Annotated in this window: 54 protein-coding genes and 3 pseudogenes (1 of these 57 running past the window's edge); 31 read left to right on the top strand and 26 right to left on the bottom strand. The window is 63.6% G+C overall.

Going from position 1 to position 56438, the window contains the following annotated elements:
* A protein-coding gene (locus ACOJB8_RS02815) for a tartrate dehydrogenase (protein ID WP_368619200.1) crosses the window boundary here: on the bottom strand, positions 1 to 774 show its 5' portion. 309 nt of this gene lie to the left of the window's left edge; only the first 774 of its 1083 coding nucleotides appear in the window; its start codon is at positions 772 to 774; its stop codon lies off the left edge, out of view.
* 110 nt (positions 775 to 884) lie between these two features.
* Here ACOJB8_RS02815 and ACOJB8_RS02810 point away from each other — a divergent pair, with 110 nt between their 5' ends.
* Positions 885 to 1823, top strand: a complete 939-nt coding sequence (locus tag ACOJB8_RS02810) for a LysR family transcriptional regulator (protein ID WP_368619247.1) — start codon at positions 885 to 887, stop codon at positions 1821 to 1823.
* Positions 1824 to 1830: 7 nt separating this feature from the next.
* Here the strand turns inward: ACOJB8_RS02810 and pdxR are convergent, their stop codons facing one another.
* Positions 1831 to 3315, bottom strand: a complete 1485-nt coding sequence (gene pdxR, locus ACOJB8_RS02805; protein WP_368729052.1) for a MocR-like pyridoxine biosynthesis transcription factor PdxR — start codon at positions 3313 to 3315, stop codon at positions 1831 to 1833.
* Between the two features lie 122 nt (positions 3316 to 3437).
* On the opposite strand from pdxR, the gene ACOJB8_RS02800 reads away from it, so the two are divergent.
* From ACOJB8_RS02800 to ACOJB8_RS02775, 6 genes are all read left to right on the top strand, one after another.
* A complete protein-coding gene (locus ACOJB8_RS02800) occupies positions 3438 to 4076 on the top strand; it encodes an FMN-binding negative transcriptional regulator (protein ID WP_475010972.1) in 639 nt (212 codons plus the stop codon).
* A gap of 29 nt (positions 4077 to 4105) precedes the next feature.
* Positions 4106 to 4459, top strand: a complete 354-nt coding sequence (locus ACOJB8_RS02795; protein WP_368683625.1) for a cupin domain-containing protein — start codon at positions 4106 to 4108, stop codon at positions 4457 to 4459.
* A gap of 163 nt (positions 4460 to 4622) precedes the next feature.
* Complete coding sequence (locus ACOJB8_RS02790; RefSeq protein WP_406951133.1) at positions 4623 to 5543, top strand: SMP-30/gluconolactonase/LRE family protein; 921 nt, start codon at positions 4623 to 4625, stop codon at positions 5541 to 5543.
* A complete protein-coding gene (locus ACOJB8_RS02785; RefSeq protein WP_475010968.1) occupies positions 5540 to 7087 on the top strand; it encodes a UxaA family hydrolase in 1548 nt (515 codons plus the stop codon). The genes ACOJB8_RS02790 and ACOJB8_RS02785 overlap by 4 nt, the downstream gene beginning before the upstream one ends.
* Positions 7088 to 7158: 71 nt before the next feature.
* Positions 7159 to 8433: an MFS transporter gene (locus ACOJB8_RS02780; protein ID WP_475010966.1), complete on the top strand. Its 1275-nt coding sequence runs from the start codon at positions 7159 to 7161 to the stop codon at positions 8431 to 8433.
* A 57-nt stretch (positions 8434 to 8490) separates the two neighbouring features.
* The gene (locus tag ACOJB8_RS02775; protein ID WP_475010965.1) at positions 8491 to 9609 is read left to right on the top strand and encodes a malate/lactate/ureidoglycolate dehydrogenase; all 1119 of its coding nucleotides are present in this window, start codon (positions 8491 to 8493) and stop codon (positions 9607 to 9609) included.
* Positions 9610 to 9632: 23 nt separating this feature from the next.
* On the opposite strand, the gene ACOJB8_RS02770 is transcribed toward ACOJB8_RS02775, so the two are convergent.
* A complete protein-coding gene (locus tag ACOJB8_RS02770; protein ID WP_475010963.1) occupies positions 9633 to 10046 on the bottom strand; it encodes a hypothetical protein in 414 nt (137 codons plus the stop codon).
* 110 nt (positions 10047 to 10156) lie between these two features.
* Here ACOJB8_RS02770 and ACOJB8_RS02765 point away from each other — a divergent pair, with 110 nt between their 5' ends.
* From ACOJB8_RS02765 to ACOJB8_RS02755, 3 genes are all read left to right on the top strand, one after another.
* Positions 10157 to 11083, top strand: a complete 927-nt coding sequence (locus ACOJB8_RS02765; RefSeq protein WP_342949435.1) for a LysR family transcriptional regulator — start codon at positions 10157 to 10159, stop codon at positions 11081 to 11083.
* Positions 11084 to 11229: 146 nt separating this feature from the next.
* Positions 11230 to 12510, top strand: a complete 1281-nt coding sequence (locus ACOJB8_RS02760; protein ID WP_342949436.1) for an MFS transporter — start codon at positions 11230 to 11232, stop codon at positions 12508 to 12510.
* Positions 12511 to 12539: 29 nt separating this feature from the next.
* On the top strand, positions 12540 to 13640 hold the full coding sequence (locus ACOJB8_RS02755; RefSeq protein WP_342949437.1) for an NAD(P)H-dependent flavin oxidoreductase: 1101 nt from the start codon (positions 12540 to 12542) through the stop codon (positions 13638 to 13640).
* A gap of 87 nt (positions 13641 to 13727) precedes the next feature.
* Here ACOJB8_RS02755 and ACOJB8_RS02750 read toward each other — a convergent pair.
* Positions 13728 to 13892 (bottom strand): annotated as a pseudogene (locus ACOJB8_RS02750) (RidA family protein); the annotation flags it as partial.
* Positions 13893 to 14072: 180 nt separating this feature from the next.
* On the opposite strand from ACOJB8_RS02750, the gene ACOJB8_RS02745 reads away from it, so the two are divergent.
* The 5 genes from ACOJB8_RS02745 to ACOJB8_RS02725 all read left to right on the top strand — a co-directional run bounded on the left by ACOJB8_RS02745 (position 14073) and on the right by ACOJB8_RS02725 (position 18862).
* The gene (locus tag ACOJB8_RS02745) at positions 14073 to 15029 is read left to right on the top strand and encodes a LysR family transcriptional regulator (RefSeq protein WP_069266961.1); all 957 of its coding nucleotides are present in this window, start codon (positions 14073 to 14075) and stop codon (positions 15027 to 15029) included.
* Positions 15030 to 15160: 131 nt separating this feature from the next.
* Positions 15161 to 16300: an NHL repeat-containing protein gene (locus tag ACOJB8_RS02740; protein ID WP_475010961.1), complete on the top strand. Its 1140-nt coding sequence runs from the start codon at positions 15161 to 15163 to the stop codon at positions 16298 to 16300.
* Positions 16301 to 16518: 218 nt separating this feature from the next.
* On the top strand, positions 16519 to 17589 hold the full coding sequence (locus ACOJB8_RS02735; protein WP_069266960.1) for an MBL fold metallo-hydrolase: 1071 nt from the start codon (positions 16519 to 16521) through the stop codon (positions 17587 to 17589).
* A 22-nt stretch (positions 17590 to 17611) separates the two neighbouring features.
* Complete coding sequence (locus ACOJB8_RS02730) at positions 17612 to 17875, top strand: hypothetical protein (protein WP_475010960.1); 264 nt, start codon at positions 17612 to 17614, stop codon at positions 17873 to 17875.
* 120 nt (positions 17876 to 17995) lie between these two features.
* Positions 17996 to 18862, top strand: a complete 867-nt coding sequence (locus tag ACOJB8_RS02725) for an AraC family transcriptional regulator (protein WP_342949440.1) — start codon at positions 17996 to 17998, stop codon at positions 18860 to 18862.
* Between the two features lie 81 nt (positions 18863 to 18943).
* Here ACOJB8_RS02725 and ACOJB8_RS02720 read toward each other — a convergent pair whose 3' ends face one another.
* Positions 18944 to 19696 carry a hypothetical protein gene (locus ACOJB8_RS02720; RefSeq protein ID WP_069266957.1) on the bottom strand — a complete coding sequence of 251 codons (753 nt, stop codon included), beginning with the start codon at positions 19694 to 19696 and terminating at the stop codon, positions 18944 to 18946.
* Positions 19697 to 19782: 86 nt separating this feature from the next.
* Positions 19783 to 19935, bottom strand: coding sequence for a hypothetical protein (locus tag ACOJB8_RS02715; protein ID WP_342949442.1), 153 nt, complete (start codon positions 19933 to 19935; stop codon positions 19783 to 19785).
* A gap of 263 nt (positions 19936 to 20198) precedes the next feature.
* Between ACOJB8_RS02715 and ACOJB8_RS02710 the strand changes: the two genes are divergently transcribed.
* From ACOJB8_RS02710 to ACOJB8_RS02690, 5 genes are all read left to right on the top strand, one after another.
* On the top strand, positions 20199 to 20336 hold the full coding sequence (locus ACOJB8_RS02710) for a hypothetical protein (RefSeq protein WP_475010959.1): 138 nt from the start codon (positions 20199 to 20201) through the stop codon (positions 20334 to 20336).
* A gap of 428 nt (positions 20337 to 20764) precedes the next feature.
* The gene (locus tag ACOJB8_RS02705; RefSeq protein ID WP_370684311.1) at positions 20765 to 21724 is read left to right on the top strand and encodes an ABC transporter substrate-binding protein; all 960 of its coding nucleotides are present in this window, start codon (positions 20765 to 20767) and stop codon (positions 21722 to 21724) included.
* Between the two features lie 64 nt (positions 21725 to 21788).
* Complete coding sequence (locus tag ACOJB8_RS02700) at positions 21789 to 23165, top strand: sensor histidine kinase N-terminal domain-containing protein (RefSeq protein ID WP_368605094.1); 1377 nt, start codon at positions 21789 to 21791, stop codon at positions 23163 to 23165.
* 17 nt (positions 23166 to 23182) lie between these two features.
* Complete coding sequence (locus ACOJB8_RS02695) at positions 23183 to 23863, top strand: response regulator (RefSeq protein WP_069266954.1); 681 nt, start codon at positions 23183 to 23185, stop codon at positions 23861 to 23863.
* Between the two features lie 174 nt (positions 23864 to 24037).
* Positions 24038 to 25186, top strand: coding sequence for a porin (locus ACOJB8_RS02690; protein ID WP_370684310.1), 1149 nt, complete (start codon positions 24038 to 24040; stop codon positions 25184 to 25186).
* A 79-nt stretch (positions 25187 to 25265) separates the two neighbouring features.
* Here ACOJB8_RS02690 and ACOJB8_RS02685 read toward each other — a convergent pair whose 3' ends face one another.
* Positions 25266 to 25565: a hypothetical protein gene (locus ACOJB8_RS02685; RefSeq protein ID WP_406951123.1), complete on the bottom strand. Its 300-nt coding sequence runs from the start codon at positions 25563 to 25565 to the stop codon at positions 25266 to 25268.
* Between the two features lie 10 nt (positions 25566 to 25575).
* Complete coding sequence (locus tag ACOJB8_RS02680) at positions 25576 to 25812, bottom strand: hypothetical protein (protein WP_141710796.1); 237 nt, start codon at positions 25810 to 25812, stop codon at positions 25576 to 25578.
* 111 nt (positions 25813 to 25923) lie between these two features.
* Between ACOJB8_RS02680 and ACOJB8_RS02675 the strand changes: the two genes are divergently transcribed.
* From ACOJB8_RS02675 to ACOJB8_RS02665, 3 genes are all read left to right on the top strand, one after another.
* On the top strand, positions 25924 to 27300 hold the full coding sequence (locus tag ACOJB8_RS02675) for a 2-hydroxycarboxylate transporter family protein (protein ID WP_475010958.1): 1377 nt from the start codon (positions 25924 to 25926) through the stop codon (positions 27298 to 27300).
* A gap of 118 nt (positions 27301 to 27418) precedes the next feature.
* Entirely contained in the window at positions 27419 to 29284 is a 1866-nt protein-coding gene (locus tag ACOJB8_RS02670; RefSeq protein WP_475011215.1) for an ATP-binding protein, read from the top strand.
* On the top strand, positions 29274 to 30644 hold the full coding sequence (locus tag ACOJB8_RS02665) for a sigma-54-dependent transcriptional regulator (protein WP_069266950.1): 1371 nt from the start codon (positions 29274 to 29276) through the stop codon (positions 30642 to 30644). Before ACOJB8_RS02670 ends, ACOJB8_RS02665 begins: the two co-directional genes overlap by 11 nt.
* A gap of 5 nt (positions 30645 to 30649) precedes the next feature.
* Here the strand turns inward: ACOJB8_RS02665 and ACOJB8_RS02660 are convergent, their stop codons facing one another.
* Both ACOJB8_RS02660 and ACOJB8_RS02655 read right to left on the bottom strand, forming a co-directional pair.
* Positions 30650 to 31087 carry a hypothetical protein gene (locus ACOJB8_RS02660; protein WP_069267048.1) on the bottom strand — a complete coding sequence of 146 codons (438 nt, stop codon included), beginning with the start codon at positions 31085 to 31087 and terminating at the stop codon, positions 30650 to 30652.
* A 345-nt stretch (positions 31088 to 31432) separates the two neighbouring features.
* Positions 31433 to 33355 (bottom strand): hypothetical protein, encoded by a 1923-nt coding sequence (locus ACOJB8_RS02655; RefSeq protein ID WP_475010957.1) that lies wholly within the window; start codon positions 33353 to 33355, stop codon positions 31433 to 31435.
* A 656-nt stretch (positions 33356 to 34011) separates the two neighbouring features.
* Between ACOJB8_RS02655 and ACOJB8_RS02650 the strand changes: the two genes are divergently transcribed.
* Together ACOJB8_RS02650 and ACOJB8_RS02645 are read left to right on the top strand one after the other, a co-directional pair.
* Positions 34012 to 34404 (top strand): LysR substrate-binding domain-containing protein, encoded by a 393-nt coding sequence (locus tag ACOJB8_RS02650; RefSeq protein ID WP_069266948.1) that lies wholly within the window; start codon positions 34012 to 34014, stop codon positions 34402 to 34404.
* A 72-nt stretch (positions 34405 to 34476) separates the two neighbouring features.
* Entirely contained in the window at positions 34477 to 34767 is a 291-nt protein-coding gene (locus ACOJB8_RS02645) for a hypothetical protein (protein WP_475010956.1), read from the top strand.
* A gap of 294 nt (positions 34768 to 35061) precedes the next feature.
* Here the strand turns inward: ACOJB8_RS02645 and ACOJB8_RS02640 are convergent, their stop codons facing one another.
* Complete coding sequence (locus tag ACOJB8_RS02640; protein WP_475010955.1) at positions 35062 to 36045, bottom strand: aldo/keto reductase; 984 nt, start codon at positions 36043 to 36045, stop codon at positions 35062 to 35064.
* 142 nt (positions 36046 to 36187) lie between these two features.
* On the opposite strand from ACOJB8_RS02640, the gene ACOJB8_RS02635 reads away from it, so the two are divergent.
* On the top strand, positions 36188 to 37108 hold the full coding sequence (locus tag ACOJB8_RS02635) for a LysR family transcriptional regulator (protein ID WP_475010954.1): 921 nt from the start codon (positions 36188 to 36190) through the stop codon (positions 37106 to 37108).
* 186 nt (positions 37109 to 37294) lie between these two features.
* On the top strand, positions 37295 to 38611 hold the full coding sequence (locus ACOJB8_RS02630; RefSeq protein WP_475011213.1) for an ATP-binding protein: 1317 nt from the start codon (positions 37295 to 37297) through the stop codon (positions 38609 to 38611).
* Between the two features lie 46 nt (positions 38612 to 38657).
* Here ACOJB8_RS02630 and ACOJB8_RS02625 read toward each other — a convergent pair whose 3' ends face one another.
* Positions 38658 to 39023 (bottom strand): cupin domain-containing protein, encoded by a 366-nt coding sequence (locus ACOJB8_RS02625; protein ID WP_475010953.1) that lies wholly within the window; start codon positions 39021 to 39023, stop codon positions 38658 to 38660.
* Between the two features lie 232 nt (positions 39024 to 39255).
* Here ACOJB8_RS02625 and ACOJB8_RS02620 point away from each other — a divergent pair, with 232 nt between their 5' ends.
* Genes ACOJB8_RS02620 through ACOJB8_RS02610 form a run of 3 tightly spaced genes read left to right on the top strand, consistent with a single transcriptional unit; the run spans position 39256 to position 40506 of the window.
* Complete coding sequence (locus tag ACOJB8_RS02620) at positions 39256 to 39639, top strand: GFA family protein (protein ID WP_475010952.1); 384 nt, start codon at positions 39256 to 39258, stop codon at positions 39637 to 39639.
* Complete coding sequence (locus ACOJB8_RS02615) at positions 39636 to 39800, top strand: hypothetical protein (protein ID WP_176732956.1); 165 nt, start codon at positions 39636 to 39638, stop codon at positions 39798 to 39800. The genes ACOJB8_RS02620 and ACOJB8_RS02615 overlap by 4 nt, the downstream gene beginning before the upstream one ends.
* On the top strand, positions 39763 to 40506 hold the full coding sequence (locus tag ACOJB8_RS02610; protein ID WP_069266943.1) for a response regulator: 744 nt from the start codon (positions 39763 to 39765) through the stop codon (positions 40504 to 40506). Before ACOJB8_RS02615 ends, ACOJB8_RS02610 begins: the two co-directional genes overlap by 38 nt.
* A 12-nt stretch (positions 40507 to 40518) precedes the next feature.
* On the opposite strand, the gene ACOJB8_RS02605 is transcribed toward ACOJB8_RS02610, so the two are convergent.
* From ACOJB8_RS02605 to fusA, 3 genes are all read right to left on the bottom strand, one after another.
* Positions 40519 to 41439 (bottom strand): alpha/beta fold hydrolase, encoded by a 921-nt coding sequence (locus tag ACOJB8_RS02605; protein ID WP_475010951.1) that lies wholly within the window; start codon positions 41437 to 41439, stop codon positions 40519 to 40521.
* Positions 41440 to 41515: 76 nt separating this feature from the next.
* A complete protein-coding gene (locus ACOJB8_RS02600) occupies positions 41516 to 42073 on the bottom strand; it encodes a TetR/AcrR family transcriptional regulator (RefSeq protein WP_069266941.1) in 558 nt (185 codons plus the stop codon).
* Positions 42074 to 42190: 117 nt separating this feature from the next.
* On the bottom strand, positions 42191 to 44245 hold the full coding sequence (gene fusA, locus ACOJB8_RS02595) for an elongation factor G (protein ID WP_069266940.1): 2055 nt from the start codon (positions 44243 to 44245) through the stop codon (positions 42191 to 42193).
* A gap of 337 nt (positions 44246 to 44582) precedes the next feature.
* Here fusA and ACOJB8_RS02590 point away from each other — a divergent pair, with 337 nt between their 5' ends.
* Positions 44583 to 45068, top strand: a complete 486-nt coding sequence (locus ACOJB8_RS02590; RefSeq protein WP_342949454.1) for a phage integrase central domain-containing protein — start codon at positions 44583 to 44585, stop codon at positions 45066 to 45068.
* A gap of 624 nt (positions 45069 to 45692) precedes the next feature.
* Here the strand turns inward: ACOJB8_RS02590 and ACOJB8_RS02585 are convergent.
* The 11 genes and pseudogenes from ACOJB8_RS02585 to ACOJB8_RS02535 form a co-directional block, all read right to left on the bottom strand.
* A complete protein-coding gene (locus ACOJB8_RS02585; protein WP_475010950.1) occupies positions 45693 to 46898 on the bottom strand; it encodes a DUF3734 domain-containing protein in 1206 nt (401 codons plus the stop codon).
* Positions 46899 to 46908: 10 nt separating this feature from the next.
* Complete coding sequence (locus ACOJB8_RS02580) at positions 46909 to 47691, bottom strand: 3-hydroxybutyrate dehydrogenase (protein ID WP_069266937.1); 783 nt, start codon at positions 47689 to 47691, stop codon at positions 46909 to 46911.
* Positions 47692 to 47706: 15 nt separating this feature from the next.
* Positions 47707 to 48486: an acetoacetate decarboxylase gene (locus ACOJB8_RS02575; protein ID WP_083245455.1), complete on the bottom strand. Its 780-nt coding sequence runs from the start codon at positions 48484 to 48486 to the stop codon at positions 47707 to 47709.
* A 498-nt stretch (positions 48487 to 48984) separates the two neighbouring features.
* Complete coding sequence (locus tag ACOJB8_RS02570; RefSeq protein ID WP_475010949.1) at positions 48985 to 49140, bottom strand: hypothetical protein; 156 nt, start codon at positions 49138 to 49140, stop codon at positions 48985 to 48987.
* Between the two features lie 76 nt (positions 49141 to 49216).
* Positions 49217 to 49410 (bottom strand): annotated as a pseudogene (locus tag ACOJB8_RS02565) (transposase); the annotation flags it as partial.
* A 78-nt stretch (positions 49411 to 49488) separates the two neighbouring features.
* A pseudogene (locus ACOJB8_RS02560) lies at positions 49489 to 49613 on the bottom strand (LysR family transcriptional regulator); the annotation flags it as partial.
* Positions 49614 to 50609, bottom strand: a complete 996-nt coding sequence (locus ACOJB8_RS02555; protein ID WP_083245454.1) for a LysR family transcriptional regulator — start codon at positions 50607 to 50609, stop codon at positions 49614 to 49616.
* A 1242-nt stretch (positions 50610 to 51851) separates the two neighbouring features.
* Complete coding sequence (flgE, locus tag ACOJB8_RS02550; protein ID WP_069266936.1) at positions 51852 to 53105, bottom strand: flagellar hook protein FlgE; 1254 nt, start codon at positions 53103 to 53105, stop codon at positions 51852 to 51854.
* The gene (locus ACOJB8_RS02545) at positions 53084 to 53713 is read right to left on the bottom strand and encodes a hypothetical protein (protein WP_141710795.1); all 630 of its coding nucleotides are present in this window, start codon (positions 53711 to 53713) and stop codon (positions 53084 to 53086) included. Before ACOJB8_RS02545 ends, flgE begins: the two co-directional genes overlap by 22 nt.
* Positions 53714 to 54502: 789 nt before the next feature.
* On the bottom strand, positions 54503 to 55435 hold the full coding sequence (locus ACOJB8_RS02540; protein ID WP_475011212.1) for an MBL fold metallo-hydrolase: 933 nt from the start codon (positions 55433 to 55435) through the stop codon (positions 54503 to 54505).
* 295 nt (positions 55436 to 55730) lie between these two features.
* The gene (locus ACOJB8_RS02535) at positions 55731 to 56342 is read right to left on the bottom strand and encodes a hypothetical protein (RefSeq protein WP_141710794.1); all 612 of its coding nucleotides are present in this window, start codon (positions 56340 to 56342) and stop codon (positions 55731 to 55733) included.
* Positions 56343 to 56438 lie beyond the last annotated feature (96 nt).

Genomic DNA, 56438 nt, shown 5'->3' with positions numbered 1-56438 from the left:
GCTGCCCGCAAGCGCGGCGGCGAGGTCGCTGAGAATATCCGCGTGCAGGTTGGTCGCGACGATCGTATCGAGCGAAGCCGGGCGGTTGACCATGCGCGCCGTGGCGGCGTCCACCAGTTCCTTGTCCCACTTCACGTCCGGGAACTCCTTCGAGATCTGTTGCGCGATCTCGTCCCACATCACCATGGCATGGCGTTGCGCGTTGCTTTTGGTGATGACCGTGAGCAGCTTGCGCGGGCGCGACTGCGCGAGGCGGAACGCAAAGCGCAGGATGCGCTCGACCCCGGCGCGCGTGAGAATCGAGACATCGGTCGCGGCTTCGAGCGGATGCCCCTGGTGCACGCGGCCGCCCACACCCGAATACTCGCCTTCGGAGTTCTCGCGCACGATCACCCAGTTCAGGTCTTCGGGCTTGCAGCGCTTCAGAGGCGCGTCGATGCCGGGCAGGATGCGCGTGGGGCGCACGTTCGCGTACTGGTCGAGGCCCTGGCAGATCTTCAGGCGCAGGCCCCAGAGCGTAATGTGGTCGGGCACGTCGGGGTCGCCCGCGGAACCGAACAGAATGGCGTCCTTGTTGCGGATGGCATCGAGCCCGTCGGCCGGCATCATCACGCCGTGCTGGCGGTAGTAGTCGGCGCCCCAGTCGAAGTTTTCGAATTCGAACGCGAAGCGCTGCGTGGTTTTCGCAAGCGCTTCCAGCACTTCCTTGCCCGCGGGCACGACTTCCTTGCCGATGCCGTCGCCGGGAATGGTCGCGATGCGATAGGTCTTCATGTCTCGTTCCTGTGAAGTGAGGCCAGTGTGGGTTCACTTTACCGAACTCCCGGTTCAAAAACCGGTGCTAGACTCAAAGCATCCTTAACTTGAATTCACAAGTGGCGACCGTGACCGACACCGTTCTACCCGCCGATCTTGGCTTTTTCTCGACGCTCGCCTCCTCGGGCAGCCTGAGCGCCGCCGCGCGCGAACTGGGCCTCACGCCCGCCGCCGTGAGCAAGCGGCTCGCGCAAATGGAGGAGCGCGCCGGCGTGCCGCTCGTGAACCGCACGACCCGCCGCATGATGCTGACGCCAGAAGGCGAGGTGTATCTGGAGCACGCGCGCCGCATTCTCGACGAGATCGACGAGCTGGGCGAGCTGCTGGGCGGCTCGAAGAAGCATCCCAAGGGCTTGCTGCGCGTGAACGCGACGCTCGGCTTTGGGCGCAGCCATATCGGGCCCGCGCTTTCGCGTTTCGTCGCGCAGTATCCACAGGTTTCCGTGCAGCTTCAGCTTTCGGTCATGCCGCCGCCGCTCACGGAAGATTCATACGATGTCTGCATCCGCTTCGGCGAGCCGCCCGATACGCGCGTGATCGCGCGGCGTCTCGCAGCGAACCGGCGCTTGCTCTGTGCTTCACCCGCCTATCTCGCGAGCCGGGGCACGCCCGTCACGCCGCACGACCTCGTGAAGCACAACTGCATCAGCATTCGCCAGGGCGACGAAGCCTATGGCGTGTGGCGGCTTTCGCACGAGCGCGGCAATGCGCGCAAATCGGAAGCCGTCCGGATCAATGGCAATCTCACGACCAACGACGGCGAGATTGCCGTGAAGTGGGCGCTGGACGGGCATGGCATTTTGATGCGCGCGGAATGGGACATCAACGAGTATCTGGCGGACGGGCGGCTCGTGGTCGTGCTGCCCGAGTATGAAACGCCCGGTGCGGATATCTACGCCGTGTATGCGCAGCGGCACCAGTTGTCCACGCGCATTCGGGCTTTCGTCGACTTCCTCGCTATCGAATTGAGCAAGTCGCAGCGATATCCAGTAGCCCGAAGCGCTTAGCGATGCTTCATGTCGCCGCCGTGGCGATCACGGCGGCGAGGCGCTCCGCGGCCGCTTTCATTTGCGCGCTGATAAAGCCGCCAAAACCCAGGATGAGCCCTGGGCGTGCGGTGCCCGCGGCGAACATCGGCGACGCTGCGCGCACCGCGATACCCTCGTTCGCTGCAAGCCGCACGATCTCGTGATCGTCCAGCCTCGCGGCGAGCCAGAGCACGAGATGCATGCCCTGATCGCCGGGCTCGATCCACGCCAGTTCACGGGGCAAAAGCGCTTCGAGCGTTTCGATCAGGCTGAGCCGCTGCTCGGCATAGACGTTGCGCACCTTGCGGACGTGTCGCTCGAGGTGCCCCTCGGTCATAAAGGCGGCGAGCACGTGTTGATCGGCCGTTGGCGGATGGCGGTCCATGAGCACGCGCGCGCCGCAGAACGCATCTACGAGGCTGGGCGGCACGACGACGTAGCCAAGCCGCAGTGACGGAAACAGGATCTTGCTGAAGGTGCCGAGATACACCACGCGATCCGGCGCGAGGCCCTGCAGCGCCGGAAACGGAGAGCCCTCGTAGCGCAGTTCGCTGTCGTAGTCGTCTTCGACGACCCAGCCATGGGCCGAGCGCGCCCAGGCGAGCAACGCCGCGCGCCGCGCCATGCTCAGCGGCATGCCGAGCGGATATTGATGCGAAGGCGTGACGAACGCCACGCGCGCCTTCGGAGCCATGCGAATGCCGGCCTCGACGTCGAGACCCTCGGCGTCCACGGGCACGCGCACCATGGCGTCGCGGTAGGGCAGGCTTTCGAGGATGGCGGTGACGCCACGATAGGCCGGGTTCTCGACCAACGCCTGGTCGCGCGGCCCCAGCAGCACCTGGCTTGCGAGAAAGAGCCCCTGCTGGGTGCCGCTCGTCACGATGACCTGATCCGCTTCGCAGCGCACCGAGCGGGACTTGCGCACATAATCGGCAATCGCTTCGCGCAGCGCCAGGGCGCCCAGCGGGTCGGCATAGCCGGTCGGCGAGGCGGGGCCCCGCGCGCGCAGACGGTTGCCGAGCCGGCGCCAGACGTCGCCGGGGGCGGTCATACCCGTTGGCACCGATATGGCAAACGGTACTGGAGGAAGCGGCTTGAACTCGCGTCCGATCCTGGCGAACGCTTCGGCGCGCTCCGGCAGCCCGGCTTGCGCCGCCTGCGATGAAGCCACGCGGGGCTCGCGCGCGGGCGGCTCCGCCAGTGCGAGCGCCACGCGGGTACCTGCCCCGGCTTTCGATTCAAGAAAGCCTTCGGCTATCAGCTGTTCGTAGGCCTCGACCACCGTACCGCGCGCGACCCGGAGCGAAGCGGCGAGCGCGCGAGTGGAAGGCAGCGCATCGGCGGGCCGCAGATCGCCTTTGCGCACCGCTTCGCGCAGCGCCTCTGCGACCTGGCGGCTGAGATTGCCGGCCTCCCGGTCCAGCGTGCCGAACGATGGCATCTCGGCGGCCTGCGCGGTTCTGGGCATGATTCTGGTTCACTGGGATATGAATAAACTGGATCTATAGAATAAACCACTTTTGCGGCAGACTCGGGTTTGTGGCGGCTGCGGCCGCGCTCGCCCATCACCTTACGAGCAGGGACAAACGCATGTACGTACCAGCCCATTTCGCCGAAAACCGCCAAGACGTTCTGCACGATTGCATCGCCCAACATCCGTTCGGCACGTTGATCACGCAGGGCAAAAGCGGGCTCGATGCGAATCACATCCCCTTTGAACTCGCGGCGGGCGAGGGCGAGTTGGGCGTGCTGCGTGCGCACGTCGCGCGGGCCAACCCGGTTTGGCAGGACGTGGCGAACGGCGACGACGTGCTCGTGATCTTCCGCGCGGGCGACGCGTATATTTCACCGAACTGGTATCCGAGCAAGCACGAGGCGCACAAGCAGGTGCCGACCTGGAATTACGTCGTGGTCCATGCTCACGGGCGCATCAAGATTCTCGACGACGAGCGCTACGTGCGCGGCGTGATTGGCCGCCTGACGCGCACGCACGAAGCCACGCAACCCAAGCCCTGGAAGATGGCCGATGCGCCCAAGGACTACACAGACACGCTCGTCAAGGCGATCGTCGGCTTGGAGATCGAGATCACGCGTCTGGTCGGCAAGAGCAAGCTCAGCCAGAACAAGGAAGAGCGCGATATTCGCGGCGCGGGCGACGCGCTCAAATCGAGCGGCGAGTCGCGCATCGCCGACGCCATGCTTGCCGCTGCCGACGCGAAGGCGCAATAACGCGCACCCGCGCACACGAGGGCACCGTCATGGCAAACGACCCTTCGCTCGCGCCTGGGTTCTCAGGCATCGATTCAGCGAGCCTGCCATGGGTGCCCTCCCGCTTCGCGCCCGGCGTGGAGGTCAAGAACCTCGGCAAGGCAGACGGCCGCGCGATGCAACTGGTCCGGTTCGCTGCAGGGGCAACGTTCCCTGATCACCGCCATACGGGCCCCGAGTTCATCTACGTACTCGAAGGCGAGGCCGTGCAAAACGGCCGGCGGCTCCCTGCGGGATACGTGGGCATTGCCGAACGGGGCACCGTTGACGCGGGATTTCATAGCGACACGGGCTGCGTGTTCCTGCTCGTTTACGACCTGGACCAGGTGTTCGACAAAACCTGATTGCCACACAGGCTCGCGGGTAAACACGGGTAAACCACATTCCAGGCGCTTGAAGAAAATCTTCACAGGCCTATTCAACTAGTATTTAATAAACCGGCGCGGCAGTGAGCGATCGGTCACGCGCGTCGCCGTGACCTGACCCTGACGGTACGAGGCCGGAACGATGAATCCCCACGAATACGAAATCCACGATGCGCGCTTTCGCATGCTGCTGCAGCCCAACGCGCAGTTCGAGAAGCTCGCGGGCGGCTGCATGTGGGCGGAAGGACCGGTGTGGTTTCCCGCCGGCGACTTTCTTGTCTGGAGCGACATTCCCAACAACCGGATGATGCGCTGGGTGCCCGGCATCGGCACGGGCGTGTTCCGCGCGAACTCGAATTTCAGCAACGGCAACACGCTCGACCGCGAATGCCGGCTCGTGACCTGCGAGCACGGCACGCGCCGCGTCACGCGCACGGAGCACGACGGGCGCATCACCGTCATTGCCGACCGCTACGAAGGGCATCGGCTGAATTCTCCCAACGACGTGATCGTGCATTCGGACGGCTCGATCTGGTTCACCGACCCCGACTACGGCATTCTCGGCGACTACGAGGGCTTTCGCGCGCCGAGCGAGATCGGCGCATGCCATGTGTATCGCGTGGCGCCCGATACGGGCGTGGTGCAGCGCATGGCCGACGACTTCATGAAGCCCAACGGGCTCGCCTTCTCGCCCGATGAATTGCGGCTCTATGTGGCCGACTCGGGCGCGTCGCATATCGAGAACGGCCCGCATCACATCCGCGTATTCGACGTGGATCCGCACGGCGGGTTGCACAACGGCCGCATATTCGCGGACGTTTCGCCGGGCGTGCCGGACGGCATGCGCGTGGACGAGCATGGCAACGTCTGGACGAGCGCGGGCGACGGCATCCACTGCTATGCGCCCGATGGCACGCTGCTCGGCAAGATTCTCGTGCCGGAGACGGTCGCGAATCTCGTGTTCGGCGGCCCGAATCGCAATCGCCTATTCATTGCAGCCAGCACGTCGCTGTACTCGCTTTACGTGGGCGTGCGCGGCGCTGCCTACGGAGACCGGCTATGACACTTCTCGACCCCGCCTCGCTTTCGTCCGTGCTCATTCTCCTCGATCGGCGCGACGACGTTGCCATCGCGCGCGGGCAGTTGATGCCTGGCTCGGCACTCTATGGCGACCAAACGGTCGCGGGCATGATTCCGCCGGGCCACAAGGTCGCGCTGCGCGACATCGAGGCAGGAGAACCGGTGCGTCGCTACGGGCAGATCATCGGCTTTGCGAGCCGGCCGATTCGCTGCGGCGAACACGTGCATACGCAGAATCTCTCGATGGGCGATTTCGAGCGCGACTACGCCTTCGGCGTGGACGCGCACGACACGCCCGCGGCTGCGCAACCGGCCACGTTTCTCGGCATTCGGCGCGCGGATGGCCGCGTCGCGACGCGTAATTACATAGGCATCCTGACGTCTGTGAACTGCTCGGCCACGGTCGCGCGCGCGATTGCCGATCACTTTCGCCGCGACATCCATCCCGAAGCGCTGGAAGCGTTCCCCAACGTGGATGGCGTGGTGGCGCTCACGCACGGCGAAGGCTGTGCGCTAGCGGCCGAGGGCGAGCCGATCACGGTGTTGCGCCGCACGCTCGCGGGTTATGCGCGGCACCCCAACTTTTACGCCGTGCTGATCGTCGGGCTCGGCTGCGAGACGAATCAGATCGACGGTCTCGTGGAAGCGGAACAACTCGAGCGCAGTACGCGCCTCTCGACCATGACGATTCAGCAGACGGGCGGCACCGCGCGCACGGTGGCAGCGGGCATCGAACAGGTGCGTGCGCTGCTGGCCGATGCGAACCGCGTGACGCGCGAGCCGGTCGATGCGCGTCACCTCATGGTCGGCTTGCAGTGCGGCGGCTCGGACGGCTATTCCGGCATTTCCGCGAACCCGGCGCTCGGCGCGGCCGTGGACCGGCTCGTCATGCACGGCGGCACGGCGATCCTCTCCGAAACGCCCGAAATCTACGGCGCCGAGCATCTGCTCACGCGGCGCGCGGTGTCGCGCGAGGTGGGTGAAAAGCTGGTGGCGCGCATTCGCTGGTGGGAAGCGTATTGCGCGCGCATGGAAGCCAACATGAACAACAACCCGTCTGCCGGCAACAAGGCGGGCGGCCTCACGACCATTCTCGAAAAGTCGCTCGGCGCAGTGGCGAAAGGCGGGACGACGCGGCTCGTCGAAACCTACGAGTATGCGCAGCCCGTGCGCGCCCAGGGTCTCGTGTTCATGGATACGCCGGGCTACGACCCGGTGTCCGCCACAGGCCAGGTGGCGGGCGGCGCCAACCTGATCTGCTTCACGACGGGCCGCGGCTCGGCCTACGGCTGCGCGCCTTCGCCGTCGCTCAAGCTCGGCACCAACAGCGCGCTGTGGCGACGCCAGGAAGAGGACATCGACCTGAACTGCGGCCGCATTCTGGACGGCGAGCAAAGCGTGGACGAGGCCGGTGCTGCGATCTTCGAGCTGATGCTCGCGACCGCCTCCGGGCAGCGCACGAAGAGCGAACTGCACGGCTACGGCCAGAACGAATTCGTGCCCTGGCATCTGGGGGCGGTCATGTAGAGCGGGAGCGATTCGAACAGGCGCCGCCATTCACTGGATAGACGGCGCCACATTCAGAAGGAGTGCTTTCGATGAAGGAAAAATCGCGCTGGCTGGTCATTTTCTTCTGTTTTCTGGCGATAGCGGTCAACTACATCGACCGCGCCAATCTCGCGGTAGCGGCGCCGCACATCATGAAGGACCTCGGCATTGGTCCTGCCGCCATGGGGCTGCTGCTCAGCGGCTTCTTCTGGACTTACGCCGTGATGCAACTGCCGTTTGGCTGGTTCGTCGACCGGGCCGGCGCGCGCATCGCATTGCCGTTCGCCGTGGGCTGGTGGTCGGTGTTCACCGCGGCCACCGCGGTGGCGGGCGGCTTCGCGGCGATGTTCGGCTGCCGGCTCATGCTCGGCGTGGGCGAGGCGGGGGCGTATCCGTCGTGCGCGAAGCTCGTGAGCCAATGGTTCTCGCGCGATGAACGCGCGCTCGCCACGAGCATCTTCGACAGCGGCTCGCGGGTGGGCTCCGCACTCTCGCTGCCGCTCGTGGCCGCCATCATGGCCGCGTGGGGCTGGAAGGCGTCGTTCGTGATTACCGGCGCGCTCGGGCTCGTGTGGATCCTGGGCTGGATCGTGATGTACCGGGAACCTGAGGCGCGGGCCGCACTCGACAAGCCGCGCGCCCCCGCGCCGGCCGCCGCCTCGATACGCTGGAGCGGCCTGTTCCGCTACCGCACCGTGTGGGGCATGATGCTCGGCTTCTTCTGCCTGAACTTCGTCATTTACTTCTTCATTACGTGGTTCCCGAGCTATCTCGTCGAGGCGCGCGGTTTCTCGCTCAAGTCGCTCGGTACGCTCGGCACCTTGCCCGCCATCGCCTCGATACCGGGCGGCTGGCTGGGCGGCTGGCTTTCCGATGCACTCGTGAAGCGCGGCTGGAGCCTGACGGCTGCGCGCAAGACGTGCATCGTCGGCGGCATGCTGCTTTCGTCCGTGATCACGCTGACCGGCATTGTTCAGGATATCTATGTAATGCTCGCACTCTTCGCGATTGCTTATGGGAGCCTCGCGGCTGCGGCGGCCAGCATATGGTCGCTGCCTGCCGACGTCGCGCCCACGTCGCGGCATGTCGCTTCGCTGGCGGGCATTCAGAACTTCGCGTCCAATCTCGCAGGCATCGCGTTGACGACGTTTACCGGCGTGATGCTGCAGCTCACGCGCGGCTCGTTCACGATTCCGCTCGTGGTCGCCGGTGGGTTTTGCGTGCTCGGCGCGGTGAGCTATCTTGTGATTGTCGGACGCGTCGAGCCGCTTGAGGCTCCCGAGGCCAGCCGCGTCGACCAACCGGCTTACGCGCCGCGCACGTAAGCACGTAACCACGAAGGCGCGGCCTCTTACTCCGCTGCCATACACAGGGTCACGTACATGTCGAATGCCGCTGCTGCAAAAGGTTCAGAAGTCGTTATCGAGGCTCGTGCGCTGCACGCCTTCGTCGTCGCCATCTGGCGCGCGGCCGGCAGCGAGGCGCGCGAGGCGACGCTGGTTGCCGATCATCTCGTCGAAGCCAATCTTGCCGGGCACGACTCGCACGGCGTGGGCATGATTCCGCGCTATATGCTGTCGTGCCGCGAAGGCGAACTCAAACTGAACGCGCACGCGCAGGTCGCGCGCGACGCGGGCGCGGTGCTCACGATCGAAGGCGGGCGCGGTTTCGGGCAAGTCACGGCGTTCGAGGCGATGGAACACGGCATCGAGCGCGCGAAATCGCTCGGCGTGTGTGCACTCGGCCTGCGCAATGCGCATCACATCGGACGCATCGGGCACTGGGCGGAGCAATGCGCGCGCGCCGGGCTCGTGTCGTTCCACTTCGTCAACGTCGCGGGCGATCCGCTCGTCGCGCCGTTCGGCGGCATCGACAGGCGCTTCGGCACCAATCCGTTTTGCGCGGCGTTTCCGCTCGAGGGGCGCTCGCCGCTGGTGCTCGACTTCGCCACGAGCGCGATTGCGGCGGGGAAAGTGCGCGTGGCCTACAACAAGGGCGTGGATGTGCCAGCCGACGCCCTGATCGACAGCGACGGCCGCCCCACGCGCGATCCGGGCGCGCTGTTCAGCGATACGCAGCACGGTGCGCTGCGCGCTTTCGGCGGCGCGGTGGCGGGCCATAAGGGTTCGGGGCTCGCCGCGATGTGCGAAATTCTGGCGGGCGCGCTCTCGGGCGGCTTCACCACGCGCGAGCAAACCATCGTCTCCACGCACGCGATCGTCAATTGCATGACGTCGGTGATCGTCGATCCGGCGGCGTTCGACGCGCCCTCGCGCGAGCACGAAGCGCTCGCGTTCGTGGAATGGCTGAAGGCCACGCGGTGCGCAGCGGGTGTCGACGAGATCCTGCTGCCCGGCGAGCGCGAGGACGCGACGCGGCGGCAGCGCGAAGCGCAGGGCATTCCCGTGGATGCGACGAGCTGGTCGCAGATCGTCGATGCCGCGCGCATGGCGGGCGTGACTGAGGCGGAAATCGCGGCGTGCGAGCGCAGCGCGCGTTAACTGCCAGGCTAACTACGTTCCGCTCACTCGTCGCACCTCACCTCGTTTTTGGGCGCGACGATGATCACCGGGTAGGTGCCGCGATCGAGTTCGACGCGCACGACGATGGCGGTGGTGGCGGGGTCGCTATCGTCGTACACGCTCACCTTCTCGTTCTTCAATAGCGTGACGCCGGTGCAGCCGGACGCGTGGCTGTCGTCGTCGGCGATCTTGCATTGAATCTCGTTGTCCTTGAGGTAGCGAATGCGGTCGCGGTCGGGCGTGGTCAGATAGTCGCGCACGCTTTGCGCCGAGCCTGCCACGCCCGTCACATAACCGATCGCGCAGTCGCGCTTCGAATTCGGATCGCCCGACGACGTCTGGGCAAGGGCGGGCGTCGCGGCCAGCGCCATGGCAGCGAAGGCAGCGAGGACCGGCGAGAGGGTAGGACACTTCATGAGTGATCGATTGCCGCAAAAGTGGAAGCGCCGATTTTAACGCCTGCGCGATATCCGCTAAGATCGACGCGGAATTCACAGAGCGAAGCGACCGCAAGCCAGAACGCGCAATGGACCGAATCGACGCCATGAAGGTTTTCGTCGCCACGCTCGACGAGGGAAGTCTCGCGGGCGCGGGCCGCCGGCTGGGCCGCTCGCCCGCCGCGGTGAGCCGGGCCATTGCGTTCCTCGAGGAGCACACCGGCACGGCGCTGCTGTACCGCACCACGCGCACGATCCGCCTGAGCGAGGCGGGCGAGCGCTATGCGCTGGCATGCCGGCGCATTCTCGCCGATCTCGAGGAAGCCGACCTGCTCGCCGCCGACGAACGCTCCGCGCCGCGCGGGCTGCTGGGCGTCACGGCGGCGGTGGCCGTGGGCGAAGAAGTGCTGCGCCCGATGATCGAGGCGTTCATCGACCGCAACCCCGAGGTGTCGATCCGTCTGCACCTGCTCGACCGGCCCGCGAGCCTCATCGACGAGGGCATCGACGTGGCGTTGCGCATTGCGCATCTGCAGGATTCGACGCTCGTAGCCATCCCGGTGGGCGAGGTGCGGCGCGTGGTGGTCGCCTCGCCCGACTATCTCGCCACGCATCCGGCTATCGAGACGCCCGCCGATCTCGCGAGCCACCCGATCATCTCGATGACGCATTTCGGGCTCGACTCGTGGAGCTTCCCGGCGGCGCGTCAGACCGCGCTGCCCCAGGTCGTGCAATTCTCGCCGCGCTTCATCGTGAATACCATACGCGCGGCGCGGGCTTCGGCCGTGGCGGGGCATGGCGTCACGCGGCTCTTTTCCTATCACGTGGCCGAAGAGGTGGAGGCGGGCCGGCTCCGGATCGTGTTGCGCGACAGCGAGCATGGGCCGCTGCCCGCGAATCTCGTCACGCCGCACGGGCGCCTCTCGGTGCCCAAGGTGCGCAGTTTCGTCGATTTCGCCGCGCCCCGGCTGCGCGCGTACTTCGAGGAGGCCCGGCGCATTACCGACGCCGATTGAGCAAGTCCTCACCATTCGTTCGCCTCACGGAAGAATGACTTACGTATCGCGGTGATTCTCTCGCTGCGCGATCTAACCTAGACTGGCTCCCATGCGGCGTTCGGGCTCGCGCTCTTCGTCGATCTCTTCTCTGCGTTGAGGGCCAAGTGAATACCACTGTTTCCTCGCCCGCGGCTACGCTGCGGCAGTCAAAGCCGCAACCGCGCGGCTATTCGGAGCGCAATGCGCAGTACTGGCGGCGCAATCTCGTCGTGTGCGTGATCGGCTCGTTCACGACGCTCGTGAGCCTCAGCATGCTGCTGCCATTCCTGCCGCTCTACGTTCGGCAGCTCGGCGTGAGCTCGCAGTCCGCCGTGATCCAGTGGTCGGGCGTGGCATTCGGCGCGACCTTCCTCGGCACGGCGCTCACCGCCCCGATCTGGGGCCGCCTTGCCGACCGCTATGGCCGCAAGCCCATGCTCGTGCGCGCGGCCATCGGCATGGCCGTGGTGATGTCGATGATCGGCGTGGCGCACAATGTGTACGAGCTCGTCGCGCTGCGTCTGATCGCCGGCCTCGTAGGTGGCTACGCGTCGGCTTCCACGGTGATGGTCGGCACCCAGGCGCCGCGCGAGCGCGCGGGCTGGGCGCTCGGCATTCTTTCCACGGGCGCGCTCGCGGGCAATCTCGTCGGGCCGCTGGTGGGCGGCGTGCTGCCCGGCTGGATCGGCATTCGCGGTACCTTTTTCGCCGGCGGCGCGATGATCGCCGTGGCGGCGCTCCTGACCATCTTCGTCGTGAAGGAAGAGTTTCATCCAGAAAGCGACGCGAAACCGCACGCAAGCAACGCGGCGGCCGGTTCGGGCAGCGGTGCGCGCCGCCCCGACTATGCGGTGGTGGCCGCGCTGCTCGTGACCGCGATGATGGTGCTGCTCGCCAATATGTCGATCGAGCCCGTCATCACGGTGTATATCGGCAGTCTGGGCGTGGGCGCGGCGCATCTCGCGCGCGTGGCGGGCGTGGTCATGGCATGCTCGGCGCTTGGCAGCATGCTCACGGCGGCGCGCCTCGGCGCACTGGCCGACCGCTTCGGGAGCTGGCGCGTGATCGTCGCCTGCCTCGTGCTCACCGGGCTCGCGATGGTGCCGCAGGCGTTCGTCACACACTGGTGGCAGCTCGCGGGCCTGCGCGTGGTGATGGGCATGACGCTCGCGGGGCTCTTGCCTTCCATCGGCAAGCTCGCGCGGCAGTCGGTAGACGAAAGCAAAACCGGCCGCATGCTCGGCTATTTGCAGTCGGCGCAATTCAGCGGCCAGGTGGTGGGGCCGGTGATCGGCGGCGTGGTCGGCGTTCACTTCGGTCTGCACGCCGTGTTCTTCGCGACCGGCGCGCTGCTGGTCGCATGCGGCGGACTCGCGCACTGGGCGCAGCGCCGCGCTCACGCTTGAAACGGGAACGGATCCGGAGGGAACGCAACATGAGCACTCAAGTGGACCAGCGGGCGTTGCTGCGCTCGCTCGGCATTCAGAAGCCGATCATCCAGGCGCCCATGGCGGGCACTACCACGCCGGCGCTGGCCGCCGCCGTGTCGAATGCGGGCGCGCTCGGTTCGCTGGGCGTGGCCGCGATGAACGCGGAGAACGCGCGTCGCGCGATCCACCAGACGCGCGAGCTGACGGCGAAGCCGTTCAACATCAACGTGTTCTGCCATCGCCCGGCCACGCCCGACGCGGCCGTGGAGCGCGCGTGGCTCGACTGGCTCGCGCCGGTGTTCGAGCAATACGGCGCGAAGCCGCCTGCCTCGCTCTCGGAGATCTACATGAGCTTCGTCGTCGACAAGGCCATGCAGTCCATGCTGCTCGAAGAGAAGCCGGCCGTGGTGAGCTTCCATTTCGGCCTGCCGCCCGATGCGGTGATCGCCGAGCTCAAGCACGCGGGCGTCCGGTTGTTTGCGAGCGCAACGAGTCTCGACGAAGCGGCCGCAGCGGTGGAGGCGGGCGTGGATGCGATCGTCGCGCAGGGTGTGGAGGCGGGCGGCCATCGCGGCGTGTTCGATCAGAACGCCCGCGACGACGGCCTCGGCACGTTCGCGCTCACGCGCCTGCTGGTGAGCGAATTCGACGTGCCCGTGATTGCGGCGGGCGGCATCATGGACGGCGCGGGCATCGCGGCCGCGCTCGCGCTGGGCGCGCAGGCGGCGCAACTGGGCACGGCGTTCGTGGCCTGCCCGGAGAGCGCGGCCGACGAAGGCTATCGCGCCGCCTTGCTCGGCGACCCCGCGCGCCATACGACGTTCACCTCGGCAATCTCGGGGCGGCTTGCGCGCAGCATCGTCAATCGCTTCACCGCGCTTGGCGAGGACCCGAAGGCGCCGCGCGTTCCGTCTTATCCGATCACGTACGACGCGGGCAAGGCGCTGATCGCGGCTGCGAAGGCCAAGGGTGAATTCCGCTACGGCGCGCAGTGGGCGGGCCAGGCCGCGCCGCTCGCGCGCGCGTTGCCGGCGGCGGAGCTGGTGGCGCAACTGGAGCGCGAGACGCGCCAGAGCATCGCACGGCTGCAGTCGGTATGGGCTTGAGCGGCATTTGATCGACGCAAACGGGAACATCGGCACGCGCGATGGATGCGCGTGCCGATGTTCCTTTAGGCGGCGGAAAAGACGGCTTCAGGCAGGCAGAATCTGCGCGATCACCACGAGTTCGACGGGCAGATCGAGGGGCAGTCGCGCATGCGAGAACGCGGAGCGCGCGTGCCCGGCCTTCTCGCCGAGCACGGCGGCGAAGAGATCCGATGCGGCGTCGAGCACGGCAGGCTGCTCGAGAAAGCCTTCTGGCCTTGTAGTTGCCGAGCGGTTGCGGCGCGGCGGCCAGAGCGAGACCGAGATCGGCAAGTTTTTGTTCGACGGACACCATGTTCTCCTCGAGTGGCGATGCGTATTCGCCTCATGTTGGACGCATCAGAATAGAACTAAAGCATCTGGCGCGAGCTGGAGCCATCAGGAGAAAAGGGCATGCAACGTAAATTCGACGATCTGCTGCTGGGCAGCATCGAACTGTTCTGCCAGGCGGCGGAGCTGGGCAGCTTCACGCTGGCGGCCAATGCGGCGAGCGTCACGCCCGCCGCGGTGAGCCGGTCCGTGGCGCGGCTCGAAGAGCGGCTCGGCGTGCGCCTGTTCGTGCGCACGACGCGCCAGATTCGCCTGACCGATGCGGGGCGGCGCTACTTCGAGCAGTGCCGCCAGGCGCTCTCGCAACTCGTGGACGCGGAGCGCGAAGTCACGGGCGAACAGACCACGCCGGCTGGCGTGCTGCGCATCAGCATGCCCACGCCCTACGGGCACTATCGCGTGCTGCCGCTCTTGCCGGCGTTTCGCGAGCGCTATCCGGAGGTGCAGGTCGACACGCATCTGAGCAACCGCAACATCGACTTCGCCGACGAAGGCTTCGACCTGGCGATCCGCGGGCGCGCGCCCGCCGATTCCAACCTGGTGGCGCGCAAGCTGGAAGACGCGGAGATGGTGGTGGTGGCCACGCCCGCCTATCTGAAGCGCGCGGGCGTGCCCAAGACCGTGGCGGATCTGCAGTCGCACGAATGCATACAGTTCGAACTGCCAAGTAGTGGGCGCCATCTTGCCTGGACGTTCGACGGCAATGCCAATGAAGATGGCGACGTGATCACGAGCGGAAGTTACGGAACGTCGGGCGACGCGCTCGCCGGCGTAACGCTCGCGCGCGCGGGAGCGGGGCTGTTCCAGACGTATCGCTTCGTCGTGGCCGACGACCTGCGCGAAGGCCGGCTCGTGGAAGTGCTGCGCGAGGAGGGGGGGCGTACCCGGCCGTTCATCCTGCTGTATCCGCACGCACGTTATTTGACGTCGCGGGTGCGGGCGTTCGTGGATTTTCTGGTGGAGCAGCTTTCGGCGCCTGCGGTTTCGCCAAAAGCGAAAATCGGAATGGCAAAGCGTTGAAGCGCGACTAGCGGAATAGCCTCGCCGCTGGATCGTTTACGCAAAACGCGGGGCGCGCGAAGCATGGTGCGTTCACTGGCCGCGCGAGTCGTCCTGGCGTCCGGACCGTCCCCGCGAGAAGGAGGTGTCAGATGAAAGCTTCCCGCTCGTTGTCTGCATGTCGTTCATACTTCGGCCGGAACCGGGCGGCGTTCGTGCCGCGACTGCGTCATCTCGCATTGGGCGCCGGGCTCTTCGCCCTGACGCTTGGGACCGTGCGCGCCGACGGCCTGCAGGCGATCCTGCCGCCGGCCTTTGCGACTTCATCGACCGTGCCGTCCAATGGCGACGTCAATCCGTACGGCATCGCATTCGTACCGTTCGGCGTGCCCTCATGGAGTACGCTCAAGCCCGGTGACGTGGTGGTGTCCAACTTCAACGCGAAATCGAATCTGCAAGGCACCGGCACGACGATCGTGAAGCTCGTTCCGAATAGCCCGCCAGTGACGTTCTTCCAGGGCGCCAACCTTGGTCTCACGACGGCGCTCGCCGTGCTGCGAAGCGGCTTCGTACTGGTGGGCAACGTGCCGACCACGAACGGCAAGGACGTCATCGCGCCGGGCTCGCTTCTCGTCATCAATCCGCAGGGCCGGCTCGTCAAGGAACTGAAAGATGCGCGGCTGCTCGACGGCCCCTGGGACCTCACCGTGCTCGACGGCGGCCAAATCGTGAAGGTCTTCGTCTCGGACGTGCTCGACGGCACCGTCGCCCGGATAGACCTTGCGATCGGCGAGGACGGCGTGAAGGAGTTGCCCTCCTCGACCATCGTCGCTTCGGGCTACATGCATCGCACCGATCCGGCTGCGCTGGTCGTCGGCCCGACGGGGCTCGCCTATGATGGCCAGCACGACGTGCTCTACGTCGCTTCGACAGGCGACAACGCGGTATTCGCCGTCTACGGCGCGGCGGGTGCGAATCATAGCGGCGGAGTGGGGCGGCTGATCTATCAGGACAATACCCACCTGCACGGACCGCTTGCCCTTGCGCTCGCGCCCAACGGGCATCTCGTCACGGCCAATGGCGACGCCGTGAACGCCGACGCGCAACAGCCCAGCGAGATCGTCGAATTCACCGTGGACGGCCAGTTCGTCGCGCAGATGTCGGTCGATCCCACGACGGGTTCCGCGTTCGGGCTCGCATTTGGCATGGACAGCCAGCACCACTCGCAGTTCGCCGCCGTCGACGACACTACCAATGCGGCAACGGTCTGGACGTTGCGCACGGGTAACTGATCGCCAACAATGCACGTCACTTCCCACGGCTCGCCCCGAAGCACAGGGGTGAGCCGGGCAATGGCAATCGATGAGCCGCATCGCGGCGAGCGACCTTGCGGCTCTTTGGTTCTCTGCCGGACAAACGCGGGTAGATCGCGCACGTGGAGCCGCCGGGCCGAAACCGGATGCGGCATACTGGAAAGCGAACCACGCGTTTGTTTTCGCAGAGAGCCGCGATGATATTTCGCCAGCTTTTCGACCCCGTATCGTCTACCTATACCTACCTGCTCGGCGACCCCGAAAGCGGCGAGGCGCTGCTGATCGACCCGGTCTACGAGCAGGTGCCGCGCGACCTCGCGCTGCTGCGGGAGCTGGGCTTGCGCCTGCAGGCGACGCTCGATACCCATGTGCACGCCGATCATGTCACGGGCGCGTGGCGTTTGCGCGAGCGCAGCGGGAGCCAGATCGCGCTCGCCGACGCGGTGGGCGCCGAGGGCGTGAACCGTCCGCTGCGGCACGGCGATCGCATCGCCTTCGGCAAACGGTATCTGGAAGTGCGCGCCACGCCTGGTCACACCAGCGGCTGTCTGACCTACGTCCTCGACGACGCGAGCATGGCCTTTACCGGCGACAGCCTGCTGATACGCGGCTGCGGCCGCACCGATTTTCAGGGCGGGAGCGCGGAGCAGCTGTTTACTTCCGTGCGCGAGCAGATTCTCACGCTGCCCGACGACTGCCTGCTCTACCCGGCGCACGACTATCGCGGCATCACGGTCACGAGCGTGGCGGAGGAGAGGCGCTTCAATCCGCGCCTGGGCGGCGACGTCGATCTCGGCGACTTCGCGGGCTACATGCACAACCTGAATTTGCCGCACCCCAAGCAGATGGCCGTCGCGGTGCCCGCCAACCTGCGCTGCGGCAAGCCGGAAGGCGACGCGCCGATCCAGGAAACGCCCGACTGGGCGCCGCTCACGCTGCGCTTCAGCGGCGTATGGGAAATCGAGCCCATGGCGCTGCTGGAGCATGCGGCGGCGCTGCAGATCGTCGACGTGCGCGAGGCGCCCGAGTTCATCGACCATCTTGGCCATCTGCCCGACGCGAAACTCGTGCCGCTCTCGCAACTGATGTCGCGCATCGACGAGCTCGATCGCGATCGGCCGGTCGTGGCCGTGTGCCGCTCCGGCGTGCGCTCCGCGCAGGCAAGCGTATTGCTGACCAAGGCGGGCTTCGGCAAGGTGGCCAATCTCGCTGGCGGCATGTTGCGCTGGAAGGCCGAGGGATTGCCCGTCGCGCCGTGCAGCCCGTGATGACGCCCTGGAGGAGACGAACATGGCAGCCCACGACTTCGCCGAGTTTTCCTGGGATGAACAGGAAGACGTCAAGGCTGTGCTCGCGAGCCGGGGGCTCGACCTGGGCGAGTTCCGGATCTCGGACAACGAGAAATCCGCTGCCGGCGGTGAGCGCGCGGCGATTCGCCAGGTATCCGTCACACGGATCGCCAACGGCAAGACGGCCACCTACGACACCGATCACTTCGCCCCGTGGATCACGGATTTCGACGAAGCGCTGCAGGCCGGCGAGTTCGACGATTGAACCCGATGATCGAGAGCCGGCGCCGATCACGCCGACGAGGCCACGTTCTGTCATCCGCGCATGGCCGGCGTACACTCGTCCCCTTGGGAAAGGAATCGGGAACGAGGAGCCAGGCTTGCCATGACGAACGCCACGGTGACTGAGGGCCGGAACGATCACTGGCTCGTCGCGCGGCGCGATGCGCAGACGGGCATCGAGAGTCTGCGGGCGCATTTCAGCGGCCACGCTTACGATCCCCACGATCACGACGACATGCTGATCGGCTATACGGAGCAGGGGGTGCAGCGCTTTCAGTGTCACCGGTCGCTGCATACGAGCGTGCCGGGCCGCGCGATCCTGATCGAACCGGGCGCGCTGCACGACGGCCACGCGCCCGAACCGGGCGGCTTCACCTACGCGATGCTGTACCTGCCGCAGCCGTGGGTCGAGCGTGCGGCGCGCAGGCTGAACATTGCGGGCCTGGGCGGCGTGGCGGCCGCTTTCGGCCAGACGCTCGTTGACGATCCGCGCCTGACCGAGTCGATCCGCCGTGCGTTTCTTGCGCTATACGGCGAGGAAGGCCGGCTCGCGCGCGACGAGGCGCTCGACTGCTTGCTGGAGCGCCTGGGCGGCCATCTGCTCGATACGACCGCAGCGGCGCGCCCCGCTTCGCCCGCCCTTGCCCGTGTGCGCGACCTGCTGCACGAACACATGAGCGCGAACATCGGGCTCGACGAACTCGTCGATAGCTCGGGCATCGACCGGTTTCGTCTGACGCGCCTGTTCCAGCGCGAATTCGGCACGTCGCCCCATGCGTACCTGGTGCGCTTGCGCCTGCGTGCCGCGCGCAGGCTGCTGGCGGCGGGCCACACGCCGGCGCGGGTCGCGGCTGAAGTGGGTTTCGCCGACCAGAGCCATCTCGGCCGCTGGTTTCGCCGCGCGTACCGCATGACGCCGGCCGCCTACCGGCGCATGTGCGCGCGCATGGACGCGCACACGCCGGACTGAACGCATCCGGCAGGTCATGTCATATCGATTCCAGGCGCGATGACCGGCGCACACCATGACACCGCGGCGCTGCTCGGCACGCTATCGGCTCAACGCGGCCTGAGCCCGTTGCAGCCACTCGCCATTGTGCTCGCGGGCGTGACGCGGCCAGTGCTTCGCGTCGTGCACGATCTCGGCGTAAAGCTCGCGCGAGCGCTGGCGATCGGCGTCACCGGGCTGCTTTGCCAGCCAGTCGGCGAAGAGACAACGCGGGGCGGCGTCGCTCGCGCACGAGAGCGCGGCTTCGAACGCGGCGCGGGTGCCCGCTGCGCCGTTCGCGGCGAGCGCCCGTGCATACAACAAGGAGGGATCCGGCTGCTGGCGGGCGACAGGCTGGAGGGCGAACAGCTTTTCCAGCGTCTCCTGCGTGGCTGCGGTATTGCCATTGGCAAACTGCGCGCGTGCGAGACCTTCGAGCAACGCGGGATCGGATGCGAACGGCCCGGTGGCCGCCGCCTGGTAGTGCTGCAGCGCTTCGACGGCGTTGCCCGCGTCGAGCAGCGCAGCGCCCAGGCGCATACGGTGCGCGACGGTCGGCGCGCGGTCGAAATCGTTGCGCGCTTCGCGCACGGCGCGGTTGGGGTCGACCAGTTGCGAGATGGCCCGGCCTGTTGCCCTCGCCCCGCGCGACTGGCGCAGGCTCGGCAGATAAATGACGAAGAAGTAGACGAGGCTGCCAAGCCCGGGGAAAAGAAACAGGATCAGCAGCCAGTACATGTTCTGCTGGTTGCGGATCGCGTGTACTGCAAAAAGCAGCGCGATGATGACGTAAAGGCTGATTCCGAAAATGCGCATTGACGAGAGGGCCCGTTGTGTTGCGTGGTTGTGTTACGTGGTTGTGTTACGCGTCGCAGGCGTCGAAATGACTGGAAGCTGGCGGATCAATGGCGACGCCCAGGCAGTTTGCGCTGCAGCGACTCGAGCTTTTCAATGATACCCGCCGGCAGCTTGCGTTCGCGCGCGATCGCCATGCTATCGCGGCCTTGCGGGTCGGCAATGGACGGATCGGCTCCCGCTTCGATCAGATTCGTCATCGCGCCATACGGCTGCCCAAAGCGAATAGCTGGCGTTGGCGCCTTGCTCGAGAAGGAACGCCGCATTCAAGCAACTGCCGGATTGCGCGGGCGGCGCAATGCCCCCGCGCGTGACCGCATCCGCTGCCAATTTGCACGCAAAGACCCGGCACAGGCAGAATACGAAATTCCGGCCGACTCAAATCGGGCTGGACTCCGCGGGCGAATGGCCATGAGCGGCCGCCCGCGCAACAATCAAAAATCGAGCTTAGGGGAAGTTGAACATGATCGGACGGATTCTGGCGGCGGTATCGATGATCGGCGCTTTGGCTGCTTTGGCTGCTTTGGCGGGCTGCAACACGGTCGCCGGTTTCGGGCAGGACATCACAGATTCCGCCCGGGCCGTCCAGCGCGTTCTGTGACGACTCGCTGGTCGGCAGGCCAGGAATTGAGCCCCGCGACGTGGTGCGCGTCATGAAGGGCGCACTGCCGCAATAACTCCTGCCGGTATTTCCCTTGGCAGAGAACTCTCGAACCGGGTCTCTCTGCTTTGCACCAAATCGATCAGTAATCCTGTTTGAATTGACTGCACCGCAGTCATCATTCTGAATAAAAGCCATTTTTATTCAGAATAATTAAAAGCATAAATAACACCGTCGCTCATGGAAATCCCGTATAAATCCGCGTGACCCGCGAAAGCTTCGGGAAGGGTTTGAATCACTAGAATCCCCGAAACGATCGAAGTGGCGAGCATCGCGCCACCGGCCTATCCCGACGGAGACAATCAATGCAATTGAGTTTTGGGGGCGCGCTGCGTCGAGTCGCACTCGCTGGTGGCCTGCTGTTTGCCATGGCGCTTCAAGGCGCGCATGCCGCCGACGATGCCGGCGAGAAGATCACCATCATGGTCGGCGGTATCACGAAGCTCATTTACCTGCCCGCGCGCCTCACCGAACAACTGGGCTATTTCCGCGACGAAGGGCTGAACGTCGAGTTGCTCTCGCAACCCGCGGGCGTGGATGCGGAGAACGAACTGCTCGCAGGCGCGGTGCAGGCCGTGGTCGGCTTCTACGATCACACTATCGACCTGCAGACCAAGGGTAAGGACGTCAAGGCGATCGTCGTGTTCGGCCAGGTGCCGGGCGAAGTGGAACTGGTGTCGTCGAAAGCGGCGGGCACGATCAAGTCGATGGCCGACGTCAAAGGCAAGACGCTCGGCGTGACGGGCCTTGGGTCCTCGACCAGTTTTCTCACGCAGTATCTGGCGAGCCAGCATGGCATCGCCTCCAGCGCCTACACCATGTTGCCGGTGGGCGCGGACGCGAGCTTCATCGCGGCCATCAAGCAGGGCCGCATCGACGCGGGCATGACGACCGAGCCGACCGTATCGGCGCTGCAAAAAGCCGGCGATGCGAAGGTGCTCGTCGATATGCGCACGGTCGAAGGCACGCGCGCCGCGCTCGGCGGCACCTATCCCGCCGCAAGCCTTTACGTGCAGGACGCATGGGCCCAGTCGCACAAGGCTCAGGCGGTGAAGCTCGCGCACGCGTTCGTGCGCACCATGCAATTCATTCACACGCACAGCGCCGAGGAAATCGCCGCGCAAATGCCCGCCGACTATCAAAAGGACAAGGCGCTTTATGTGAGCGCACTCAAGGCCTCGCTGCCGATGTACACCGCAGACGGCAAGATGCCCGCCGACGGTCCGGCGACCGTACTGAAGGTGCTCTCCAGTTTCAATCCCTCGGTGAAGGGCAAGCACGTGGATCTGTCCGGCACCTACACGAACGAATTCGTCAGCGCGAAATGAAGCAGGTCCGGAGCTGCCGTCCTGCGCTCGCCGTCTGGCGGTCCGGTATCTGAGAGAGCGCGACATGGTGCATAGCCTGCGTGGGCGGTTGCTGTTGTGGCTGCTGGTGCCGCTCGCCGCGTTTGTCGTTGTGACGAGTTGCGAGTCGTACGATGCCGCGCGGCAGACCGCGGATCTCGTGCAGGACCACTCGCTGCTGGATTCGGCGCGCACGATCATCGAGGACGTCGACTGGGACAACGGCTCCCTCAGAGCGACGATCCCGCCGGCGGCGTTGGAACTGTTCGAATCGCCGTGGCAGGATCATGTGTTCTACAAGGTGCTCGCCGGCAATGGCCGCTTGCTGGGCGGCGCGCCGGACTTGCCATTGCCGCGCGCGAACACCGCCGAGGTGCCTGTGTTCTACGACACCACGTATGCGGGATTGCCGATTCGCGCCGTGGCCTACGAGCGCATGCTCTACGACTCGGGCCGGGCCGAACGCGTCATGGTGATCGTCGGCAAGACGATCGCGTCGCGCGAGGCGATGATCAACGCCTTGTGGAGGCCGCAACTCGCACGCCAGTGGTTCATGCTGGCACTCGTCGCGCTGCTCGTGCCGCTCGGGCTTACGCTCGAGCTGCGGCCACTCATGAAGCTCAAGGACGACGTCGCGGACCGCGAGCCCGTGCAACTGGAGCCGATCCGCCCGGACCATCTGCCATCGGAACTGAGGCCGATTGTCGAGGCGATCAACCAGTGCATCGCGCGGCTCAAGGTGCATGCCGCCATGCAGCGGCAGTTCATCGCCGACGCGGCGCACCAGCTGCGCACGCCGCTCACGCTGCTCACCACGCAAACGCAATTCGCGAGTCAGTGCGACGCGAACGATCCCGCGCTTTTCGACGCACTCAAAGGTGTGCGCCGCACCAGCCAGAAAATGGCGGAGTTGACGAATCAACTGCTCGTGCTCGCACAGGCGGAATCGATGACGCAATCGTCGCCGAGTCAGACGCGCGTCGATCTCACCGAGGTCGTGTCTTCCGTGCTCGAAGAGATGGTCCAGGCGGCGGAGCGGCGCGGCATCGATCTCGGCGCGGAACTCGACGACGACGTGCACGTGGCGGGCAACACCGGCCTGCTGGCCTCGCTCGTGTCCAACCTGATCGACAACGCCATTCGCTATACGCACAAGGGCGGCCGCGTGACGGCCGTGTGCCGCAGCGAAGGGGGGCAGGTCATGCTGCAGGTGGTGGACAACGGCCCCGGCATTCCAGCCGAGGCCCGTGCGCACGTGTTCGAGCGCTTCTATCGCGTCGCGGCGGATACCGACGGCACGGGGCTCGGTCTCGCCATTGTGCATCAGGTCGCGCGCTCGCACGGCGGCTCGGTGAGCGTTGCCGCGGGGGCCGAGCGGGTGGGTCTGGTCGCGACGGTGCGTTTGCCCGTCTGGCCCGGATGAGGAGGGTAAGAAGGACCATGAAGCTGCTGCTCGTAGAAGACAACGCCGAACTCGCGCACTGGATCGTCAACCTGCTGCGCGCCGAGAATTTCACGGTGGACTGCGTGGCCGATGGAGAAGCCGCGGACTCCGTGCTGCTCACGCAGAGCTATGACCTCGTGCTTCTCGACATGCGCCTGCCGCGACTGAGCGGAAAAGACGTGCTCAATCGTTTGCGGCGCAGGCGCAACAACGTGCCCGTGCTCATGCTGACCGCGCATGGCTCGATAGACGACAAGGTGGCGTGTTTCGGCGCGGGCGCCGACGACTACGTGGTCAAGCCGTTCGACAGCCGCGAACTGGTTGCGCGCATCAAGGCGCTGATACGGCGGCAGACTGGCGAGAAGTCGGGCTGGCTGACCTGCGGCGACCTGCAGTACGTTTGCGACACGCGCGAGTTTCGCCACAAGGATGCACCGCTCACCCTGCGCCGGCGCGAGCACTCCATCCTCGAAGCACTCATGCTGCGCCAGGGCAAGGCGGTGCCGAAGCAGGCGCTGCTGGATCGCATCTGCAGCCTGAGCGACGAACCGAGCGTGGACGCGATCGACATCTACATCCATCGCCTGCGCAAGCATCTGGCGGAATCGAGCGTGCAGATCACCACGCTGCGCGGCCTCGGCTACATCCTTCGCGTGAAAGAGGCGGTGGCGGCCTGAGCAGGCCGGCTTTATTTACGGTATTAGTGGATCTACTTAGGAATACCCATCGTTCGTGAAAGAATCGCGAAGGATTCACCTCTCTACTATTCGTCTCACCCGCTGATTCACACGGCTCGCCGAAACCGGCGAGTGATGGCAGCGGGTCCATGAAAACTTCCAACGAAGCAACCCCTGGAGACGATCTTGAAGAGAAAACAACTTGCTGTCGCTGCCGTAGGCGCGACCTTCGGCGCACTCGCAGCGAGCGGCGCACACGCGCAATCGAGCGTTCAACTCTACGGCCTCATCGACCTGAGCGTCCCCACCTATCAATCGCACGCGGATGCCAACGGCAACCACGTGATCGGCATGGGCATTGCCGGCGAACCGTGGTTCAGCGGCAGCCGCTGGGGCTTGAAGGGCGCCGAAGACATCGGCGGCGGCACAAAGGTGATCTTCCGGCTCGAAAGCGAATACCGCGCGAGCGATGGCCAGATGGAAGACCCGGGCCAGATCTTCGACCGTGACGCCTGGGTCGGCGTGGAAGACGAGCGCTTCGGCAAGCTCACGGCGGGCTTCCAGAACACCATCGCGCGTGACGCCGCGGCCATCTACGGCGACCCGTACGGCAACGCGAAGCTCACGACGGAAGAGGGTGGCTGGACCAACGCGAACAACTTCAAGCAGATGATTTTCTACGCGGCGAGCGCAACGGGCACCCGTTACGAAAACGGCCTCGCGTGGAAGAAGGTCTTCGATAACGGTATTTACGCGGCAGCGGGCTACGCTTTCGGCAATTCGACGAGCTTCGGCAATAACGCGAACTATCAGTTCGCACTCGGCTACAACGCCCCGACGTGGACGGCCTCGACCTTCTATAACCACGTGAACCGCGACGGCAACACGAACCAGGCGTTCTCGGTTGGCGGCAACTACACGATCGGCATCGTGCGCGCCAATGCGGGCTACTTCCGCTACTGGGGCAATCAGGGGGCGCTCGGCCAGCGTCAGGACAATGCGTGGACGGTCTCGTTCAAGCTCGTGCCGAAGGGCGCGCTCGACTACGAACTGGGCTACCAGCAAATGCGCACGCACAACGCCGCGTATAACGTCGATGGCAATATTCCGAACGCCAACATCGGCGCATTCGATCCCACGAGCGGGCTGCACAACGGCTTCAAGGAAACGCTCTACGGCTCGATCTTCTATCACCTGTCCAAGCGCACCGAAGTGTATCTGGCAGGCGACTACATGAAGCTGCACGGCGGCTACACGGTGGGCACGACCTTCGGTGCGACCAACCAGGTCGAAGTGACGACGGGCGTGCGCACGCGCTTCTGATCGGTCTTCTCACTCAACTTCGTAGCACGCGGGGCTCGATTCGTCAGGCGAATCGAGCCCCGCGGCGCTTTCTGCGGCATCAACCCGCGTCCACGCAGGCAACGCTCGGCGCCGTATAGGCAGAGGGGTAAGGCGATGCCGGTCCGCTCACGAGCCTCAAAGGCTGCGTGGCGAGGACATCGGCTTGCACCTGCTCGCGACGCGTGAGCGCGGCCGCTTCGCCGGCAGGCTGTGGTGCGTTCACGCTGCAAAGCAGATTCCTTCCGCTCGATAACTGCACAGGCGTCTGGTAAGCCGAACCCGGCGGCGCGGCCAGCGCGCCGGCACTCCATAGCGCCGCGGCGCAAACGACGGCGCATCCTGGCAAGACGATCTTCATGGCTCACTCCTCACATTGCGGTGATCCATCTTCTGCCAACGATCGGCGCCGTTCCAGAGCGAATTCTGAAACTCACTCTTGCCATACACTCAACGGTCGGGTCGAGGCAGGCCGAGATTTCGGCCTCCGGCTCGAGCCGATTCTGAAATCTCGGATCGATGGCGGATTCGAGCCGAGTGGCGTTCCGGAAAATGGCAAAGAAATCAATGTGTTGCGGATTGTTCCAGACGTCGATGCGCGCTGGCACGGCTACTGCTTTATAGAGCTCCGACGGCCTATCCCTAATAGCCCGCAGCCCTCATTAAACAAGCACCGGAGATGCGACGCAGTCCGGTCGCGAAAACGAAGGAGACATCCCGTGCAGAACAGTGCATCCGTATCCGCCGCCTCGCAGGTCAACCAGGCGGTCCCCGAGTCATCCCAAACAACGCAAACCCGCTTCTGGCCCGAAGGCTGGTGGAAGCTGATGGAAATTCGCATCGGCATCATTCCGCTGCCGATCTACGTGATCCTGTTTGCGCTGATCGCGGGCTTCGCGGTCACCGGCAAGGTGCCCGGCGAGATCTCGATGGCCATCGCCGTGCTCGCTTTCTGCGGCTTCACGTGCGCCGAACTCGGCAAGCGCCTGCCGCTGCTGCGCAATATCGGCGCGGCGGCGATTCTCGCGACCTTCGTGCCCTCGGCGCTCGTGTACTACCACGTGCTGCCCACGCCCGTGCAGCACCTCACGGTCGAGTTCACGAAGCAGACCAACTTCCTCTATCTCTTCATCGCCTCGATCATCGTCGGCAGCATTCTCAGCATGGACCGGCGCGTGCTGATTCAAGGTTTCCTGAAGATCTTCATTCCGCTTGCGGCCGGCACGGTGGCGGCGACCATCGTGGGCACCGCGGTTGGCGCGGCGCTCGGTCTCGGCGTCAAGCACACGCTGCTCTACATCGTCGTGCCGATCATGGCCGGCGGCGTGGGCGAAGGCGCGATTCCGCTTTCCGTGGGCTATTCGGAAATCATGCACGTCGCGCAAGGCGACCTGTTCGCGCAGGTCTTGCCGCCCGTGATGCTCGGCAGCCTCATGGCGATCATCCTCTCGGGCATGCTCGACATGCTGGGCAAGCGTATGCCGCATCTCACCGGCAACGGCCGTCTGCAAGTCGGCGCGAGCGACGAACTGGCGTCGTCGAACGACGAAGCTCGCGGCCACGTGGACGTGAGCCACATCGCGGCTGCCGGCATCACCGCGATCACGCTGTACCTCATCGGCCTGATGGCGAACAAGCTGTTCGGCCTGCCCGCGCCGGTGGCGATGCTGTTCCTCGCCGTGCTCGTGAAGCTCGCGCGCGCGGTTTCGCCGCCGCTGCAGGAAGGCGCGTTCGTGGTCTACAAGTTCTTCTCGACTGCGGTCACCTATCCGCTGCTGTTCGCGATCGGCGTGGCGATGACGCCGTGGGACAAGCTCATGGCCGCGTTCACGCTCGTCAATGTCGTGACGATCGCCGCGACCGTCGTTACGCTGATGGGCACGGGCTTCGTGGTGGGCCGCCTGATGAAGATGTACCCTATCGACACCGCAATCGTGAACGCGTGCCACAGCGGCCAGGGCGGCACCGGCGACGTGGCGATCCTCACCGCCGCGAACCGCATGCAGCTCATGCCGTTCGCGCAGATCGCCACGCGCATTGGCGGCGCCATCGTCGTGACCGTGACGCTCATTCTGCTCGCGCGTTTCGGCGCATGACGCGCTGCTGTGCGCCCCTCGTACGCGCCTTCGCGATCGTGGCGCCGGTGCATCCGGCGCGCGGTATCCGCTGAACCCGCCGTCTGGCGGCAGCCAATCGACGAGGGCGAACGTGCAGATGCGTTACAAGGGCATTCCATGGTGGGGATGGGCGGCGGCGGCCGTGCTGTATGTCGGTGCGGCCGCCGCCGCGGTGGAGTTCGCATGGAACCGTGCGATCGATGCGCTGGCCGACGTCGGCGAGCATCGGCTCGATCTTTACGCGGCGAGCCTGAAAAGCGAGCTGGGACGCTTCGAGATGGTCCCCGCGCTCGTGGCGCGCCAGGACAGCGTGCGCGCGTTGCTCAAGGCGCCGCCCGCTGAAGCGCATGGCATGTTGCCCGCGGTCGATGCTTATCTCGAAGCGGTCAACAACGATGTCGGCAGCGGCGCGGTCGACGTGATCGACGCGCACGGCACGGTGGTCGCCGCGAGCAACTGGAATCAGCCGGTCAGCTTCGTCGGCACCAACGTGTCGTATCGCCCGTACTTCAAGGACGCGCTCGCGCAGGGCCGCGGCCGCTTCTTCGGCATCGGCACGAACACCGGCATTCCCGGGCTCTACTTCGCCAGTGCGATTCACGACGGCGACACGGCGATCGGCGCGGCAGCCGTGAAGGTCAGCGTCGACGCGCTCGAATCCGCGTGGCGCACGCCTGGCGAGGCGGCCATCGTCGTCGACGGCAACGGCGTGATCGTGATCTCGACCCAGCCCGAATGGAAATTCACCGCGATGCGCGCGATGACCGAGCCGCAGCAGCGCGATATCCAGGCATCGCGCCAATACGCGGGGCGCATCGTCGAGGCGCTCCGATACCGGCGCGTGGGCGACTGGAATGACAGCGCGTGGATCGGCATCTTCCCCGACCTGCGCCGCGCGGGCCGCACGGCCCGCTTTCTCGTGATGTCGCGCCCCGCGCCGCAAGGGCAGGACACGATCATGGTGCTGCTCGACACGGCGGGCGCGCGGCGCCAGCAACGGCTTGCGTTCGCGTTCGTGACGGGCGTGTTTCTGATCGCCGCGCTCTACGCGCTGTATGCGGTGCAGCGCCGCCGTGTGATCGTGGAGAAGCTCAAGGCGCAAGAAGCCTTGCGGCGCGCGAACGATCAGCTGGAAACGACCGTGGCGCAGCGGACCGCCGCGCTCACGCAAGCGAACGCGCAGATGCAGCGCGAGATCGCCGAGCGCGAACGCACCGAGCAGCGTCTGCGCGCCACGCAGCAGGAAGTCGTCCATGCCGGCAAGCTTGCGGTGATCGGCCAGATGGCGGCGGGGCTCACACACGAACTGAACCAGCCGCTCGTCGCGATCCGCACGCTCTGCGACAATGCGCGTACCTTCTTCGAGCGCAATCAGGGCGCACAAGCGATCGCCAATCTCGAGCGCGTCGGCCGTCTCGTGGACAGCATGGCGGTGCTCACGAGCGAGCTGAAGGCGTTCGCGCGCAAGCCGGAAGTGGAGCGCGTGGCGGTGTCGCTCGGCGAAGCGGTCGCACATGCGCGGCTCATCTACGAGTCGCGAATCCGCGACGAAGCGGTGCGGCTCGATGTGCGGATCGCGCCGGGTACGACGGTGTATGCGGAGTCGAGTCAGCTGCAGCAGGTGATCGTCAATCTGCTCGGCAATGCGCTCGACGCCGTGCGCGCCGCGAGCACGCGCGTGATCGCGATCGAGGCGAGTGAGCCTGACGCGCAAGGCCGTGTGCGCTTCACGATCGAGGATAGCGGCCCCGGCATCGCGCCGGATGTGCTGGCGCACCTGTTCGAGCCGTTCGTGACGACCAAGCCGCGCGGGCAAGGACTCGGGCTCGGGCTCGCGATCACGTCGCGCATCGTCGAAGGCTTTGGCGCGAAAATCACCGCAACGAATCGCGACGAAGGCGGAGCCCGCTTCACGATCGAATTCGCGGCCGCCGAGCCGCAAAGGACAGAACATGGCAGATGAGATTCGGGTGCTGGTCGTCGAGGATGACGAGAATGTCCGCATCGGCGTCGAGCAGGCGGTGGCGCTGGCGGGCTTTCCGGTGAGCGCCTATGCGTCGGCGGCCGATGCGTATGCCGACATCGCGCCGGGCGCGCCGATCGTGATCGTCTCCGACGTACGCATGCCCGGCATCGACGGCCTGCAACTGCTCGATCACGTGATGGCGATCGACCCGCAAATTCCGGTGCTGCTGATCAGCGGGCATGCGGACATTTCGACGGCGGTCAGCGCGATGCGCGTGGGCGCCTACGACTTCATCGAAAAACCCTTCTCCTCTGATGTCATCGCGGGCCGCGTGGCGCGCGCGGTCGAGAAACGGCGGCTCACGCTCGAAGTCGAGGGCTTGCGCGCTTCGCTGCACAACTGGCAGGGGATCGAGGCGCTGGTGCTGGGCAAGTCGCCGGCCATGGCGGAGGTCCGCAAGAAAATTCTGCGTCTCGCGGATACCTCCGTGTCGGTGCTGATCACCGGTGAAACCGGCACGGGCAAGGAGCTGATCGCACGCAGCCTGCATGACTTCAGCGCGCGGCGCGACGCGCATTTCGTGGCGCTGAATTGCGGCGGTTTGCCCGAGCAGGTGTTCGAGAGCGAACTGTTCGGGCATGAGGCGGGCGCGTTCACGGGCGCGATCAAGAAGCGCGTCGGCAAGATCGAATGGGCGAACGGCGGCACGCTCTTTCTCGACGAGATCGAAACGATGTCGATGGCGCTGCAGATCAAGATGCTGCGCGTGCTGCAGGAGCGCGTGGTCGAGCGCCTCGGCGCAAACGAGCTGATTCCGGTGGATTGCCGGATCGTTGCCGCTTCGAAGGCCGACCTCGCGGAAGTGTCTGCGCAAGGAGGCTTTCGAGCCGACCTGCTGTACCGGCTGAACGTCGCGCAGATCGAATTGCCGCCGCTGCGCGAGCGGCGCGAGGACGTTCCCCTGCTGTTCGAGCATTTCGTGCTCGCGGCCGCGCGGCGTTTCGGCACGCCGGCGCCGGTCGTGACGGCTGCGCAAGTGTCCGAGCTCATGACGCACGCATGGCCCGGCAACGTCCGCGAACTGCAGAATGTCGCTGACCGCTTCGTGCTCGGGCTGACTGGCGACAGCCTGCTTTCAGCGGGCGCGGCTACCGTGAAAGGGGAGACGCTGGCGGACCAGCTGGCGTATTTCGAGCGGATGCTGATCGAGAACACGCTGCGCCGCCATCAAGGCAACGTCGCCCAGGCGAGCGAGGAGCTTGGGATGCCGAAGAAAACGCTGTATCACAAGCTGCGTCAGCTGAAGATCGCGGATCGCGACACGCAGGGCGACGAGAAGGACGACAAAGACCTCTGACCGGATTAATTGGTGCGGTACGTGGTCGTCGACGATTGCAGCCTGGTGAGCGCGCCGTTCTTCAGCCGGAACCAGCCCTCCGAGCCTTGCATCACGACTTCGTCGGGTTGCCAGAACACGCGCTTGATCGTCATGCGCGTGTTCACGTGCTGCACGAGCGGCGGATTGTGGCGAAAGTCGTACAGCACCGGGCCGTATGCGGTTTGCACGAGCATGCGCGTAATCGTGCTGTTGTCGTGGCCCACTTCGTCGAAGTGCGCGAGCGTCTTCGCGTCGAAGCGGTCGAAGATATCCTTGCCGAGGACCGCCACGAAGTCGCGGTCGTCGCGCACGAATTGCACCGTGCCTGCGGCGGTGGCGAACGAGCCGGTCGCGTCGCTTTGCGCATGAGCGCAGGTCACGAACGAGGCGGCGGTGAGTGCGGCGAGTAACAGTCGTTTCATGTTGCTTTCCAGTGGCTTCGCAGGATTTTCGTTCATTTCTGTCGCTGCGTCGAAAATTTTAGGGTTCGAGAGTGCCGCGAGCAGGCGTCGCGATCACGTACGCCGTGCAGAGCGATGCCCTCGACAATCACTAACCGATGAGGCCGTGAAGGACCTGTGCAGCCGGATGTCGACGTCGAATTCTCCATGTTCCGGCTCGCGGATGGACAGAGCGCAAGTCTACCGCGGCAAGCATGCCTCGCCGACGGTAAACGGAAGAGGCGCCCGGCCCGCAGAACAATGTCCGCGGGCCGGGCGCCTCGGGGTACTGCTTGTTTCGCGCGACCAGGTGGCCGCCCGGTTCGATTAGTTCGCCACGTAGCCCGTGGGCAGCGTCGCATTGGCGCTCGCCACCGAAGCGTTCTGCGAAATCACATACACCGGCGACTCGGTCAGGCTCAGCGCGACCTTGCCGTTGGTGTAGCTCTTCGTGGTCGGATTGCCCATTTCATCGAGCACGGTGACCGTGCCACTCGTGCCGGGTGCATCCACCGCGAGGCTGTAGCCCACGCTATAGGTCGAGCTGTAGCCGGCGCTCGCGCTCCACACACTGTTGTTGTGCGTCCACAAGGCCGTGATGACCGCGCCGTTGTTGAGCTGCTGGAACGCGTAGGCGTAGACGCCCGAGGGGGTCTTCTTCACCGGACCGAGCGTGTTGGTGCCGTCGAGAATACGCGTCATGGCCGCGACGGACATGGCCGCGGGCTTCGGGCTGATGTTCTGCGCGCCATACTGACCCTGTGCGTCGGCGAGATCGAAGAACGTGCCGTAGCCCACGAGGCCCGGGAAGTCGGCACCGTAGAAGATCCAGGTTTGATCGGCGCCTTCGCCCAGAATGATCAGGTGGCTGCGCGCCACCACTGCGCCTTGCGCGTACAGGATATTGCCGGTCGGATAGTTGGGACCGTACGACGAACCGTTGTCGTAGCTGATGCCAAGCTCCGTGCTGAACAGCTTCGTGCCCGGCTTGTAGTCAGCCGCCATTTCGCTGCGCAGCGCGCGCATTTGTCCCATCAGCGAGCCGGACGCGTTGGCCGGATCGGTTTCCTGACGCTCGGGCGGGAACGAAGGCGAGCTGCCGTTGATGTCGTAGTAGCCGTGCGTCGTCACGCCGTCGATGTCCTGCGCGTAGCCGAGCGGCGCGAGGGCCTTGAGGTGATCGGCCGTGCCGGACGGCGCCGTATCGGTCGGCCCCATCACGACTGCGTGCGGGTCGGTCGAGTGAATACCTTGATAGACGGCCTGATAGAGCTGCACGAATTGCGTGTTGTTGCCTTGCCATTGGGCGTCCGGCTCCCAGGTGAGCTGGTAGTAGTTCGACGCCTGCTTCGGAAAATAAGCCGTCCGAATGAGGTTCGACTCCGTACCGATCCGGCTCATGTAGTTCTGGTAGTACGAGAGGTTACTCGGCGGAAGGGCTTCGTCCTCGAACGCGCCGGTCGGGCTCGCCCAGGCGGGAATGCCGTCCAGCCGCACGAGCCGCATCACGTTGCCCGTGTTGTAGAACGGGTCGAGATTGTTGACGTTCGGGTTGAAGGTGTTGGGGCCGTTCGGCTCCATGTTGTACAGCTCGCGATGGTCGTACGTCCACGAGATGCCGAGCGAGGAGAGCACCGAAGTGTTGTCGTCTTCGCCTTGCATGCCGAAGCGGTGCAGGTCCTGATGCGAATACGTCACAGTCGGCACGATGCCGGCCAGATTGGGCAGCACGCCGAAGGTCGCGGTACCGGCGGGACGGGTGCCCAGTTCGGGGAGCTGACCGCCGGCGGTCGCGAGCTTGGCGGTCACGGCAAAGTAGCCCGCGAGCGTCGACGAGCAGCTCAGCGTGGTCGTCACCGGGCCTGCCGTCACGCGCAGGCTGCCGCTCGTGACCACCTTGCCGAGATGGTCGCTGATCGACCAGTTCACGGTGTCGGCCGCGGGCGCGTTGGTGGTGAACGCGAGGGGAAATGCCGCGCCCGAGGCGAAGACACGGCCGCTCTGCGTGGTCGGCGTATCGACGCTCACCAGTTCGCTGCTGGAGCTCGCGCCCGATTTCACGGCGGAGCCGCAGTGCAGTGTGCCGCGCGTGGTGGTGGCCGCATTTGCGGTGGCGTCCATGGCAGTCGCGTCACTCGCGCTTTGTGCCGTGGCCGAGGCATTGGTTGCATTCGCACCGGAGTTTCCGGAGCCGCCGCCGCACGCCGCGAGGAACAACGACGACGACAGCAAGAGATAGAAGAGTTTCATCGATCGAAGAAAAAAAAGACAAAACGACGCCCAGCCGGCGACGGCGCGCGATAGCGCTCGGATGCTGGCTAAGGTCTGAAGAATGAGATTTAACGGACGCTGCACAACGGCTCGATGAGCCCTGCGCCCGCTACGTGCGCCGCGCGGCTCGCGCTATTGCGCGAACGTGCGTATCTGTCCTTGCTTTCACGTGGGTAAATCTTGCACCCTCGCTACGGCTGCCCCGTCGGGAATTCGGCCCTGCGCTGGATCCCTGAAGGAGGGGAGACGTGCGCAATTTTTTCGGACGAAGATTACGAAGTCACTGCTTGAAGTCAGACGCGCGGCGGATATTACCGATAATTCCCCCTGCCATGTGAAAATCAGACGTAACAAAATGTCACACGAATTGGCTCGAGTTTCAATTACCGAAACTTAGTCAATTTTCGCCAATAGCAAGGTATTAATTACCTCAAATGCAGAAGGTAATGCTTACTGCATGGATCGCGTGTTTCGCCTGCTATTGCCGGCTATATCGGCAGTTCTGGGATGGTCTGAAGTGTATCGATGTAATTTATTCTTTCGTCTATATTTCCCTTTTAAATTGCTTTCTGTTTTATTCGGGTCGGATTTTAATTGACTCTATTGATATTATTGCGAGCACGTAGGGCGTCGAGTTGACCGAGGCGGGCCGTCACGCGTTTTCAAGCGCGGTGGCGGTGCACGACCAGTTGCAGTCGCTGGCGCGGGAAGTCCGGTCGCTCAGCGGCGAGGTGGCGGGCGTGGTGCGCCTGTTCGCTAACGCGTCCGCAATCATTGGTTTTCTGCCGGAACGGCTCAAGGACTTTCAGGCGCGCTACCCGCTCGTGCAGATCGCCCTGACCGAACAGATCAGCGACGGTGTAGTGCGGGCCTGTATGGAAGACCGCGCGGACGTGGGGATATCCTCGAGCGCCAGGTGCCGATCGAGCACTTCATCGCGCCGCACGCCGCCGTCTAGATTTCCCCTCAAGGAGAAATTGGATGGCAACACTGGAATTGACCGGCCGCGTACTGTTTCTTTGCAATGACCCGGGGCAGGTCGAGCGGCAATTGAACGGCGCCGATCTGCCCGGCGTCACGCCGGACGCATTGAAAGACACGTGTCGACCGATGAGATCACGCCGATGAGCGTGCTCACGCGCTTCGACGACCGCCTCGGCCACGTGCCTTATCTCGGCTTTCAGACCGGCGAGCGCAATCCTGTTGGTATGGATTCCATACGAAATGGCGGATTCAGCGTGACCGTGGCCGGCAATCGCTACGGCAAGGGATCCCCGAAACAACTCATGCTGGCATTTGCGCTCAATAAATCGAGGCTCGTTCGCCTGATCGAGCATCGATATCCTCTACTCGTCAACGAGCGGATCACACTGGCAGCCACCGATCTCTGAGTGCGTTCCGGACGGCTCGCCAATATTTACCCGACTGATCAGCGCGAAGCCCCCGAGACCTTTCGTCAACGGGGGCTTCGCTTTTGCCAGGCGCATCGATGGCGGCGTTTCCACGAGCTGACCCTTGCACGCGGCGATAGAACACGCCTCTGCCTTCGCGCTTCGCCGCAGGTCGGATTCTCGACTCGCGTAGTAGCTGCCAGGTTCTATCGGTTCCGATGAATAGCGAGGAATGTCGAACCGGCGGATCTGTAGCCGGCCCATTGCCGACGGACATGGCACGTGCGCGCAGGCTCAGCGATCCACCCGCTGCTGCCACTGGGCCGGATAGCGGTCGCCCACGACCTGGATCTCGTTGAGCGCCGCTTCGATCGCGGCGAGATCGCCGGCGCTCAACTCGACACTGGCCGCGCCCACGTTCTCGTCGAGCCGGGAAAGCTTCGTGGTGCCAGGAATCGGCACGATCCACGGCTTTTGCGCGAGCAGCCAGGCCAGCGCGATCTGCGCGCGCGTCGCGCCTTTGCCGTCGGCGAGGCGGCCGAGCACGTCGACCAGCCCCGCGTTCGCCTTGCGGTTCTCCTGCGTAAAGCGCGGCACCATGGCGCGGAAGTCGCTCTGGTCGAACGACGTGCGCTCGTCGATCGCGCCGGTCAGAAAGCCCTTGCCGAGCGGGCTGAACGGCACGAAACCGATGCCCAGCTCCTCGAGAACCGGCATCACCTTGTGCTCCGGCTCGCGCCACCAGAGCGAATACTCGCTCTGCAGCGCCGCGACGGGCTGCACGGCGTGGGCGCGGCGGATCGACTGCTCACCCGCTTCGGAAAGGCCGAAGTGCTTGACCTTGCCCTCGCGGATCAGGTCCTTCACCGTGCCGGCCACGTCTTCCATCGGCACGTTCGGATCGACGCGATGCTGATAGAACAGGTCGATGCGGTCGGTCTTCAGGCGCTTGAGCGATGCTTCGGCCACCGCGCGGATGCGCTCGGGGCGGCTGTCCATGGGCTTCTTCGAGTCGCCGTCCTGAAAGCCGAACTTCGTGGCGATCGCCACCTGATCGCGAATCGGCGCGAGCGCCTCGCCAACCAGTTCCTCGTTGACGAAGGGCCCGTAGACTTCGGCCGTGTCGAAGAACGTGACGCCGCGCTCGAACGCCGTGCGGATCAGGCGGACAGCGTCGTTCTTTTCGGTGGCGGGGCCGTAGCCGAAGCTTAAGCCCATGCAGCCAAGGCCCAACGCGGAAACTTCGAGGCCGTTCTTGCCGAGTGTGCGCTTTTGCATGTCTTGCTCCTTTTTGCGTGAACTGAAATGACCGGCGCTCCTGTTCGCACGGAAGCCGCCTTCTACCCGACCGAGTGTAGGTTCCTGCAGGCCACTCAACAATGCCGCTAAACTTGCATGGGGTATTGAAGGAAATTCACAGATGGTGCGCACCGGCTTATCCGAACTGACGGCCTTCGTGACGATCGCCGAGCAGCATAGCTTCAGCGGCGCGGCGCGCATGCTCGGCGTTTCGCCTTCCGCGCTCAGCCACACCGTGCGCAACCTGGAGGCGAAGCTCGGCGTGCGCCTCCTGAACCGCACCACGCGCTCCGTGGCGCTGACCGAGGCGGGCGAGCGGCTGCTTAGCCGCGTTCGGCCTGCCATGGCCGATCTCGAAGACGCCGTCAACGACGTCGCGACCGCGAGCAACCGGCCTTCGGGATCGATCCGCATCAGCGCCTCGGAATCGGGGGCGCGCCCGCTGATTCGCCATGTGCTGCCGGGGTTCCTCGCCCGCTATCCGGACATCCGCGTGGAGTTCGTGGCGGACTCGCGGCTCGTGGATATCGTGGCCGGTGGCTTCGACGCCGGTGTGCGCGTGCTCGAAGACGTGCCGCGCGACATGATCGCCGTGCGCTTCACGCAGGACATGCGCTTTGGCGCGGTGGCCTCGCCCGCGTATCTGGCGCAGCATGCGCCGCCGCGCGCGCCGCACGACCTCGAGCAGCACCGCTGTATCCGCTTTCGCTTCGAGAGCGGCGCGCTGTTCCGCCGGGATTTCGCGCACCGCGGCAAGAGCGCCAGCATCGACGTGGACGGGCCGCTCACGCTCGGCAACCTCAACCTGATGGTCGAGGCGGCGCTCGCCGGGGTGGGCGTGGCCTGGGTGCCGGAAACGCTCGTGGCCGAGCATGTGGCTGGCGGGCGGCTCGTCCACCTGCTACCCGAGTGGGGGCCGGTGTTTTCGGGGCTCTGTCTTTACTATCCGGCCAATCGCCATCCGCCCGCGGCGCTGCGCCTGTTCGCGCAGGCCGTGCGCGAATGGGCCGATGCCGCACCGCAGCGCAAGCCGCAAACATGAAAGGACGCGGTGAAATGAACCGACCTGCAATGTATTGTGTCCCGTGCCCGCGCCGATACAGTGGGATACAAAGCCGCTCGCGGCATGGGGTATAAACGCATCATTCCCTGCACACGGAGTCCGAACATGCACGCCGATGGACTTGCGGCCCGCCGCACACCGCCGGTTTTAGCGGGCGGCGCGGCAATGCGCGCGCTGCACTGGCCGCGCACGCTGTTCGCGCGCCTCGCCCTGATCCTTTGCGTCGGCCTCGCGCTCGCGCAGGGGCTGTCGTTCAAGCTCACGATGACCGAGCGCAACGACGCCACCGCGAACATGATGACCAATTACATCTCGCGCGAAGTCGCCATCTCCGTGGCGCTGCTCGACCATCTGCCCGCGGCCGAACGTGCCGCGTGGCTGCCGCAACTCGCGCGGCGCACTTATAGCTTCATCCTCGGTCCCGGCACGCCGGGCGAGCCGCCCGAAGCGAGCCGCTCGAAGAACGTGGCCTCGGCCATCGCGGCGGGCCTGGGTGACAAGTACGCGCTCACGACCAATTCGGTGCCCGGCAAGCACGAACGCCTGCAGATCCACCTGCGGCTGTCGGACGGCTCGCCGCTCACCATCGATTACCGCCCGGGTCCCGCGCTGCCCCTGTCGGGCTGGCTGCCGGCCGTGCTCATCGCCCAGCTCGTCGTGCTGGCGGCGTGCTGCTGGTTCGCGGTGCGCACCGCCACGCGGCCGCTGCACGAACTCGCGCGTGTGGCCGACGCGCTCGGCCCGGACCTGAAGGCGGAGCGTCTGGAGGAAGAAGGGCCCTCCGAAGTGGCGCGCGCGGCGCGAGCGTTCAACGCGATGCAGGAGCGCATCTCGGCGCACGTGGCCGAACGCATGCAGATTCTCGCGGCCATCTCCCACGATTTGCAGACGCCGATCACGCGCATGCGCCTGCGCGTGGACCAGATGGACGACGAAGCGCAAGCGGGCAAGCTCGCGCAGGACCTGCACGAGATGGAGCAACTGGTGAAGGAGGGCGTGGCCTACGCGCGTACGCTGCACGGCACCGGCGAAGCGCCCGCCCGCGTCGACCTGGATGCGCTGCTCGACAGCCTCGTATGCGACTACGTGGATGCGGGCTCGCCCGTGACCTTCGAGCGCCGCCTGAACGTGGCGATCGTCACGCGCGTGCAGGCGCTGCGTCGCATCGTCGGCAATCTCGTCGATAACGCGCTGAAGTACGGGAGCACGGCGGCCATCGAGGTGAGCGCGTCGCCGCGGGACAAGACCGTCACGATCTCGGTGCTCGACAGCGGTCCCGGCATTCCGGAGGAAGCGCTCGAGAAGGTGTTCGAGCCGTTCTACCGGCTCGAAACCTCGCGCAACCGGGGCACGGGCGGCACGGGTCTCGGTCTCGCAATCTCGCGCCAGCTCGCCGTGGCGATGGGCGCGGAACTCACGCTGCGCAACCGGCCCGAAGGCGGCCTGGAAGGGCGGCTCGTGCTGCGCGGCGCGCAGGCGTGAATGGCGGCGCGCCACGAGCGCCCGGTCGTGCGAATCAAGCGGTTACTCAGGCGAGCGGAATGAACACGTTGAACTGGCCTTCCTCGGGATGGCGCGAGCGATGGCCCTTGCCAATGGTGTCTTCGCACAGCACGACCGTGCCCGGCTCGCAGTGGCGCGTGTCGCCGTCGCTCGTTTCGAGCTCGACCCAGCCGGTCATCCAGATCACGAACTGACGAACCGGCGTGGTGTGCCAGTCCGCCTCCTTGAGGCCGGCCGGCACCCAGCCGAAGCGCACCGCCTTCGCCGGCTCCCACGTCGACAGGTAAATGGGCGGGATGTTCGGAAAGAGCTCGAGTGGCGTGAGCGGGATATCGATGTCCTCGAAATGGGACTCACCCTGGGCGTCGGCGTAGATGCGCAGACATTTCATGGGGACCTCCTGGAGCCGTTCTCTGCGTTTCGCTCGCTATCAGCTTGCGAGCATAAACAATGCCGGTTTGTGGCTGGCCCGGCTGTGGTCATCGCCGGCCATTTCAGGTCGATATGCGTCGCGCCGGATGGGCGCTAGCGGTCATTGTCGTCCCGAATCGGGCGGGGCGGTTCCAGGTTGTACGCGGCGGGTGGCGCGCTATCCATCACCCATCGAAATAATGGAGAGCAAGATGAGCACGTCGACGAGCACGACCCGCTGGAAGGGTTCCTGTCATTGCGGTGCGGTAAAGTTCGAAGTCCACACGCCGATCGAGCCGGCCGGGCGTTGCAACTGCAGCCTGTGCCGCCGCAAGGGCGCGCTGATGAGCCCGCCGTTCGAGGGCCGCGAACTGACGATCCTCGCGGGCGAAGACGCGCTCACGCTGTACCAGTTCAATACGCGCGTGGCGAAGCACTTTTTCTGCAGGCACTGCGGCATTTATCCGTTTCATCAGACGCGCAGGGACCCGGCGGGCTGGCGCGTCAATCTCGGCTGCCTGGAGGGCGTGGACGTCTACGCGCTCGAAGCGTCGGTTGCCGACGGTGCTAGTCTTTCCCTGGTGGAGGACGCATGAAACGCCTGCTCGCCATCCTGTTCTTCGCGGCGAGCGGCCTGGCTGCGGAGATTGCGCATCCGGTGTACTGTTCGTGCATCGCAGAAACCCGTTCACGCCTCGGGCGCAAGGAGAAAAATACCAATGACGGAAAAGATGGATCACGTTCTGATCGTCGATGACGATCGCGGCATACGTGAACTGGTCGGAGCCTACCTCGAAAAGAACGGCATGCGCGTGTCGCTGGCCGCGAACGGGCGCGAAATGCGCTCGGTGCTCGAGGGCGGCGCGCCCGACCTGATCGTGCTCGACCTCATGATGCCCGGCGACGACGGGCTCGTGCTATGCCGCGAGCTGCGTGCGGGCAAGTTCCGCGCCGTGCCCGTGGTGATGCTCACTGCGCGCAACGAAGAGACTGACCGCATCGTGGGCCTCGAAATGGGCGCCGACGACTATCTACCCAAGCCGTTCGCCGTGCGCGAACTGTTCGCCCGCATCCGCTCGGTGCTGCGCCGCACACGCATGCTGCCGCCGGGCATGGAAGTGAGCGAGGCGGCGCAACTGCTCGCGTTCGGCGACTGGCGACTCGACACCACGGCGCGGCATCTGCTCGACGCCGAGGGCACGATCGTCGCGCTGAGCGGCGCGGAATACCGGCTGTTGCGCGTGTTTCTCGACCATCCGCAGCGCGTGCTGACGCGCGACCAGCTGCTGAGCCTCACGCAAGGCCGCCAGGCCGACGCGTTCGACCGCTCGATCGACCTGCTCGTGAGCCGGTTGCGCCAGCGCCTGCGCGACGAGGCGCGCGAGCCGCGTTACATCAAGACGCTGCGCAGCGAGGGGTATGTGTTCTCCTCGGCGGTGACCACGGTCGAAGCGCCGGAGTAACGCCGGCCCGAGTCAGGTCCGGCCGAAGAAATGCAGCAGTGCTTCGGCCACGGCCGCGGGCTGCTCCTCCGGCAGGAAATGGCCGCAGTGGGCCAGCGTCGCGCCTTGCACTTCATCGGCGTAAGGGCGCAGCGGACCGGCCATGTCGGCAATCGAGCCCTGATCGGCGCTCAGCGCGAGAACCGGCATCCGCAATTTGCGGCGCGTGCTCAACTCGCGATTCTGACGCGCCGAAACATCGGCCGCGCGGTAGTAGGCCAGCCCCGCGCGCAATCCGCCTTCCCTCGTGAACACGCGCAGATATTCGTCGATATCGGCATCCGTGAAGGTCTGCGGATTCGCCGTTTTGCGGCGCAGAAACCACTCCAGATACGCGCGCTCCTTGCCCGCTATCAGCAGCTCCGGCAGATCGGGCACCGCATGGAAGGCGAAGTGCCAGGTGCGCCACGCGCGCTCGGGCGCGACTGGCAGCGCTTCCGGCAGCGTGATGCCGGGAATGCCGGCGTCGAGCAATGCGAGGCTCGACACTTCATCGCCGAAAAGCGCCGCATAGGGATAAGCGACCCATGCGCCGACGTCGTGGGCGGCGAGGTGGTAACGGGGCGCTCCGAGCTTGCCGATCAACGCGTGCAGGGCGGTTGCGAGCGATTGCGTGTCGTAGCCACCTTGTGGGCGGTCGGAATCGCCCTGGCCGGGCAGGTCCGGTGCGATCACGCGATAACGCCCGGCGAGCAGCGGCATGACCTTGCGCCACGCGAACCAGCTTTCCGGATAGCCGGCCAGTAGCACAACTGTTTCGCCATCCTTATTTCCGCCGATTACGTAATGGAGCCGTGTGCCTTCGATGGTTTCGAAGCGATGCGCGAAGCCGGGCAGGACGGGGTCAGGCAACGAGGCCGGCCCGTGATCGATGACGTGTGAGAGCGTACTCATGACGTGAAGCTCCGTTGGTTTTGAGGAACACAGGCATAGATTGGAAAAATTCGTTTCCAAATTAACCAAAAAAATTTCAACGCAGCAAGCGCATGGCTTCGTCGGCCGCGGCAAGCATGTCGCGCTGCGTGCGCCCGGATTTGCCGATCAAACGAAAGCCGTGGAGCAGGGCGAGCAACGTGCGCGCCATCGCCGGGACATGGACTTCCGCTGCAACCGAGCCGTCTTGCTGGCCTTGCTGGAGGAGTTCGCGCAGCATCTCTTCGGTGCGCCGCATGGCGGCTTCGATGCGCGTGGCGACTTCGTCGTCGAAAGTGGCGAGCGCCGTTGCGCTGGAAACCACGAGGCATCCGCGCCGACCCTCGCTGCCATGGGAAGATTCGGCGTAGAAAAGGAAGATGACGCGGATCTTCTCGCTTGCTTTGGACTGCTTGTCGAGGCGATGACGCAGTTCGGCGTTGCGCGTAGTGACGTAATGGTCGAACGCGGCGAGAAAGACACCGCGCTTGTCGCCGAATGCCTTGTAGAGGCTCCCTGCTGTCAGGCCCGTTGCTTCGCTGAGATCGCCTACGGAGGTGGCGTGGTAACCGCGCTCGCGGAAAACGCGCACGGCGCCGTCCACGACGGTTGCCATGTCGAACTCGCGTGGGCGGCCGGGGGAGCGGGACAGGGGTTGGGATGGGTGCTCGGATGCCATGGGGAGATTATAGGAAATGTTTATTTCCTAATCAACAGCCTCATTTCAAACACCTCACTCCACACTCTCCCCCCGCCCCTTATGCTGCGCCGCGAGCCTTTCCTGATGCGTCGGCGGCACCGGATCGTAGTGGCTCAGCTGAATGCTGTAATTCCCATGCCCGCCCGCGAGTGAATTCAGCCGCGACTGATAATCGTTGAGCTCGGCAAGCGGCACCTTCCCCGCAATGACCATGGCCTGCCCGCCCATCGTGCGCGTGCCATGCACCTGCCCACGCCGCGCCGAAAGATCGCCGATGATGTCGCCCATCGCGGCCTCGGGCGTCATCACCTCGATATCGACAATCGGTTCGAGCACGATAGGCTGCGCTTTCAATACCGCATCGATAAACGCCTTGCGCCCCGCGGTAACGAACGCCACTTCCTTCGAATCCACCGGATGGTGCTTGCCGTCGTACACGATCACGCGCACGTCCTGCATGGGAAAGCCCGCGAGCGGCCCGCTGTCGATCACCTGCAAGATGCCTTTTTCCACGGCAGGCATGAACTGCGAAGGAATCGCGCCGCCTTTCACTGCATCCACGAATTCGAAGCCCGCACCGCGCGGCAAGGGCTCGACGCGCAACATGACTTCGCCGAACTGGCCCGCGCCGCCGGTCTGCTTCTTGTGGCGGCAATGGCCCTCGGCTTTGCCGCCAATCGTCTCGCGCCACGCAATCGTCGGCGGACGCGTCACGACATCGAGTTTGTACTGATCGGTGAGCCGCTCCAGCATGTAGCGCAAGTGCAGTTCGCCCAGGCCGCGGACCACGGTTTCATTGGTCCCTTCGGGGTGATCGATCTGCAGGCAAGGATCTTCTGCCGCGAGCTTTTGCAGCACTTCCCACACGCGTTGCTCGTTGCCGGGTCGCGCCGGCTCGATAGCGAGACCGTAAATCGGATTGGGAAACGCAGGCGGCGTGAGGTGGATGTTGCCGTCTTCGGGCGCGTCGTGCAGCACGGCGTCGAAGCCGATATCGTCAGCCTTCGCCACCGCGCAGATATTGCCGGGCCCCGCGCGCTGCACCTCCGTATGCTCCTTGCCCTGCAGCATCAGCAGATGCGCGACCTTGAACGGCTGTCGCGCGTTGCCGATATAAAGCTGGCTGTCGCGCGTCACCGTGCCCTGATGAATGCGAAACACCGCCACCTTGCCGATATACGGGTCCATCACGATCTTGAACACATGCGCGAGCACGTGCTTGTCGGCATCCGGCTCGGCGCGCACGGGCTCCTTGCCTTCCTTGCCCTCCACTTCGCGGTAGAACAGCGGTGGATTGCCTTCGGTGACATTGGGCAGGAGCCGCACGAACACGTCGAGCAGTTGCGCGATGCCCGCACCCGTCGCCGTAGAAGTGAAGCACACCGGGACGAGATGGCCTTCGCGCAACGCGCGTTCGAACGGCTCGTGTAGTTGCTCGGGGCTGATGGCTTCGCCTTGTTCGAGGTACAACTCCATCAACTCGGGATCGAGTTCGATCACCTGGTCGACGAGCGCATTGTGCGCTGCCTCCACGGAATAGAAATCGGCCTCGCCAGCCGGGTTGAAAAAGCAGTCCACCACTTCGCGGCCGCCTTGCGCAGGCAGATTGATCGGCAGGCAGGTCTTGCCGAAGGTCTCCTGGATCTGCTCGAGCAGCCCCGGCAAATCGACCTTTTCCGCGTCGATGCCGTTCACGATGATCATCCGGCACAGCTTGCGCTGCTGCGCGTACGCCATCATGCGGGTCGTCGTCATCTCGATGCCGGTGCGCGCATTGATGACGATGGCCGCCGTTTCCACCGCAGGCAGCGCGCTCATCGACATGCCGGCGAAGTCGGGGTAGCCGGGTGTGTCGAGCAGGTAGATGCGCGTGTCCTGGTGGTCGAGGTGGGCGATGGCGGAGTTGAGGGAGTGGTGGTATTTGCGTTCGAGGGGATCGAAATCGCAGAGGGCGGTGCCGCGATTCACGCTGCCTGGCGCGTGCAGCGCGCCGCCCTGGTGCAGGAGCGCTTCGGCAAGCGAGGTCTTGCCGCAGCCGGCATGGCCGACCAGAGCGATCGTGCGGATGGCTTCGGGACTGTAATCCATTTGTCGATCCATTGTTGTACAGATTTATCCGGTATGACCCACGAGCGTTTCCAAATTTCACTGTATAATCAATAGGTTGCCAACATAATGAGTCCGGTTCGATCCATTTTGTTCCGACTGCTGCCATGTGTCCAGTGGTGGGCTAGATGGTGGGTCAAAATCCTGGGAAATACCCTATGCCGATGCTGACCGACCGCGCGCTGCGCAACCTGAAACCCGGCGACATGCCGCTCAGTGATAGTCAGGTACCCGGACTGATGATTCGACCCAATGCTAACGGCGGCAAGTGGGCGCTACGTCTACGTCGCTGCGCGACGCCCGAGCGCGTGCGCTGGCAATGCGCAGCCAGATCGATGGTGGCCATGACCCCATCCAGGAGCGCAGACGCGAGCAGGTGATTATCGAGCGGGATGCGAAGGTGCCCACGTTCTTGCAGGCCGCCGTGAAAACGCATGAGAAGGCTAAGAGTGGCTGGAAGCAAGCCGACGGCAGAAACGCGCGGCGGTGGCTCAGTAGCGTGAAAGCGCACCTGGCGCCGCTGCTGGAGCGCCGGGTCGATACGCTCAAGCCGCGTGACTTTTTCGATGCGCTCGCGTCCGCATGGATCGAGTGCCTGTGTGTCGCGGATAACGTCTTTCAGCGTGCTAGCGCAATCATGGAATGGGCGTTCGCGGCGTACCCGGAGCGCGCGATGTGTAATCCGGTGCCAAGCGCGCGCGTTGCTGCCGAGCAGAAGCGCGCGGCAGTCGAAGCCAAAGCACCACCCCGCGATCCTGCATACCGATGCACCCGTGTTCATGCGAGCGCACCTTGCGGGCATTGAGCCGCACGAGCTTACGCGCGTGCACGTTCGTTCTGCTGCACACGGCGGTTCGGCCCGGTTTCCGATGTGGATCTGCAGACGTTCTTTCGGGAAACCGGCATTGTGTCGGATACTCCGGGCCGCACGCCTGTGCCCCATGGTTGTCGTGCGTGCTTTCGCGGTTGGGTCGACGCCCAAGGTTACGATCCCAGACATGGCGAGCGACAGCTTGCGCACCGGCCACGCGGAGAGACGGCGGTGGCATATCAACGAGATACGATGTTTGAGCGCCGCGCGGTCCTCATGGGCGCATGGACGAATTACCTGCACGGGCGAGCAGCCGCAGGTGACAACGTTATTCCGCTTAACGTGAGTGCGGCAGCATAAAAGAACCGCGCCTTGTGCGAATATCGAACGTTTGAAGCTGGCCAAAGTTTGAGCCGACTTGAAGATCGAGGCGTTCGATCTGAGGTATGGCAAGATCGCCGAGGGATCCGGTCTGGTCCCGTCACGGGTGGACGCCGATCGGCGGCAGCACGCATTGGTGTACGAGTGCTGAAATGCGAAGCCAGAGACGCTTCGCGACCCTTCGGAGACGTTCACGGCACGTTCAGGTGCGACCGCTTCCGAACCGCCTGCGGACGATCAAACCATGCGGTTGACTTCCTGTCGATAGCGATGCACGTCCCGCGTGACGAAGCCGATTTCGCGGCTCGGGATATCGAACCACTCGGGGTGGCCGAACGAGCGGCGAATATCCTCGAGACCGCTCGCCCAATGCTCGCGCATCGTATCCTTGCTGAATTCATAGTCCTTGTAGTGCCCCTCGAACGATTTATTCTTGTAGATCAGGTGCACGACATTCACCGCACTGCCATCCGCCGTGTTCTGTGCCTCCCGCAACAAGGGGTGCGCAAGCCGCACCTTTTCGGGAATGTGTTCGAGCAGCGCCTTGATCATCTGGGCGTGCTTCTGGTTCTGCGACATGAACGCGGTGATCGCTCGCGTCCGGCTCGAATATTGAATGTCTTTGGTGCGCTCGCTGACGTCGAGGAAGTCACCTGGTAGCTTGCCTCGCGAGCTCCACAGATCGATCTGGAAAACGAGTGTGTCCTTATGCTGGCTTTCCCTGATGATCTCGGTGAGCGGTGTGTTGGAAACCAGTCCGCCGTCCCAGTAGAACTCTCCATCGATCTCGACGGCTGGAAAGCCCGGCGGCAGCGCGCCGGATGCGATGAAATGCTCCGGTGCCAGACGCATTGTCGAATTGTCGAAGTACACGAGATTGCCCGTTCGCACATTGACCGCCCCAACGGATACGTGAATCTTCCCGTCATTGATCCGATCGAAGTTTGCGTATCGCAAAAGCGTTTCACGCAACGCGGACGTGTCGTAATAGCTGACCTTGTCAGGACGTTTCCGGCCGAGCCCTGCGAGAGGCGTAGGCGTGCGCGGGGAGAAGAACCCGGCCTGACCTTCCATCAGCGTGCGCGTCGCCGCCCATGCGCTCGACCACCGGCGCCCCATATCTTCAAGCCCCGGCCACGTTGGAATGCGCGCACCGACATGCGAGAAGAAATCCGCGGGCTGACTGATCGTGTTCCAGAAGCCGCGCAGCGCCTCCATCCGGTCCGCAGGCGCATTGCCGGCGATGATCGCCGTATTCAGCGCGCCGATGGATACCCCGGATATTCGCGTCGGTTCCACGCCGACTTCGGCCATACCTTCATATACGCCGGCCTGATATGAGCCCAGTGCGCCGCCACCCTGCAGCACGAGTCCGATTTCGTCATATGCCGGGAGCTTGATGGGATGGGGCTGCTGCAGCTTGTTACGCTGGCTCGGATACATGGTTGCCTCCTTACTGCATGAACCAGCCGTGGCTGACCACAATCGATTGTCCGGTGAGAGCGCTAGACTCGAAGCCGGCGAGGAATGCAACCGTGTTCGCGACATCTTCCAGCGACGTGAATTCGCCGTCGACTGTCTCCTTCAACATTACGTCCTTCACAACCTGCTGCTCAGAGATTCCCAAGGCTTTGGCCTGCTCGGGGATCTGCTTGTCGACCAGCGGGGTTCTCACGAAGCCCGGACACACGACATTGGCGCGCACGCCACGTGGTCCACCTTCTTTCGCGACAACCCGGGCGAGACCGAGCAGCCCGTGTTTCGCAGTCACATAGGCCGACTTGAGCTGCGACGCCTCGTGCGAGTGCACCGAGCCCATGTAGATCACCGCGCCACCATTGTTCGCCGCGTACATATGCTTGATGACGGCCTTGGTCGTCAGGAATGCGCCGTCGAGGTGAATCGCCAGCATCTTCTTCCAGTCGGAAAATGGGTAGTCCTCGATCCGGTTGACGATCTGGATGCCTGCATTCGACACGAGCACGTCGATGCCGCCGAGCCGGTTTACCGTTTCGGCCACACCCGCATTGACCGCTTCTTCGCTGGTCACGTCCATCGCAACGGCGAACGCTTTCCCGCCATTGGCGGCGATTTCCTTAGCGACATTTTGAGCGTTCGCGAGATTCAGATCCGCGATCACGACCGTCGCGCCGTCTGACGCAAGCTTGCGTGCACACTGTTCGCCGATACCGCTTGCTGCACCCGTAACGAGCGCGACCTTATCATTCAATGCCATACGTCCTCCGGGGGTTTACTGGTTGACCGCGAGTTTCAACGACTCGGCAGGGGCGAGATAGTCATAGACCACGTCGCCGACATCAAGCGTCAGATTTGCAATGACGTGACGTGCGCCGATCACCTTGCGAACCGGCAGATCAGCAACCGATGCGAGTGCGTGCGGATGTAGCTCGAGCGCTGCAGGTCCCTCCCACGCGCCGATCACGTCGACGTCACGCAGGAAGAAGCGCACCAGTTCGCAAATGCGTACCGAGCCATCTACGTGGGGAATGACCTTGAGCAGGTAGTTGGGCGTGTCGGCGAGCTTGCGGCACTCGGCCGCTGTGTCGAGCGCGCGATACTTGTAGCCCATCGTCCCGGTGGCGATGCGCTGCGTTCCGTAGTCGAGCGTGCCGAGGAGCGTGTCCTTGCCATCGACACAGAGCTTTGGCGAAGCCAGCTTCTTGGGAAACCCCCAGATTTCGCGTCCACCGGCGATCGGGCCTTCGTCGTCCAGATACATCGCGTGCGTGAAGTTGGCGCGATTGCCGTCCTCATCCCGCACCGAAATCACCTGACCGCTTTCCGTGTAGTTGCCGAATCCCGACGAATCGGGCATGCGGATAAATTCGTAGTGGACGATAGCGTTGTCGACCGTCAGCGGTTCCGGAACGACGGCCCTTAGCGCATCCATGTCAGTTTCATACGAGATGATGAAATACTCCCGATTGATGAAGCGGAAGGGCGGACGGGGATACGCCGGATTGTGTACGGGCATCGCAAAGGCGTTGTTGCGGATATCTTCTTCTGTCACGGGTCGTTCCTCGCATGGTGAGAGGTTGCGCAACGCGCATCGCAACAGCTTTTGCTGCCGCGACCAATGACGTGCACGCGCAAGGCAGTGAAGACTTGCTGTGCGCGTTTGCACGTTTCTTTTGTAGTGTTGTGTTTCACGGCTTGCATCAGGCATCGTGCGCCATCGCCGTCAGGACAAAGCGTAAGCGTGGTCGTCTTGCGGCAGTAGCCCTGCAAAGGAACTCCCCGTGTTGTCTATGCGACAACAATCAACGGCAGGAGGGTAGATGCACAGCGTGTCGCACCTGGTGGTATTTCTGGTGGTATGTTTTTCCGCGTAGAATCGCGGATGCCTGTTGGTGAAGGATGACGCGGCAATTTTCGAGTCTGGCCCACGGCCCGCACTGCAACTTGAGCGGCCACTGGTTGATTTGGCTCGGCGGCGTAGCGAAATCGCCCCAGCGAAGTGTCAGGACGGTCTGAATGCGAGCACCGGTCAGGAGCGCGACGTAGTGCATTAGCTCGTCTCGCGATTGCCCAGATGCTTCAGCGCGTTGACCAGTGCTTTCTGCTCATGCCGGGTCAGTGGCAGCAGAGTGCCCCCGTCGTTAATTCGGCGATACCACGCGTATTCCCGCTCGGGAACCCTGATTGACACGTCGGTCGTCGCCACCGCCTTGGTTTGCTTAAAGCCCTTACCATCGATGTATTCAAGACCGACGGTTCGATCAATCCATGGGGCGTTCTGACCACTGCTGCATGAAGTGAATCTGCAACATCGTCTCAACCGGAAACGGCGGCCTTCCAGTCTTACCCTTCGGATAGTGCGGTTTGATCAACGCAATCAACCTCGACCATGGCACAAGGCGCCTCATCTCATCGAGAATTCCCGCTTGCGTGTGCGTTTCGTTGAAAGATCCAGGCCAAGACCGAGCTGTGTCATCGAGGAACTCCTTTAATTCGCGTTCTTCCAGGAGAGGACAACCAGACTTCAACGCCAGGACTTTTGCAGACCTTCCCTAGGGCTCAGTTCCGGCACGTCCGTGATTGTCACTGCCAATGCGCACTTGCCTTTGAGAACCAAGCGCTCGCCGCCTTGCATGGTCGTCATGCTGCAACCGTTGGAGAATCCGCCTGCGTTGAGCGTTAGACATTTCGGTAGCCAGCCAGATGGTCGAGGAGAAAGTCGACGAAGGCCTTGACCCTCGGAGGCGTTCGCGGACTGTTGCGGTAACAGATGAAATATCCACCGCCCCGGGGCGCAAGTCCCGCCAATACGGGGACCAACTCGCCTCTTTCAATGTGTTTTCCCGCTTGCTTGCTGTCGAGCTGAGCCAGCCCGCACCCGGAAAGCGCCGCCTGTTGTATGAGATCCAGATCGTTGGCGACAATGTAGCCATCGAAGCGACGCTTGACCGCCTCGCCGTTCTGGTAAAACAACCACTCAACCGGCCGACCAGAATCCGCGCGCCGATGCAGGATGAGCCTGTGCTGGCGAAGATCATCTATCGTTAGCGGGGTTCCGTGTTCGATGAGATATGACGGTGACGCGCATACCACCAATCCAGAGTCGCAGAGGCGCCGCGCAACGAAATCTCCCTTGCTCACCTCGCCGTATCGGATCCCAACGTCAATACCGTTTCGCCCCGGATCGAGACTGAGATCATTGAGATCGAGGTCAATCTGAATGCCCGGAAACGTTGCGCAGAACGACGGCAGCATGCCAATGACATACAGCCGGCCGAAACTTGGTGAGCAGGCGACACGAAGGTGTCCGGCAGGTATAGCAGTAGTTTCAGTTAAATCTCCCGCAACACGAATGATGTGATTCACAGCCGGAAAACACTCTTCAAAGAATATTGTGCCTTCGGCGGTCAGCGCTATTTTTCGATTGGAGCGCTCCAAAAGTCGCACATTCAGCTGGGACTCAAGCCGAGCAATGCTCTTGCTTAGCGAGGGCGACGACACACCAAGGCGACGTGACGCCTCGGTGAGGCTGCCGCTGAGTGCGACATTGATGAAACCGATAACACCGGAGAAATTCCGCGAGATCCCGGGTCGCCGTAGCGACGCGGACCCTCGAGCCTCGAGTCCCAGGTAGGTTCGAGGGTGTGCGGCCGTACCGGTCATTTTCTTTGTCATTCGAAACTACCCTGTTACGTATGCCGAGGGGAGCTGGAAGCCGCCGTTACGGACCACGGCCCCATGGAGCATCGTGTCGTCTCTGAACCTTTGGGTCCGCCGCAAGGTGTTCGCGGGCTTACCACGCACTGCAGTCGGACACTAAGACTAACGGCGGGGGCTCCAAAGCGTGGAGCGGACCCTTCAACGCATAATCAGCCGTGTGTCGCGGACAAGATAGCTGTCGAGTAGGGCGGCTGTGGACACAACGTGGTCATTGGCACATGTTGTGTACCCGCCTACTTCGCGACTTGCAGACTGCGAGGAAATTTCGGACCAGCTTCGGCGATTGCTGAACGCCGTTGATACGTCGCACCATGAGTTGCGCTTTGCGGTGTCGGATAAGCCCCGAGCCTTGCGGATGCCGTTAGTGCAGTTCGCCGCAACGCGTCATCGTAGGAGGGAGTAGCATGTGGTGGTAGACATGCGAACGGGCTCATAGTGTTGCCCGCATCGCACCAGTTGGCGATATGAGCAACATGTGTGCGTCGGGGCAAACGAGCTTCAGCCGTTGGCGCATGGCGCCACTATGTACACGGGCTGGTCTGGGTTGCACCGCATAGCGATTTGAAAAAAGCACTCGCAGACCGTTTCGAACATCTGCGACGAACCGGGCTCGCCTTCAATAAGCGCAGCAACGATCGCGATTACTGACTACGGCAGAACATGGCGCGTTCTCAGCTGCGCGCGATGCGAAACGAGACGATTCCATACCTTGATGGAAAACGCGTCGTGTGCTGGCAACATGGACTGCAGCTGGAGCGGCTCGCTGTTCAAGGTGATAGAAGGGGCAAGTTGGCGCGCCGCGTAGCCGGCCTGTTCGATTGTGCGTGTGCATGAACTCGCGGGCACGATTTCGCTGGTTAACGCGCACGCAGTCGGAAACTCCGTAACCCTTCGCACCGGATGGTGGCGAGGCGCATGCATCCTAACGACCCACTCAATCCGGAATGGCAGGCACATATCGAGTCTAGTGCGTTTGGGCTCACATGCGTTCAGGGGCGGGGGAGCGATCACTGTTCGGCGATTACCCCCAACGGCAAGGAAGCAGTTTGCTTTAACCTGCGTTACAGGCGCGTTAGACGGCCGGCCTCAGAGCACTGCCACGGGCGCGGAATCGCAATTCCTGCTGCCAGGCTCGCTTCACATTCGGCGAAGACGTCAGGCGTAAGGACTTGCGATTTCTCGCCGCGTATTGCTCAATCAGAGATTGAAGAGTGCCTGATCCACGTTTTGCTGCGTCTTAATGGTCTGTGCGTTCGCCTGGTAATTGCGTTGCGCGGTGATGAGATCGACGAGCTGGTTCGTGAGTTCGACGTTCGATTCCTCCACCGCACCGCCTTGAAGTGTGCCGTGCGTCGTCGAACCAGGCGTCGAAATCTGAGCCGCACCCGATTCATTGGTTTGCGCGTAGGCGTTTCCGCCAAGGTCGACGAGGCCGTTTGGGTTGTTGAACGTTGCGAGTACGATCTGTCCAAGATTGCGTGTCTGGGTACTCGTATACCTATCGCTCGAATAGGTGCCAGTCAACACGCCGTCCGACCCGACCGTGAATCCGGTGAGCTGACAGGCGGGGTTGCCGTCTAGGGCGAGATTGGTGACGCCGTCCTTGGCGCCGTACTGTGTCGTTCCGGTCAAATCGAGCGTGAGATTCTGAGTCGTCGCGCCATTGTCCGCAGCGTTGGGGATGCTGATTGCAAATGTTGCGGGACTCGGCGAGGTAATCTGCCCGGAACTATTGAACGTGACCGTTCCCAGGAGGCCATTCGCGCCTGGCCCAACCGGGGTACCAGTTGCACCGTAGGTGCCGTAGACATTCCACGAACCCGTTGCTGTCTTCGCGAAATAAAAAGTGACCGGCTGCTGGTCGTCGCCAAGCGAGTCGTAGGGGTTGACCTGCTGGCTGGTCGTGTAACTGGACGGATCGCTCGGACTGAACGTAGCGTTCGCGACGTTGCTGTCTCCGGAGTTCAGATTATACGACGCCTGAATGGTCGTAGTTGCAGTGGGCGGGAGGTCCGCGTTAGAGATGACGATGGGGCCGATAGCCCCCCTGACGATGTTCCCGTTGGCATCGACTCCATAACCCATTAACTTCTGACCTTGGGCATTTTCAATCGCGCCACTCGGGTCCAGATGAAATACTCCATTTCTAGAATACGTCGTCGCGCCGTTGTTCGAAAGCAGGAAGAAGCCGTTGCCGTTGATTGCTACGTCCAATGGCAATCCGGTCGAGGTGATATTGCCATTGCTGAAGTTCTGCTGAACCTCGGAAAGCTGCGTTCCAATGCCGACCTGATTGTTGACGGATGTCGCAAACGCATTGGCATACATATCCGCGAATTGCGCAGTCGATTGCTTGAAGCCGACGGTGTTGGCGTTGGCAATATTGTTCCCGATGACACCCAGGTCGTCGGACGCCGCCGCGAGACCACTCAGCGCTTGTTGGTATCCCATATGGTCCTTGCTTGGTCGTGTTGGAAAGAGCCGCTTATCGTGAGAGCGACCGCTACACTCGTGATGGAGGGAGGGGTAGGGATGGTCGGCGCACCACCGCCGTCCACCGAAAATCGAACAGACATACGCGTTGAAACCGGGAGCCGATGCGCCGCGAGATTGAAGCGATGGGTGCGCCGCATGTTTTCGCCGAAGTAACGTAAATCGATGACCCCAATGAATGCGCTTTCCTTGCTGTACAAATAACTCGTTGTTCTGATCGGGTAGTTGCCCAGATCGTCACACGTAACGGACAATGTCAGGTCGCGAAGATATGCGCCCCTGACCTCGTCCGGGATAGCAAATAGCGGGCCTTCGAAGTCGAAGTTCCAGTTGTTGATGCACAGACGAAGCGAGTCGAAACCTTCCCAGGACGGCCCGCCTTCCTCATCGTGCGGTTGGCGTAGCAAATAGTGTGGACGTCGTCCAGGATTTGGCGTTGACTTGTTCGCCGCCGACCTAAAGAACTGCGTCGGTACGCTGGCAATCAACGTCGAACCAGAATCATCAATCACAGGAGTCCCCGCGTAGCGAACTACGGCAAAACTTGCTGGCGAAGCGAATTTCATAAAATACGCATTAGCGCTAATTCTCACCGGATACTTGCTTGCGCACGTGGTCGTCCGGCCGTGGCCAGTATGCGTGCGCCCCTAAACCATTGGAATACACCAAATGGCTAACTCGATGTTAGCCATTGGCTAATTGAACTGAGTAGGCCTAACGCGTACTCTTCGGGTTGGCCATCAAGGGAGCATGCGCGAGAGCGGAAACTGAAAAGGCCGCTTAAAGCGCCCTGATTTCCCGCGTTGGCAAGCTGCGTCGGTGCTTCTGAAATGCAAAGTTGGAAAAGGCGAGAGCCCGCGTGCACGGCATTCATCATCTTGGGCGACGATCAACTGCCGCGAGTGACATCGCCGCGACACAGCGATGTCGCCCGCGCCAGCCGCGTTCGTGGTCAATCAGGCGCGGAATCGGCGCATGCGCAAACTTCGACAAATGCGCTGCTGGCTGGTCGATCAGATCCGATGCGCTGTCGTCAACGGAGATCTTGTCGAAGGGCGTGCGAGATACCAGCCGCCACGGAACCTGATGCCAAGCGAGGCTGCCGTGCTCATGGCGGAGCTGTTCAGCTGCGTCACGTACACAGAATCGCACCTTAGACCAGGATTTTATGGGAATCGGAAGCGAAGGTGAGTTGACACATTCGTTCCTGCATATGCTAATTGACGACTTTATTTCACTTGAACCGGAAATAGAGTCGTCAACTCAGAGCCAGAATCTAGGTACGAGCAGGATTGCGAAGAGATTGCCTTATTTTTATTCTCTTCTGAGAATTGCCATCGGTTGTTAGTCGATGATCAGTAGTCCCACAGCACCGGCACAAAGCGAAAGCCGTCGCCGTTTTTTGCAATGTGACCGATGGACGGGAACGCGATATGTGCTGCTGCCAGCAGAGCGCCGGTCTCAGCCGCTTCGTTGAGCAACGCGATGCGCACGTCCATAGCTACTTCAGGTTCGTGCTCAAAGCCATTTTGCCATTCGGGATTCTCGAAGCCGACTTCGAAAATCGCGTCACCTGCGAACGTCAGCTTCTCGCCGTTCGATGCGACGTCTACGACGCAATGCCCCGGCGTGTGCCCACCCGTTACGCGCGCCGACACGCCCGTTGCGACTTCGACGGTCTGATCGAACTGCATGATGTTTTCGCTGTAGAGTTCCGTGAACTTCGCAGCCGCTTTGCGGAGCGCGGGAGGAACGGCTTCCGGCATCACCGTCTTGCTGAAGTCCGGATTTTTCCAGAATTCCACTTCGGCCGCAGATACGTGAATGCGCACGTCCGGGCGCAGCTTGGACTTAACGCCATCAACGTTCAGTCCGCCGACGTGATCCATGTGCATATGCGTAATCACGATATCGGTGATCGCAGCCAGGTCGATGCCAGCCGATTCCAGGCGCATCACCGACCGACCTGCACGCGTGAAGTATTCGAAACCGTCGCCCACACCCGAGTCGATCAGGATCAGGCGTTCGCCGCTGCGCACGAGCGCAATATTAAGCGCCCAGTCGAACATGTCGCGTTGCAGGAAGCGACCGTCGAACCATTCGTTGCGGTCCGCTTCGCTCACGTTGGTGGACATGGTTGAGGTCGGAAGCGGCAGAATGCCATCGCTGATCAGCACGACGTCGACGTCACCCACGCGCACGGCGTAGCGGGAAGGCACGAGCTCGCCTGAACCTTCCTTGCCGAGCTTGGAGATAACCGGTTGCAAATTGCGAGTTGTTTCGCTCATCTTCAATACTCCTGTTCATTAAGTGGGGCACTCCGCACCGGCGCGGTACACGAGCACGGCGGCGAGTTCCGCGCGCTTCGTTTTGCTCGCGTTTCGAGCCGTGTGAAAGATTGTAGGCAGAGAGGCGAGCACCGGTAGCATCGAGAATGCATCCATCATGTTGTCCGAACGGCAACAATCGACGACGAACAGAGATCGACAGAAACTGTCGGCTATAGCCGGTGGTCCCGATGTGCCGGTCTTCCGACATCAGGCGCGCGTCCGGTACATCCTCGTTCGCACAGGAAAGATGCAGCTAGACCCTGGGTATTGCTTCAGTGGTATGTTCATCCTTGACGCGCTGAAACCCTTCGGGAAATGCATGCCTCGCGTCTGCCGTAGCCAGTTGAAGCGCATTCAGAACCAACTGGGCCAATGAAACAACCTCCGCACGTGTCAAGACCACGGTGTCTTCCGCGATTGTCTGGCGCATCACCCTATGGACGTCAGACAATTGGTCCGGGGCGAACCCGAACGCCGCACGGTAATAAATTACATAGGCTTCGAACTGTAGGTCTGGACGATCAGATAGAATTCTCCACGCCGTATCGAAACGCTCCTTATTGATTCCATCTTGATACGCCGCGGCACGAAGATAAAATTCGTAAGAATGCTGCAAGCTTAGAGAGAAGTAAGAAACCGCCGACTGGAAATCTTCGTCCTGCAACTCGTAAAGTCCAGCGTTGAAAGACAGCTCGAAAGCCCACTGGTGCCGGGTGGAATGCTGTTGCTCACGATGGATGCAATTCGGCCAGTAGCGTTGGTCGATTTCTAGTCCCATCGAAGAGACGACGGAAGTCCCGACGAGCATCTCGTCGCCGTAGGCGCAGCACGCTTGACATTCAATTGACACTGCTGTTCTTCGCATTGCGATATCTCCTTTCGAGATGACCCGCCCTTCACTGGATGCTAGTGTCCTGAGTTAAAAATTCATTGAATGATCCCGACCGCGTACTAAAGTGTT

This window comes from Paraburkholderia sp. BR10141 (assembly GCF_056155635.1).
The sequence above is the reverse complement of the archived record's forward strand: the minus strand, read 5'-3'. Positions and strand labels throughout refer to the sequence as shown.

Bases quoted from the DNA above. Each gene is read 5' to 3' on its own strand.
- ACOJB8_RS02715 (WP_342949442.1), bottom strand. From the start codon at position 19,935: ATGACGAATCTGATCGAAGCGGGAGCCGATCCGTCCATTGCCGACCCG.
- ACOJB8_RS02615 (WP_176732956.1), top strand. From the start codon at position 39,636: ATGAAACGCCTGCTCGCCATCCTGTTCTTCGCGGCGAGCGGCCTGGCT.
- ACOJB8_RS02585 (WP_475010950.1), bottom strand. From the start codon at position 46,898: ATGTATCCGAGCCAGCGTAACAAGCTGCAGCAGCCCCATCCCATCAAG.
- ACOJB8_RS02555 (WP_083245454.1), bottom strand. From the start codon at position 50,609: ATGACAAAGAAAATGACCGGTACGGCCGCACACCCTCGAACCTACCTG.
- ACOJB8_RS02735 (WP_069266960.1), top strand. From the start codon at position 16,519: ATGATATTTCGCCAGCTTTTCGACCCCGTATCGTCTACCTATACCTAC.
- ACOJB8_RS02775 (WP_475010965.1), top strand. From the start codon at position 8,491: ATGTCGAATGCCGCTGCTGCAAAAGGTTCAGAAGTCGTTATCGAGGCT.
- ACOJB8_RS02625 (WP_475010953.1), bottom strand. From the start codon at position 39,023: ATGAAATGTCTGCGCATCTACGCCGACGCCCAGGGTGAGTCCCATTTC.
- ACOJB8_RS02600 (WP_069266941.1), bottom strand. From the start codon at position 42,073: ATGGCAACCGTCGTGGACGGCGCCGTGCGCGTTTTCCGCGAGCGCGGT.
- ACOJB8_RS02730 (WP_475010960.1), top strand. From the start codon at position 17,612: ATGGCAGCCCACGACTTCGCCGAGTTTTCCTGGGATGAACAGGAAGAC.
- ACOJB8_RS02640 (WP_475010955.1), bottom strand. From the start codon at position 36,045: ATGCAAAAGCGCACACTCGGCAAGAACGGCCTCGAAGTTTCCGCGTTG.
- ACOJB8_RS02665 (WP_069266950.1), top strand. From the start codon at position 29,274: ATGGCAGATGAGATTCGGGTGCTGGTCGTCGAGGATGACGAGAATGTC.
- ACOJB8_RS02685 (WP_406951123.1), bottom strand. From the start codon at position 25,565: ATGAAGATCGTCTTGCCAGGATGCGCCGTCGTTTGCGCCGCGGCGCTA.
- ACOJB8_RS02785 (WP_475010968.1), top strand. From the start codon at position 5,540: ATGACACTTCTCGACCCCGCCTCGCTTTCGTCCGTGCTCATTCTCCTC.
- ACOJB8_RS02780 (WP_475010966.1), top strand. From the start codon at position 7,159: ATGAAGGAAAAATCGCGCTGGCTGGTCATTTTCTTCTGTTTTCTGGCG.
- ACOJB8_RS02540 (WP_475011212.1), bottom strand. From the start codon at position 55,435: ATGAGCGAAACAACTCGCAATTTGCAACCGGTTATCTCCAAGCTCGGC.
- pdxR (WP_368729052.1), bottom strand. From the start codon at position 3,315: ATGCCCAGAACCGCGCAGGCCGCCGAGATGCCATCGTTCGGCACGCTG.
- ACOJB8_RS02610 (WP_069266943.1), top strand. From the start codon at position 39,763: ATGACGGAAAAGATGGATCACGTTCTGATCGTCGATGACGATCGCGGC.
- ACOJB8_RS02700 (WP_368605094.1), top strand. From the start codon at position 21,789: ATGGTGCATAGCCTGCGTGGGCGGTTGCTGTTGTGGCTGCTGGTGCCG.
- ACOJB8_RS02790 (WP_406951133.1), top strand. From the start codon at position 4,623: ATGAATCCCCACGAATACGAAATCCACGATGCGCGCTTTCGCATGCTG.
- ACOJB8_RS02655 (WP_475010957.1), bottom strand. From the start codon at position 33,355: ATGAAACTCTTCTATCTCTTGCTGTCGTCGTCGTTGTTCCTCGCGGCG.
- ACOJB8_RS02740 (WP_475010961.1), top strand. From the start codon at position 15,161: ATGAAAGCTTCCCGCTCGTTGTCTGCATGTCGTTCATACTTCGGCCGG.
- ACOJB8_RS02710 (WP_475010959.1), top strand. From the start codon at position 20,199: ATGATCGGACGGATTCTGGCGGCGGTATCGATGATCGGCGCTTTGGCT.
- ACOJB8_RS02635 (WP_475010954.1), top strand. From the start codon at position 36,188: ATGGTGCGCACCGGCTTATCCGAACTGACGGCCTTCGTGACGATCGCC.
- ACOJB8_RS02660 (WP_069267048.1), bottom strand. From the start codon at position 31,087: ATGAAACGACTGTTACTCGCCGCACTCACCGCCGCCTCGTTCGTGACC.
- ACOJB8_RS02590 (WP_342949454.1), top strand. From the start codon at position 44,583: ATGCGCAGCCAGATCGATGGTGGCCATGACCCCATCCAGGAGCGCAGA.
- ACOJB8_RS02800 (WP_475010972.1), top strand. From the start codon at position 3,438: ATGTACGTACCAGCCCATTTCGCCGAAAACCGCCAAGACGTTCTGCAC.
- ACOJB8_RS02770 (WP_475010963.1), bottom strand. From the start codon at position 10,046: ATGAAGTGTCCTACCCTCTCGCCGGTCCTCGCTGCCTTCGCTGCCATG.
- ACOJB8_RS02535 (WP_141710794.1), bottom strand. From the start codon at position 56,342: ATGCGAAGAACAGCAGTGTCAATTGAATGTCAAGCGTGCTGCGCCTAC.
- ACOJB8_RS02605 (WP_475010951.1), bottom strand. From the start codon at position 41,439: ATGAGTACGCTCTCACACGTCATCGATCACGGGCCGGCCTCGTTGCCT.
- ACOJB8_RS02670 (WP_475011215.1), top strand. From the start codon at position 27,419: ATGCGTTACAAGGGCATTCCATGGTGGGGATGGGCGGCGGCGGCCGTG.
- ACOJB8_RS02695 (WP_069266954.1), top strand. From the start codon at position 23,183: ATGAAGCTGCTGCTCGTAGAAGACAACGCCGAACTCGCGCACTGGATC.
- flgE (WP_069266936.1), bottom strand. From the start codon at position 53,105: ATGGGATACCAACAAGCGCTGAGTGGTCTCGCGGCGGCGTCCGACGAC.
- ACOJB8_RS02795 (WP_368683625.1), top strand. From the start codon at position 4,106: ATGGCAAACGACCCTTCGCTCGCGCCTGGGTTCTCAGGCATCGATTCA.
- ACOJB8_RS02705 (WP_370684311.1), top strand. From the start codon at position 20,765: ATGGCGCTTCAAGGCGCGCATGCCGCCGACGATGCCGGCGAGAAGATC.
- ACOJB8_RS02720 (WP_069266957.1), bottom strand. From the start codon at position 19,696: ATGCGCATTTTCGGAATCAGCCTTTACGTCATCATCGCGCTGCTTTTT.
- ACOJB8_RS02545 (WP_141710795.1), bottom strand. From the start codon at position 53,713: ATGAAATTCGCTTCGCCAGCAAGTTTTGCCGTAGTTCGCTACGCGGGG.
- ACOJB8_RS02580 (WP_069266937.1), bottom strand. From the start codon at position 47,691: ATGGCATTGAATGATAAGGTCGCGCTCGTTACGGGTGCAGCAAGCGGT.
- ACOJB8_RS02725 (WP_342949440.1), top strand. From the start codon at position 17,996: ATGACGAACGCCACGGTGACTGAGGGCCGGAACGATCACTGGCTCGTC.
- ACOJB8_RS02620 (WP_475010952.1), top strand. From the start codon at position 39,256: ATGAGCACGTCGACGAGCACGACCCGCTGGAAGGGTTCCTGTCATTGC.
- ACOJB8_RS02755 (WP_342949437.1), top strand. From the start codon at position 12,540: ATGAGCACTCAAGTGGACCAGCGGGCGTTGCTGCGCTCGCTCGGCATT.
- ACOJB8_RS02630 (WP_475011213.1), top strand. From the start codon at position 37,295: ATGCGCGCGCTGCACTGGCCGCGCACGCTGTTCGCGCGCCTCGCCCTG.
- ACOJB8_RS02765 (WP_342949435.1), top strand. From the start codon at position 10,157: ATGGACCGAATCGACGCCATGAAGGTTTTCGTCGCCACGCTCGACGAG.
- ACOJB8_RS02745 (WP_069266961.1), top strand. From the start codon at position 14,073: ATGCAACGTAAATTCGACGATCTGCTGCTGGGCAGCATCGAACTGTTC.
- fusA (WP_069266940.1), bottom strand. From the start codon at position 44,245: ATGGATTACAGTCCCGAAGCCATCCGCACGATCGCTCTGGTCGGCCAT.